At 55.8% G+C, this 55,686-nt stretch carries 58 protein-coding genes and 1 riboswitch (1 of these 59 running past the window's edge); of the genes, 28 read left to right on the top strand and 30 right to left on the bottom strand.

Going from position 1 to position 55,686, the window contains the following annotated elements; all coding sequences use genetic code 11:
- Positions 1 to 89 precede the first annotated feature (89 nt).
- Positions 90 to 617, top strand: a complete 528-nt coding sequence (locus RYZ18_RS11585; protein ID WP_411567114.1) for a CAP domain-containing protein — start codon at positions 90 to 92, stop codon at positions 615 to 617.
- Positions 618 to 621: 4 nt separating this feature from the next.
- On the opposite strand, the gene RYZ18_RS11580 is transcribed toward RYZ18_RS11585, so the two are convergent.
- The 6 genes from RYZ18_RS11580 to RYZ18_RS11555 form a co-directional block, all read right to left on the bottom strand.
- Entirely contained in the window at positions 622 to 1,116 is a 495-nt protein-coding gene (locus RYZ18_RS11580; RefSeq protein ID WP_317656990.1) for a murein L,D-transpeptidase family protein, read from the bottom strand.
- An 88-nt stretch (positions 1,117 to 1,204) separates the two neighbouring features.
- Complete coding sequence (locus RYZ18_RS11575) at positions 1,205 to 2,062, bottom strand: SDR family oxidoreductase (RefSeq protein ID WP_317656989.1); 858 nt, start codon at positions 2,060 to 2,062, stop codon at positions 1,205 to 1,207.
- On the bottom strand, positions 2,059 to 3,084 hold the full coding sequence (queG, locus tag RYZ18_RS11570; RefSeq protein ID WP_411567122.1) for a tRNA epoxyqueuosine(34) reductase QueG: 1,026 nt from the start codon (positions 3,082 to 3,084) through the stop codon (positions 2,059 to 2,061). Before queG ends, RYZ18_RS11575 begins: the two co-directional genes overlap by 4 nt.
- Before the next feature lie 5 nt (positions 3,085 to 3,089).
- Positions 3,090 to 3,761, bottom strand: a complete 672-nt coding sequence (locus tag RYZ18_RS11565; protein WP_317656987.1) for a glutathione S-transferase family protein — start codon at positions 3,759 to 3,761, stop codon at positions 3,090 to 3,092.
- A gap of 57 nt (positions 3,762 to 3,818) precedes the next feature.
- Positions 3,819 to 4,532 (bottom strand): monofunctional biosynthetic peptidoglycan transglycosylase, encoded by a 714-nt coding sequence (gene mtgA / locus RYZ18_RS11560; protein ID WP_411567113.1) that lies wholly within the window; start codon positions 4,530 to 4,532, stop codon positions 3,819 to 3,821.
- A 98-nt stretch (positions 4,533 to 4,630) separates the two neighbouring features.
- A complete protein-coding gene (locus RYZ18_RS11555; RefSeq protein WP_317656985.1) occupies positions 4,631 to 4,819 on the bottom strand; it encodes a DUF2892 domain-containing protein in 189 nt (62 codons plus the stop codon).
- A 121-nt stretch (positions 4,820 to 4,940) separates the two neighbouring features.
- On the opposite strand from RYZ18_RS11555, the gene RYZ18_RS11550 reads away from it, so the two are divergent.
- Genes RYZ18_RS11550 through RYZ18_RS11540 form a run of 3 tightly spaced genes read left to right on the top strand, consistent with a single transcriptional unit; the run spans position 4,941 to position 7,390 of the window.
- Positions 4,941 to 5,318, top strand: a complete 378-nt coding sequence (locus RYZ18_RS11550; protein WP_317656983.1) for a hypothetical protein — start codon at positions 4,941 to 4,943, stop codon at positions 5,316 to 5,318.
- Positions 5,315 to 5,935: a cob(I)yrinic acid a,c-diamide adenosyltransferase gene (gene cobO, locus RYZ18_RS11545; RefSeq protein ID WP_317656981.1), complete on the top strand. Its 621-nt coding sequence runs from the start codon at positions 5,315 to 5,317 to the stop codon at positions 5,933 to 5,935. Before RYZ18_RS11550 ends, cobO begins: the two co-directional genes overlap by 4 nt.
- Before the next feature lie 6 nt (positions 5,936 to 5,941).
- On the top strand, positions 5,942 to 7,390 hold the full coding sequence (locus RYZ18_RS11540; protein WP_317656979.1) for a cobyric acid synthase: 1,449 nt from the start codon (positions 5,942 to 5,944) through the stop codon (positions 7,388 to 7,390).
- Here the strand turns inward: RYZ18_RS11540 and RYZ18_RS11535 are convergent.
- On the bottom strand, positions 7,387 to 8,943 hold the full coding sequence (locus RYZ18_RS11535; protein WP_317656977.1) for a Hint domain-containing protein: 1,557 nt from the start codon (positions 8,941 to 8,943) through the stop codon (positions 7,387 to 7,389). The genes RYZ18_RS11540 and RYZ18_RS11535 overlap by 4 nt on opposite strands.
- Before the next feature lie 288 nt (positions 8,944 to 9,231).
- Between RYZ18_RS11535 and dapE the strand changes: the two genes are divergently transcribed.
- Positions 9,232 to 10,386 carry a succinyl-diaminopimelate desuccinylase gene (dapE, locus tag RYZ18_RS11530; RefSeq protein ID WP_317656975.1) on the top strand — a complete coding sequence of 385 codons (1,155 nt, stop codon included), beginning with the start codon at positions 9,232 to 9,234 and terminating at the stop codon, positions 10,384 to 10,386.
- A gap of 56 nt (positions 10,387 to 10,442) precedes the next feature.
- Complete coding sequence (locus tag RYZ18_RS11525) at positions 10,443 to 13,352, top strand: error-prone DNA polymerase (protein WP_317656973.1); 2,910 nt, start codon at positions 10,443 to 10,445, stop codon at positions 13,350 to 13,352.
- On the opposite strand, the gene pip is transcribed toward RYZ18_RS11525, so the two are convergent.
- Positions 13,347 to 14,336 carry a prolyl aminopeptidase gene (gene pip, locus RYZ18_RS11520; RefSeq protein WP_317656971.1) on the bottom strand — a complete coding sequence of 330 codons (990 nt, stop codon included), beginning with the start codon at positions 14,334 to 14,336 and terminating at the stop codon, positions 13,347 to 13,349. The genes RYZ18_RS11525 and pip overlap by 6 nt on opposite strands.
- 70 nt (positions 14,337 to 14,406) lie before the next feature.
- Between pip and ubiG the strand changes: the two genes are divergently transcribed.
- On the top strand, positions 14,407 to 15,150 hold the full coding sequence (gene ubiG / locus RYZ18_RS11515; protein ID WP_317656968.1) for a bifunctional 2-polyprenyl-6-hydroxyphenol methylase/3-demethylubiquinol 3-O-methyltransferase UbiG: 744 nt from the start codon (positions 14,407 to 14,409) through the stop codon (positions 15,148 to 15,150).
- Here ubiG and RYZ18_RS11510 read toward each other — a convergent pair.
- The 3 genes from RYZ18_RS11510 to RYZ18_RS11500 form a co-directional block, all read right to left on the bottom strand.
- Positions 15,147 to 15,602 carry a MarR family winged helix-turn-helix transcriptional regulator gene (locus RYZ18_RS11510; RefSeq protein ID WP_317656966.1) on the bottom strand — a complete coding sequence of 152 codons (456 nt, stop codon included), beginning with the start codon at positions 15,600 to 15,602 and terminating at the stop codon, positions 15,147 to 15,149. The two genes, ubiG and RYZ18_RS11510, sit on opposite strands and share 4 nt — an antisense overlap.
- A gap of 63 nt (positions 15,603 to 15,665) precedes the next feature.
- Positions 15,666 to 15,923, bottom strand: a complete 258-nt coding sequence (gene grxC / locus RYZ18_RS11505) for a glutaredoxin 3 (protein WP_317656964.1) — start codon at positions 15,921 to 15,923, stop codon at positions 15,666 to 15,668.
- Between the two features lie 18 nt (positions 15,924 to 15,941).
- A complete protein-coding gene (locus tag RYZ18_RS11500; protein ID WP_317656962.1) occupies positions 15,942 to 16,697 on the bottom strand; it encodes a ComF family protein in 756 nt (251 codons plus the stop codon).
- A gap of 44 nt (positions 16,698 to 16,741) precedes the next feature.
- Here RYZ18_RS11500 and RYZ18_RS11495 point away from each other — a divergent pair, with 44 nt between their 5' ends.
- On the top strand, positions 16,742 to 17,590 hold the full coding sequence (locus RYZ18_RS11495; RefSeq protein ID WP_317656960.1) for a methyltransferase domain-containing protein: 849 nt from the start codon (positions 16,742 to 16,744) through the stop codon (positions 17,588 to 17,590).
- Positions 17,591 to 17,656: 66 nt separating this feature from the next.
- A complete protein-coding gene (gene hemH, locus RYZ18_RS11490) occupies positions 17,657 to 18,718 on the top strand; it encodes a ferrochelatase (RefSeq protein WP_317657299.1) in 1,062 nt (353 codons plus the stop codon).
- On the opposite strand, the gene mutT is transcribed toward hemH, so the two are convergent.
- From mutT to RYZ18_RS11475, 3 genes are read right to left on the bottom strand one after another with little or no spacing between them, the layout of a single operon-like run.
- Entirely contained in the window at positions 18,715 to 19,113 is a 399-nt protein-coding gene (gene mutT / locus RYZ18_RS11485) for an 8-oxo-dGTP diphosphatase MutT (protein ID WP_317656958.1), read from the bottom strand. The genes hemH and mutT overlap by 4 nt on opposite strands.
- Positions 19,110 to 20,369: a bifunctional glutamate N-acetyltransferase/amino-acid acetyltransferase ArgJ gene (gene argJ / locus RYZ18_RS11480; protein WP_317656956.1), complete on the bottom strand. Its 1,260-nt coding sequence runs from the start codon at positions 20,367 to 20,369 to the stop codon at positions 19,110 to 19,112. The genes mutT and argJ overlap by 4 nt, the downstream gene beginning before the upstream one ends.
- 22 nt (positions 20,370 to 20,391) lie before the next feature.
- A complete protein-coding gene (locus tag RYZ18_RS11475) occupies positions 20,392 to 21,222 on the bottom strand; it encodes a peptidylprolyl isomerase (protein WP_317656954.1) in 831 nt (276 codons plus the stop codon).
- A gap of 209 nt (positions 21,223 to 21,431) precedes the next feature.
- On the opposite strand from RYZ18_RS11475, the gene secA reads away from it, so the two are divergent.
- Positions 21,432 to 24,134 (top strand): preprotein translocase subunit SecA, encoded by a 2,703-nt coding sequence (gene secA, locus RYZ18_RS11470; RefSeq protein ID WP_317656952.1) that lies wholly within the window; start codon positions 21,432 to 21,434, stop codon positions 24,132 to 24,134.
- Between the two features lie 2 nt (positions 24,135 to 24,136).
- On the opposite strand, the gene radC is transcribed toward secA, so the two are convergent.
- Both radC and map read right to left on the bottom strand, forming a co-directional pair.
- Positions 24,137 to 24,817: a RadC family protein gene (radC, locus tag RYZ18_RS11465; protein WP_317656951.1), complete on the bottom strand. Its 681-nt coding sequence runs from the start codon at positions 24,815 to 24,817 to the stop codon at positions 24,137 to 24,139.
- 43 nt (positions 24,818 to 24,860) lie between these two features.
- Entirely contained in the window at positions 24,861 to 25,688 is an 828-nt protein-coding gene (gene map / locus RYZ18_RS11460) for a type I methionyl aminopeptidase (protein WP_317656950.1), read from the bottom strand.
- A 127-nt stretch (positions 25,689 to 25,815) separates the two neighbouring features.
- Between map and RYZ18_RS11455 the strand changes: the two genes are divergently transcribed.
- Both RYZ18_RS11455 and RYZ18_RS11450 read left to right on the top strand, forming a co-directional pair.
- Complete coding sequence (locus tag RYZ18_RS11455; protein WP_317656949.1) at positions 25,816 to 26,544, top strand: competence/damage-inducible protein A; 729 nt, start codon at positions 25,816 to 25,818, stop codon at positions 26,542 to 26,544.
- Positions 26,501 to 27,295: a GNAT family N-acetyltransferase gene (locus RYZ18_RS11450; RefSeq protein ID WP_317656947.1), complete on the top strand. Its 795-nt coding sequence runs from the start codon at positions 26,501 to 26,503 to the stop codon at positions 27,293 to 27,295. The genes RYZ18_RS11455 and RYZ18_RS11450 overlap by 44 nt, the downstream gene beginning before the upstream one ends.
- 8 nt (positions 27,296 to 27,303) lie before the next feature.
- Here RYZ18_RS11450 and RYZ18_RS11445 read toward each other — a convergent pair whose 3' ends face one another.
- Together RYZ18_RS11445 and dapD are read right to left on the bottom strand one after the other, a co-directional pair.
- A complete protein-coding gene (locus tag RYZ18_RS11445) occupies positions 27,304 to 28,209 on the bottom strand; it encodes a LysR family transcriptional regulator (RefSeq protein WP_317656945.1) in 906 nt (301 codons plus the stop codon).
- Between the two features lie 245 nt (positions 28,210 to 28,454).
- Positions 28,455 to 29,285, bottom strand: a complete 831-nt coding sequence (gene dapD, locus RYZ18_RS11440) for a 2,3,4,5-tetrahydropyridine-2,6-dicarboxylate N-succinyltransferase (RefSeq protein ID WP_317656944.1) — start codon at positions 29,283 to 29,285, stop codon at positions 28,455 to 28,457.
- A 136-nt stretch (positions 29,286 to 29,421) separates the two neighbouring features.
- Between dapD and RYZ18_RS11435 the strand changes: the two genes are divergently transcribed.
- Entirely contained in the window at positions 29,422 to 30,249 is an 828-nt protein-coding gene (locus tag RYZ18_RS11435) for a TIGR00730 family Rossman fold protein (RefSeq protein WP_317656943.1), read from the top strand.
- An 11-nt stretch (positions 30,250 to 30,260) separates the two neighbouring features.
- On the opposite strand, the gene mepA is transcribed toward RYZ18_RS11435, so the two are convergent.
- Both mepA and RYZ18_RS11425 read right to left on the bottom strand, forming a co-directional pair.
- Entirely contained in the window at positions 30,261 to 31,175 is a 915-nt protein-coding gene (gene mepA / locus RYZ18_RS11430) for a penicillin-insensitive murein endopeptidase (protein ID WP_317656942.1), read from the bottom strand.
- Positions 31,176 to 31,188: 13 nt separating this feature from the next.
- Positions 31,189 to 32,535, bottom strand: a complete 1,347-nt coding sequence (locus RYZ18_RS11425; protein WP_317656941.1) for an MFS transporter — start codon at positions 32,533 to 32,535, stop codon at positions 31,189 to 31,191.
- A 183-nt stretch (positions 32,536 to 32,718) separates the two neighbouring features.
- On the opposite strand from RYZ18_RS11425, the gene RYZ18_RS11420 reads away from it, so the two are divergent.
- From RYZ18_RS11420 to RYZ18_RS11365, 12 genes are all read left to right on the top strand, one after another.
- Positions 32,719 to 33,006: a YggT family protein gene (locus tag RYZ18_RS11420; protein ID WP_317657298.1), complete on the top strand. Its 288-nt coding sequence runs from the start codon at positions 32,719 to 32,721 to the stop codon at positions 33,004 to 33,006.
- Positions 33,007 to 33,010: 4 nt separating this feature from the next.
- A complete protein-coding gene (locus RYZ18_RS11415) occupies positions 33,011 to 34,264 on the top strand; it encodes an NAD(P)/FAD-dependent oxidoreductase (protein ID WP_317656939.1) in 1,254 nt (417 codons plus the stop codon).
- Positions 34,265 to 34,321: 57 nt separating this feature from the next.
- A complete protein-coding gene (locus tag RYZ18_RS11410; RefSeq protein WP_317656937.1) occupies positions 34,322 to 35,530 on the top strand; it encodes a UDP-galactopyranose mutase in 1,209 nt (402 codons plus the stop codon).
- Positions 35,521 to 37,047 (top strand): 2,3-bisphosphoglycerate-independent phosphoglycerate mutase, encoded by a 1,527-nt coding sequence (gene gpmI, locus RYZ18_RS11405; protein ID WP_317656935.1) that lies wholly within the window; start codon positions 35,521 to 35,523, stop codon positions 37,045 to 37,047. Before RYZ18_RS11410 ends, gpmI begins: the two co-directional genes overlap by 10 nt.
- A complete protein-coding gene (locus RYZ18_RS11400; RefSeq protein ID WP_317656933.1) occupies positions 37,044 to 38,174 on the top strand; it encodes a murein hydrolase activator EnvC family protein in 1,131 nt (376 codons plus the stop codon). The genes gpmI and RYZ18_RS11400 overlap by 4 nt, the downstream gene beginning before the upstream one ends.
- Positions 38,175 to 38,215: 41 nt before the next feature.
- Positions 38,216 to 39,544, top strand: a complete 1,329-nt coding sequence (locus tag RYZ18_RS11395; RefSeq protein WP_317656931.1) for a S41 family peptidase — start codon at positions 38,216 to 38,218, stop codon at positions 39,542 to 39,544.
- On the top strand, positions 39,541 to 40,032 hold the full coding sequence (locus tag RYZ18_RS11390) for an RNA pyrophosphohydrolase (RefSeq protein ID WP_317656929.1): 492 nt from the start codon (positions 39,541 to 39,543) through the stop codon (positions 40,030 to 40,032). The genes RYZ18_RS11395 and RYZ18_RS11390 overlap by 4 nt, the downstream gene beginning before the upstream one ends.
- A 19-nt stretch (positions 40,033 to 40,051) precedes the next feature.
- On the top strand, positions 40,052 to 40,660 hold the full coding sequence (locus RYZ18_RS11385; protein WP_317656927.1) for a glutathione S-transferase family protein: 609 nt from the start codon (positions 40,052 to 40,054) through the stop codon (positions 40,658 to 40,660).
- Positions 40,657 to 41,112 (top strand): GNAT family N-acetyltransferase, encoded by a 456-nt coding sequence (locus RYZ18_RS11380; protein ID WP_317656925.1) that lies wholly within the window; start codon positions 40,657 to 40,659, stop codon positions 41,110 to 41,112. Before RYZ18_RS11385 ends, RYZ18_RS11380 begins: the two co-directional genes overlap by 4 nt.
- Before the next feature lie 222 nt (positions 41,113 to 41,334).
- A complete protein-coding gene (petA, locus tag RYZ18_RS11375) occupies positions 41,335 to 41,913 on the top strand; it encodes a ubiquinol-cytochrome c reductase iron-sulfur subunit (RefSeq protein ID WP_317656923.1) in 579 nt (192 codons plus the stop codon).
- Between the two features lie 15 nt (positions 41,914 to 41,928).
- On the top strand, positions 41,929 to 43,278 hold the full coding sequence (gene petB, locus RYZ18_RS11370) for a cytochrome b (RefSeq protein ID WP_317656921.1): 1,350 nt from the start codon (positions 41,929 to 41,931) through the stop codon (positions 43,276 to 43,278).
- An 18-nt stretch (positions 43,279 to 43,296) separates the two neighbouring features.
- Positions 43,297 to 44,097, top strand: a complete 801-nt coding sequence (locus tag RYZ18_RS11365) for a cytochrome c1 (RefSeq protein WP_317656919.1) — start codon at positions 43,297 to 43,299, stop codon at positions 44,095 to 44,097.
- 69 nt (positions 44,098 to 44,166) lie between these two features.
- Here RYZ18_RS11365 and RYZ18_RS11360 read toward each other — a convergent pair whose 3' ends face one another.
- Genes RYZ18_RS11360 through thiB form a run of 3 tightly spaced genes read right to left on the bottom strand, consistent with a single transcriptional unit; the run spans position 44,167 to position 47,364 of the window.
- Positions 44,167 to 44,856, bottom strand: a complete 690-nt coding sequence (locus RYZ18_RS11360; RefSeq protein WP_317656917.1) for an ATP-binding cassette domain-containing protein — start codon at positions 44,854 to 44,856, stop codon at positions 44,167 to 44,169.
- Entirely contained in the window at positions 44,849 to 46,402 is a 1,554-nt protein-coding gene (locus RYZ18_RS11355; protein ID WP_317656915.1) for a thiamine/thiamine pyrophosphate ABC transporter permease ThiP, read from the bottom strand. Before RYZ18_RS11355 ends, RYZ18_RS11360 begins: the two co-directional genes overlap by 8 nt.
- A complete protein-coding gene (thiB, locus tag RYZ18_RS11350) occupies positions 46,378 to 47,364 on the bottom strand; it encodes a thiamine ABC transporter substrate binding subunit (protein WP_317656914.1) in 987 nt (328 codons plus the stop codon). The genes RYZ18_RS11355 and thiB overlap by 25 nt, the downstream gene beginning before the upstream one ends.
- A 55-nt stretch (positions 47,365 to 47,419) precedes the next feature.
- Positions 47,420 to 47,528, bottom strand: a riboswitch (TPP riboswitch).
- 96 nt (positions 47,529 to 47,624) lie between these two features.
- Here thiB and aroC point away from each other — a divergent pair.
- Together aroC and RYZ18_RS11340 are read left to right on the top strand one after the other, a co-directional pair.
- On the top strand, positions 47,625 to 48,725 hold the full coding sequence (aroC, locus tag RYZ18_RS11345) for a chorismate synthase (RefSeq protein ID WP_317656913.1): 1,101 nt from the start codon (positions 47,625 to 47,627) through the stop codon (positions 48,723 to 48,725).
- 166 nt (positions 48,726 to 48,891) lie between these two features.
- Positions 48,892 to 49,530: a hypothetical protein gene (locus RYZ18_RS11340; RefSeq protein WP_317656911.1), complete on the top strand. Its 639-nt coding sequence runs from the start codon at positions 48,892 to 48,894 to the stop codon at positions 49,528 to 49,530.
- Here RYZ18_RS11340 and RYZ18_RS11335 read toward each other — a convergent pair.
- The 5 genes from RYZ18_RS11335 to RYZ18_RS11315 form a co-directional block, all read right to left on the bottom strand.
- On the bottom strand, positions 49,527 to 50,411 hold the full coding sequence (locus RYZ18_RS11335) for a DMT family transporter (protein ID WP_317656909.1): 885 nt from the start codon (positions 50,409 to 50,411) through the stop codon (positions 49,527 to 49,529). The genes RYZ18_RS11340 and RYZ18_RS11335 overlap by 4 nt on opposite strands.
- Positions 50,412 to 50,517: 106 nt before the next feature.
- Positions 50,518 to 50,808 (bottom strand): HU family DNA-binding protein, encoded by a 291-nt coding sequence (locus tag RYZ18_RS11330; RefSeq protein WP_317656907.1) that lies wholly within the window; start codon positions 50,806 to 50,808, stop codon positions 50,518 to 50,520.
- A 129-nt stretch (positions 50,809 to 50,937) separates the two neighbouring features.
- Positions 50,938 to 52,422 (bottom strand): AMP nucleosidase, encoded by a 1,485-nt coding sequence (locus RYZ18_RS11325; protein ID WP_317656905.1) that lies wholly within the window; start codon positions 52,420 to 52,422, stop codon positions 50,938 to 50,940.
- Positions 52,423 to 52,445: 23 nt separating this feature from the next.
- Entirely contained in the window at positions 52,446 to 53,153 is a 708-nt protein-coding gene (locus RYZ18_RS11320) for an HAD family hydrolase (protein WP_317656903.1), read from the bottom strand.
- A gap of 1 nt (position 53,154) precedes the next feature.
- Entirely contained in the window at positions 53,155 to 54,054 is a 900-nt protein-coding gene (locus RYZ18_RS11315) for a D-amino acid aminotransferase (RefSeq protein WP_317656901.1), read from the bottom strand.
- A gap of 126 nt (positions 54,055 to 54,180) precedes the next feature.
- Here RYZ18_RS11315 and RYZ18_RS11310 point away from each other — a divergent pair, with 126 nt between their 5' ends.
- Positions 54,181 to 54,435, top strand: coding sequence for a hypothetical protein (locus RYZ18_RS11310; protein WP_317656899.1), 255 nt, complete (start codon positions 54,181 to 54,183; stop codon positions 54,433 to 54,435).
- A 3-nt stretch (positions 54,436 to 54,438) separates the two neighbouring features.
- Here RYZ18_RS11310 and RYZ18_RS11305 read toward each other — a convergent pair whose 3' ends face one another.
- Both RYZ18_RS11305 and RYZ18_RS11300 read right to left on the bottom strand, forming a co-directional pair.
- Positions 54,439 to 55,092 (bottom strand): ABC transporter ATP-binding protein, encoded by a 654-nt coding sequence (locus RYZ18_RS11305; protein ID WP_317657297.1) that lies wholly within the window; start codon positions 55,090 to 55,092, stop codon positions 54,439 to 54,441.
- A gap of 34 nt (positions 55,093 to 55,126) precedes the next feature.
- Positions 55,127 to 55,686, bottom strand: partial view of a sugar transporter gene (locus RYZ18_RS11300; protein WP_317656897.1) — the final stretch only. 583 nt of this gene lie beyond the right edge of the window; only the last 560 of its 1,143 coding nucleotides appear in the window; the start codon falls outside the window, past its right edge — the gene reads right to left on this strand; it ends in the stop codon at positions 55,127 to 55,129.

The raw sequence follows: 55,686 nt of genomic DNA, 5'->3' as shown, positions 1-55,686 counted from the left end.
ATTTTTGCAATTTTGCAATTTCGAGATCGCATTTGTGACCAATGTCGCGCTTTTGCGAAGCTTGGGATGATTAAAAGGCCGCAGGCGTGATGCGAATAATCTTCCTCATGGGGCTGACAGTGTTGGTTGCGGGCTGCCAAATTGGTGCGCCCACGCGGCCTGACCCAAACTCGGTGCGGATTTATCGGCTCGATCAGGCGGATCGCGCTGAAGTGCAGTTTCGGGTCTTGGACGCGGTCAATCTTCTGCGCGCCTCCGCTCAAGCCCCTGCGCTCGGGCTTGATAGTGGGTTGATTGCAGCCGCATCGACCCATGCCCGCGATATGTCTGTGCAAAATCGACCATGGCATTTTGGCTCGGACGGCTCATCACCCATAGATCGCGCAAGGCGCGCGGGTTATGCGGGGGCGGTTTTGGGTGAAAATATCTCGGAAACCTATGAAGGCGAGCTTGAAACCCTGCGGGCATGGATGGCGCAGCCTGACACAAGGGCCGTCATTCTTGACCCAAGTGGCCGCGACTTGGGGCTTGGGTATTTCCAAGAAGATGCTGGAAAAATTTGGTGGGTGCTCATGGTCGGTGACAGCCGCCGCGCGGCCTTTGGCCCCCGTGGGTGACGGATCACGGATAGATGTCAATCGGTGTGCGTAGGTTCACCATTGAATAAATCTCACGCATTTCGGCGTTTGAGACAGCAATACACCCCGCCGTCCAATCATTGCGAAACATCACGCTCGCCGGGGTCCCGTGGATGAAAATATCGCCCCCAGGTGATCGCCCACGCGCGCGCGCGAAGGCGCGGTCTTGGGCGTTCGGATAACTTAGCCCGATTGACAGGTAAAAGGCTGAGTTGGGATTGCGGCGGTCGATGTAATATCGCCCTTCTGGCGTGCGACCATCGCCTTCGAATTGCTTATGCCCTTCGGGTGCAAAGCCCAGTTCCACATCATAGCTGCGCAGCACTTGGTCATTATGCAAGAGCGTCAATTCGCGCTCGTTTTTGTCGAGGACAATGCGCGTTACCTCAGGGCCTGTATAAGTCGGAATTGTTTTTGACACGCACCCGCTCAGGGCAGTGGCAAAGACAAACACGATAAAACCGCGGCGTATACTCATGACGGGCCTGAAATATGAAAAGCTGCTCTTGTGGCTGCGCATACTTGAATTTGGGCGCTCGCAAAACTGAAATTTTGCGCGCTAAAGATTACCCGCCTGCCGCAAGAATGGCCTTTAGCCCTGATTTATAGTCGGGATAGAGCCATGAAAGGCCAAGATCAGCTTTCACATGGTCATTCTTGACCCGCTTATTTTCTGAATAAAAACTGGCTGCCATCGGCCCCAAATCGGCGTGTTCAAACGCGATTGCAGGTGGAATTGGCAGGCCCAGTAACTCGGCCCCATAGGCAATCACATCTTCGGGAGGGGCGGGCATGTCATCGCATATATTGTAAACAGCCCCGCGCTTTTGCGCCGTCATCGAGGCCTCTAGCGCCATCGCGATATCCTCAACATGGATCCGTGAAAACACTTGTCCCTCTTTGATAATGCGCCGCGCTGTCCCGTTTCGCAGTTTTTCAAACGGGCCACGATGGGGGCCATAAATTCCTGCCAGACGGAAAATATGTAACGGCGCCTTGGTTTGGCGGCAAACGGCGGCCCATTCGCTTTCTGCCGCAACGCGGGCGCGTCCGCGATCCGTGTTGGGGGTGAGCGGGCTGGTTTCATCCACCCACGCCCCCCCGTGATCGCCATAAACGCCCGTGGTCGACAGATACCCAATCCATGCTTTTTCATCCAAGCAAGGTGCAAGCGCCCCGCCCCATGCGCCCAAAACAGGATCGCGCCCGCCCTCAGGGGCAATGGATGATAGAATATGAGTGGCACGCGCGATATCGGCAGAGAGATCATCACGCCCCCAAACCCGTGCAGATAACCCCCGCGCGCGCAGTGCCTCGGCCTTTTTGGGGTCGCGGGTCGTGGCGATAATCTCCCAGCCTTGTGGCAGCAATCGCCGTTCAAGCGCGCTTGCGCTATAGCCGTGGCCAAAAGACAAGAGGATCATGGTCGTTGCTCCAAAGCCCATTTGGCGGCATCCGATACGGCCGCGTCAGGATCATCCACCAAACTGCGCGCCATTTCAATCAAGCCTGCATCGCCGCTATTGCCAATTGCATAAAGCACATTGCGCACAAACCGATCCCGCCCAATGCGTTTGATCGGTGATCCTGAAAACCTATCGCGGAACCCTTGATCATCAAGCTGCACCAACTTCGCTAAATTGGGTGCGCGCAGATCATCGCGCGGGGCATAGCGCATCTCGGTCGCTGTTTGAGCAAATTTATTCCAAGGGCAAACGGCCAGACAATCATCGCAGCCGTAAATACGATTTCCCAAAGCGGATCTCAGGTCAGGATCAATCGGGCCTTTATGTTCGATTGTGAGGTAAGAAATGCACCGCCGCGCATCCAATTGGTAGGGCGCGGGGAAGGCTTTTGTTGGGCAAATATCAAGGCAGGCTGTGCAACTTCCGCAATGGCTGACGTCTGGGCTGTCTGGTTCGAGAGGAACCGTTGTGAAAATGGCACCCAAGAAAAAGAAATTGCCCAAATCCCGCGCCAAGAGATTGGTATGTTTGCCCTGCCACCCCAGCCCTGCAGCCTGCGCAAGGGGTTTCTCCATCACGGGGGCCGTATCAACAAATACCTTGATCTGATGGTCTTCGCCTGCTTGTTCCAGCAGCCACCGCCCGAGGCGTTTAAGCCGTTTCTTGACCACATCATGATAGTCTTTGTTTTGCGCATAGACCGAAATCGCAGCGCGGGATTTCTCTTGCAAAATCGCAAGCGGGTCATGGTTTGGCGTGTAAAGATCAGCCAACATGATCACCGATTTCGCTTCGGGCCAAAGCACGCTTGGATCAGAACGCCACGCAATGCGATCTGCCAACCATCCCATTTGGCCATGATGCCCTGCCGCCACAAACGCGTGCATGCGCGCCCCTGCTTCAGCGATATCTGTGGGTCGACAAACACCAATTTTGGCAAAACCTATGGCTTTGGCCTCGGTCGTTAGGGTCTGCTTCAGCGCGCTCAAAAGTCCAAATTCGCGTAATGGGGCGGCTGCGGGAAACCCGAGATTTGATCCGCCAAAATGGAACGGAATGCAGGACGCGATTTGACCTTTGCATACCAGTCTTTGACGATCTCAGATCGGTTCCAATCCACATCTGAGATGTAATCAAGACAGGATAGGTGCGCCGCTGCGGTGAAATCGGCCAAGGTCATGCGATCTCCCGCCAACCAACGGCGATGATCTAGCAGCCATGCCATGTAATCCAGATGGAATTTGATCTGGCTTGCGCCAGTTTTGACCGCCCGCCCATCAGGGTATCCCGCGCGCATCAGCTTTTTGTTCACGCGTTCATAGACGAGGTTCTTGGTCACATCATGGTGGAATTTATCATCAAACCAGAAACACAGGCGGCGCACTTCGGCGCGGGCTTTGATGTCTTCTGGGATCAGTTCTGGCTCAGGATGTTTTTCCTCGAGATATTCGCAAATGGCTTGGCTTTCACTCAGGAAGACGCCGTCAATCTTGAGAACGGGCACCTTACCTGCAGGGTTGCGGCGCAGGTGATCCGGGCTGCCTTCCCAATAGCGTTCTTCCACCAATTCGACTTCGATTTTTTTCTCCGCCAGAACCAAGCGCACTTTGCGGCAAAAGGGCGATAGGGCGAAGTGGTAGAGGCGCGGCGTGTTCATTTGGGTTTTGCTCTAACTCATTGGTCGCGAGGGTTTTGCCCTGTCTGGGTGGGGAATTCAATTCGCAAAGCAATCATCGCGCCCATCATTGGCGATGGTCGCCGCCCCATCGGTAATGCTTGCAGCGCGCTCCAACAGCCATGGGGAGGGGTTTGCAGCAGATCGATCCTTTGGCGCTGGCAGAACCGCTGCGAGGCGCGCGGCTTGTGCCAATGTCAAATCAGCGGCACTCACCCCAAAATAATGCTGTGCGGCGGCCTCTGCCCCGAAAATGCCCGCATCAAATTCCGCGATATTGAGATAGACCTCTAACACCCGCGATTTTGGCCAGATCAGCTCGACCACGGGGGTCAGTGCCGCTTCAAGCGCCTTGCGCCCCCAATTTCGGCCATGCCACAAAAACGCATTTTTCACAGTTTGTTGGCTGAGCGTGGATGCGCCGCGCTGTGCGCCATCTGAAATTGCGTCACGAATTGCGCTCATGTCGAACCCCCAATGGGCGCAAAAATTTGCATCCTCTGCCGCGACCACGGCTCTTTGTAAATTTGGGGAAATCTCTTCTAGCGGGCGCCATGTCTGGTCGATTGTGCCGATGCGCCGTGCCTCGCTGATCATATAGGCCGTGGTTGGCACAGGAAGAAAGCGATAAGCAATGATCCACAGCAGCACTAGAGCGACCGCCGAAAACCCGACACGCCAAAAAACGCGACCCACGCGCTGCGTCAGGCCACGATCCTCGTGGGATTTTTTATCTTTGCGTTTGCGGGCCAACCTGCTTGCTCTGCCAATTTATCTGGTTTTTGACAAACTACGCGGATCAGCCCGCAAGGTAAAACGGTTTTACCTTGTCCCGTCTGGTGGAAAACGCCTTAGCAGGCCTTACAGGTCTTGATGCCCAAGATCGTATAAAGAGGGCAATTGCCCACCAAACCTGTCAAGAGAGGCACCAGACCCACCCAACCCCAAGCGGTTTGTGGGCCAACAAATACAATGGCAATAAGAGCCACGCCTAAGATCACGCGAAGCGCGCGGTCGATCATCCCAGCATTGCGAGTCATATCTAAACTCCTTTCTATAGCCGATGACAGATCATCACATACTGGCCCCTGATGGTCTGTGACCATGTCACATGCGCTGGTTTGCTTGACTTGTGCTGTGAAATCAGGCCATGCCGCAGCCATGAGCAAAGAGAATACACCAAAGCCAAGCAAAGATGCCGCTGCCAAGCCTAAGCGCGCGCAGGATGTTTATACGCTTGTTGTTGAACTGGGTCGCCGCGAGGGGGATGGCCTGCCTACCAGCGCAACGGGGGCGGGGCTGTTGTGCTACGCGTCAGGCGTGGACGAGGCCGAAGCGGTGCGCGAGACGGTTGCCGTGCTGAAAACGGCGGATATGAACCCGCTTGAGGTCACGGGCTATGGCACCTTGACCGAACGCGAGGCGCAGGGGCTTGAGATTGATGAAGAAGAACGCGCTTTGATGATGCGCGCTTTGGAAGAAAACTCGGTCATAGTCGCGCAGATGACACCCTATTTTGCCGAGGATGATGAGACATGAGCGAGGAAGACCTTAACGCGCGCCACAAGGCAAAGATGCAGAAGATTAAGGCCGCGCGCGATCGTATGATGGCGGAGAAAAAGCGCGAGAAGAAAGGTCTGGTGATTGTTCATACAGGCAATGGCAAGGGCAAAAGCTCGTCTGCTTTTGGGATGATTATGCGCTGCATCGCCCATGGGATGCCTTGCGGTGTCGTGCAATTCATCAAAGGCACATGGGTGACAGGCGAAAAGGAATTCCTGCGCAAACATTTCGCGAATGAATGCAAGTTTGTTGTGTCGGGCGAAGGATTTACGTGGGACACCCAAGACCGCGAGCGCGATATTGCAGCGGCGCGTGCGGGTTGGGAAGAAGCCAAAGCGATGATCAAAGACCCCAATATGTCATTGGTTGTTCTAGACGAGATCAATATCGCTCTGCGCTATGACTATCTTCCGATCCTAGAGGTGGTAGAATTTTTGGTCACAGAGAAGCCAGAAATGACCCATGTTGTTTTGACGGGTCGCAATGCCAAGCCCGAATTGATTGAGATTGCCGATCTTGTGACCGAGATGACCGAGGTCAAGCATCCATTCCGTGAGCAAGGTATTGTTGCGCAAAAAGGCGTGGAGTTCTAAGGCCTTATGCCCGCTGTCATGATCCAAGGCACAGGGTCGAATGTGGGCAAATCATTGCTTGTCGCGGGGCTGTGCCGTGCTGCGCGCAAGCGTGGGATCAATGTCGCGCCGTTTAAGCCACAAAATATGTCGAACAATGCGGCTGTCTGCCCTGAAGGGGGCGAGATTGGTCGCGCACAGGCGGTGCAGGCTGAGGCCGCAGGTCTTGCGCCTCATGTTGATATGAACCCTGTTTTGATCAAACCCGAAAGCAGCACAGGCGCGCAGATTGTGGTGCAAGGCGCGCGTCTGACCCGCGCCGAAGCGCAGGATTACCAAGGGTTGAAGCCGCGCCTCTTGGCGGCCGTGCAAGACAGTTTTGCGCGGCTGTCCGCGCAGCATGATCTTGTGATTGTCGAAGGGGCAGGCAGCGCTGCCGAGGTCAATTTGCGTAAAGGTGATATCGCCAATATGGGTTTTGCCTGTGCTGAAAATATCCCCGTGATCCTCGCAGGCGATATTGATCGTGGTGGGGTGATTGCACAGATCGTTGGGACGAAAGCCGTATTGGACGACCAAGATCGCGTTCAAATTGCGGGGTTTATGATCAACCGCTTTCGGGGTGATCCGCGCCTCTTTGATGAGGGATATCGCTATATTGCCGAGCAAACAGGATGGCGTGGGTTTGGAGTGGTGCCTTGGTTTGGCGATGCTTGGAAATTACCCGCCGAGGATGGCGTAGATCTGGGCAAAACCCCGACCCATGATGGCGCGTTTCATGTTGCGGCCCTCGCATTTCCACGGATTTCGAATTTCGATGATCTTGATCCGATTGCCCAAGACCCCAAGCTGCGCCTCACTTGGGTTGAAGCGGGGCGTGTGATTCCAGCGGATGCTGATTTGGTCATCCTGCCTGGATCAAAAAGCACGCGGGCCGATTTGGAATTTTTGCGCGCGCAGGGTTGGGATGTTGATCTGGCCGCGCATCGGCGGCGCGGCGGCGCGATCTTGGGCCTATGTGGCGGCTATCAAATGCTTGGCCGCAGGATCAGCGACCCTGAGGGGCTTGATGGCGCGGTTGGGGTGACTGACGGCTTGGGTCTGTTAGAGATTGAAACCCTGATGCGACCCCAGAAGCGTCTGGCGCTCAGTGCGGCGCACCATGTTCCAACGGGGGCCGCCGTTTCGGGCTATGAAATCCATATGGGCGAGACCTCAGGCCCTGATTGCACCCGTCCCTTTGCTGCTTTGGCCGGTCACAACGATGGCGCGATAAGTGCCGATGGGCGGGTAATGGGCAGTTACCTGCACGGGCTTTTCCAAGAGGACGGGTTTCGCACCGCGTTCTTCGCGGGTCTTGGTGCCGAGATTAGCACGGGCGGCTATCGGGCGCAGATCGGTGCAGTCTTGGATGATTTGGCACAGCATCTGGAGACGCATTTGGATGTTGATGCCATTTTTGATCTGGCCCGCTAAGCCATCATGGCCCGCGCCTCATAGCTGCGCAGTGGCATCCGCACCAATTCGCCATAACCCGCGCCACAGCTCTCTTGCAGGGCAGGAAAGAGGTCGAACAATTCGGCGCGGATCGCATCATCAAATTCGGGCAAGACCTGTTTTCCGGGGTAAAAGCTTTCGGTCAAAAGCCCCTCGGATGTGATGATCTGGTGGTGGTCAAACAGGATGTGAAAATATTCCACATCCCCGCCTTCGCGGCGATAGATCGTGACATCATTGATCAAATCTTTGGCCGCAACCAAGACCTCCTCCTCGCCGAACATTAATTGTGCGCGAATATCGCGCACAAGCACACGGTGTTGGGGCGATAATACCAGCGTGCCGTGAAACCCAAGGCTGCCTTCCTCAATGACAATCGGGGCGTGATTGCCGATCGCTGGCACTTTGCGGCTGCCAATCCAACGGATTGGCTGCGGGCCATCGTCATGGGTTTCGACCATCATACCGACCCTTAGCTTTTCAATCGCAATATCCCCTTCGGTCGTTCTGATTTTTGTGCCGCGGGCGAAGCAAGGCACAGTGGTGATTGTGACAAAGGCGGTGTCGGTGATGCCGTCTGAATTGGTCGCGGTATAGGTGAAATTGCGGATAACTGTGTCACCCGCGGGAAGGGCGGGTGCTGTGACCGACAATTTGCCATCGGGCAAGAGTGTGATCTGATGACCAGAGGCAAGGGTTATTGTTTCCCCCGCGCGAATGTCTTGGCCGTTGATTTGGGTGACAGCCATTGTTGCGCTGTCATTGGCCAAAACATCTAAAGTGCTGGTTGCGCGCTGTGCGATGCGCAGGCTGTCATCAGCACTCAGCGCCATGCCTTGAATACTGCCACCCGCGATGAGGATTGCTGAATCAAGGGTTGGATCACCAACATCGGTGATGCCAATTTTGAGCGTATTGATCGCACCGACCGAGACAGGAAAACTCACGCGAAGCGTGGTGGTGAACCCATCCATTTCGGTATTATAGGTGCCGCTGGCATTGTCGATGTAGAGCGTGCTGTTAGAGTTGTCAGAAACAGAATTGATTGAGGCCAAGGTAAAGACAGGGGACGTGACTTTGGTGCCGTTGATCCAAATGCCGACCGGATCATTGAAGATCGAGCCTACAAATTCGGGATATTCTTCTGAGGCGAAGGTAAATTGCAGCGACATTTGCGCATTGTCGGGGATAAAATCCACCTCCAAGATACTTGCGTCATATGTGCGCCGCGCGGCGATGGTTTCAAAATCGGTATCACGCCCGCCGCCCGTTATGCCTGTCGTATCAAGGGATTGGTTGGTGGCCCCCGAGCCATTGGTTAAATCGCTGACAAAGCCCGTAGACAGAACAACGCCCGTATCGGATGGGGTCAGGCGCGATGAGGTGCTGTCACCCCCCATCCAAATCGCTGACGAGGCATTATTGCCATAATAGCGGGCATCCACGATGGAAACGTCATCGTGGAAGATGGTATACGCCATCCTGAGCGCAGATGCGCCTGTATTGAGCGCCAGTTCTTGTGCGCTTTCCATACCCCTAGCCCATGCCCCGTGCCAAGGCATGGTAAATTCAGGCAAATCAGGCGCCCCTAAGCACCTTCATGTTCGTCTGATTTACAGCGGATTTTCCGCTCGGCCTGCCTCGGCTTATTGTTATTGGTATGATGCTATCACAAAATTATCTCTATTGTTAATATATTTATGCGATGCGCCCTGCAATTCTTCTGCATATAGTGGTTTGACCAAGATATCGGTTTTCTGTTTGTCTCTTGGCCAAGGGGCGCGTAACCCTAGCGCCTGATGCCTTTGGAGAAATCGGATATGGCCGACACCCGCCTTGATCCTGTTCTATTGACCGCAGATTTGCTGCGTTGCCCCTCTGTCACGCCAGAGGAGGGCGGCGCATTGGTGCTGTTGCAAACTGTGTTAGAGGCGGCAGGGTTTGAGTGCCATCGCGTAGATCGAAATGGCACAGCAAATCTTTTTGCACGCTTTGGGCCCAAAGGTCATGCGCGCAGTTTTGGCTTTAATGGACATACCGATGTTGTGCCAATTGGGGCCGAAGCGGATTGGAGCCACCCGCCCTTTGGCGCGGTGCGCGAGGGGGATTGGCTTTATGGGCGTGGCGCGACCGATATGAAATCGGGCGTTGCGGCCTTTGTCGCGGCTGCGGTCGATATGGTGCAAACCGCCCCGCCTGATGGCGCGATTATTCTGGCCATTACGGGCGATGAGGAAGGCCCCGCCACGGATGGAACAGTGGCGCTTTTGGAGTGGATGGAGTCTCAAGGCGAAGCGATGTCGGTTTGCCTTGTGGGCGAGCCAACCTGTCCAGAAACCTTGGGCGATATGATCAAAATCGGGCGGCGCGGGTCAATCAATGCGCAGATTACAGTGGCGGGGAAGCAAGGCCATGTCGCCTATCCGCATAAGGCGCAAAATCCAATGCCTGCCATGGCCGCGCTTGCGGATCGTCTGTCGCGCCATGTTCTGGATGAGGGGACAGCGCATTTTGACCCGTCCAATCTACAAATTACGGCGATTGAGACAGGGAATCCCGCCAGCAATGTGATCCCTGCACGCAGTGAAATGCGGCTTAACATTCGTTTTAATGATTTGCATTCAGGCGCATCTTTGGATGCATGGTTGCAACGTGAATGCGCCGAAGTTGCGGCTGTGCATGGCGTTCAGATTGCCTGCGAAACCCGTATTTCGGGCGAGGCGTTTTTGACCGAGCCTGGCGCGTTCTCTGACCTGATCGCGGCGGCAGTGGCGCAGCACACTGGACGACAGCCCGTTTTGTCGACCACAGGCGGCACATCGGATGCCCGATTTGTGCAGCGCCATTGCCCCGTGGTGGAATTTGGTCTTGTCGGCCATCGGATGCATGAGGTTGACGAGCGGGTATCTTGCCAAGATATCCAAGGCCTGACCGTGATCTATTCCGACATTTTGCGCCGCTATTTCGAAGGCTAAGGCTGGCCTCAAAAATCCCTCTCGAAAAAAGAACAAAACGTGAATATCTTTGCGGTATGGGATTCGCAGAGCTTGCCGCATTGTCAAATTTTTCTTTTCTTCAGGGTGGATCGCATCCTGAAGAATATGCTGTGCGCGCGGCGGATTTGGGGCTTCATGCTTTGGCGATTGCCGATGTGAATTCGGTTTCGGGCATCGTGCGGGCGCATAGCGAATTGCGCCGTATCGCGCGTGAGATTGCGGCGCGGCGCGCGGCGGATGCTGATTTGCACGGGCCACCGCGCCCCGCCCATATTCCCCCCGCCCCGCGCGCACCAATTTTCACCTGTCCGCGGCTTTTGCCTGCCGCGCGATTGGTTTTCCCTGATGGGCTAGAGATTGTTGCCCTCGCCCGCACGCGGGAAGGTTGGGGAAATCTGTGCCGTATTCTGTCCAAAGGTCAGTTGCGCGCAGAAAAAGGGCAGTGCTTGCTTGCTCTCGAGGATTTGCTGTCGCATGCGGCAGGGCTGGAATTGGTTGTGCTCAGTGATCGAAACGCCCATTTCCCACCGCATCATGCAGGGGCTTGGCATAATGCGCTGCCCCAATTGGCGGCGCGGTTCGCGGGGCATATTTGGCTTGCCCTTACCCCCTATTATGACGGGCAGGATGCATTACGTTTTGCCGCGATTGCACGGCGGGCAGAGGCGCTATCCCTGCCGCTTGTGGCCTCTGGTGCGCCGATGATGCATCACGCCCGCCGCCGCCGTTTGGTGGATGTCCTTAGCGCCATTCGGAAAGGCATTCGTTTGGTTGATCTCGGACGTCATGCGCAGGTCAATGCCGAACAGCGGTTGCGCAGCTTGTCGCAGATGCGCCGCTTGTTTCACGATTATCCCCGCGCTCTTGCGGCAACGCGCTTGATCGCGCGGCGCTGCCAGTTTCAACTGGATCAATTGCGCTATGAATACCCATCCGAGATTTCTGATGGCGAAACCCCACAGTCCCGCCTTGAACGATTGGCGTGGAAGGGGCTTGCATGGCGCTACCCAAGGGGCATCCCTGAGCGTGCGCAGACCCTCATGACCCATGAATTGGCGCTGATCGATAAGCTTGGTTATGCGCCCTATTTTTTGACAGTGCATGATATTGTCGCTTTCGCGCGCGGGCGTGGGATTTTGTGCCAAGGGCGTGGGTCTGCGGCCAATTCCATCACGTGTTATGCTTTGGGCGTGACCTCTGTATCTCCTGAAATTGGCACGATGGTGTTCGAGCGATTTGTCTCGGAGGCTCGTGATGAGCCACCCGATATTGATGTTGATTTCGAGCATGAACGCCGCGAGGAGGTGATCCAATGGATTTACGCCCGCTATGGTCGTCACCGCGCAGGGATTTGCGCCACAGTGATCCATTATCGCGGCAAGCGTGCCATTCGTGAAGTTGGCCGCGCAATGGGTTTGAGCGAAGATATCCTATCCGCGCTTTCAAGCCAGATTTGGGGATCATGGGGGTCAGGTGAATTGCAGGATGCCCGACTGCGCGAAATCGGTCTTGATCCTGATAACCCGCATTTGCGCTTGGTGATGGATTTGGTGGGTCAGATTATCGGCTTCCCCCGCCATCTCAGCCAGCATGTGGGGGGCTTTGTGATTACCGAAGGGCGGCTTGATGCGCTTGTGCCCATAGAAAATGCCACGATGGAGGATCGCACCATCATCGCATGGGATAAGGATGATATTGACGCCTTGGGCATTTTGAAGGTCGATGTTTTGGCCTTGGGAATGCTCAGTTGTTTGCGCAAATCCTTTGATCTTTTGCGGGGTCACTATGGGCGGGATTTTGATCTGGCCACCCTGCCCGCCGAGGATGGCCGCGTCTATGATATGCTGTGCAAAGCAGACAGTCTGGGTGTGTTTCAGGTGGAATCGCGCGCGCAGATGAATTTTTTGCCGCGTATGCGCCCACGTTCTTTCTATGATCTGGTGATCCAAGTGGCGATCATCCGACCTGGGCCTATTCAGGGCGATATGGTGCATCCCTTCATTCGCCGCCGCAACGGGGAGGAGGCGGTGGAGTTTCCCTCTGATGCGTTGGGCGCTGTGCTGCGCAAGACCTTGGGCGTGCCCTTGTTTCAAGAACAGGCAATGCAAATCGCAATTGTCGGGGCCAGTTTCACCCCGACCGAGGCCGATGCGCTGCGCCGTGCCTTGGCCACGTTCAAGAAAAAGGGTCATGTCTCGGAATTTCGGGCGCGGTTTTTGCGAGGCATGCAGAATAACGGATATGACCCCGATTTCGCTGCGCGCTGTTTTGCGCAGATCGAAGGGTTCGGCGCCTATGGTTTCCCTGAAAGCCATGCCGCAAGTTTCGCGCTTTTGGTTTATGCCAGCGCATGGATCAAATGCCATTACCCTGCCGTTTTTGCCTGCGCTTTGCTAAACAGCCAACCGATGGGGTTCTATTCCCCTGCACAGATTGTGCGTGATGCACAGGCGCATGGGGTGGAGGTGCGACCTGTCTGTGTCAATCTCAGCGCATGGGATCACACGCTCGAACCAGATGGGACAGGCGCGTTGGCACTAAGATTGGGGCTGCGGCAGATCAGAAGCCTGTCCGAGGAGGACGCGCATTGGGTCATTGCTGCGCGTGGCAACGGCTATCTGAGCCCGCGTGATTTATGGCGTCGTGCGGGTCTGTCGCAAAAACCTTTGCGGGCCTTGGCCGAGGCAGATGCTTTTGCCGCGCTTGGGTTTGATCGCCGCGCGGCACTTTGGGAATTGCGCGGGCTTGGCCCTGCACAAGATTTGCCGCTTTTTGCCCGTGATCTTGAGGGCGAGGCGCATAACGAGGCCGCGCCAAATTTGCCACAGATGACCGAAGGTGAAGCCGTGATCGAAGATTATGCGAGCCTGCGGTTGACGTTGAAACGTCACCCCGTTGCGTTTTTGCGTGGAAAACTGAGCCCAAATTGGGTGGCGCGCTTATAGGCCAAATTTTGTGGCGTGTTCGCCCACAGATTTCATCACCCGCACCAATTCTTGGCTGATACCAGGCTCAGACAGGGCATGGCCTGCAGCCTTGACCATCTGCAAACGACCCGAAGGCCAACGCGCGGAAAGGCTATAGGCGGATTGGGGTGGACAAATCATGTCATACCGCCCCTGCACGATCACGCCGTGAATATGGGCGATGCGATGCATATTCTTTAAAATCTGCCCGTCTTCTTCGAGAAAGCCGCGATTGACGAAATAATGGTTCTCAAGCCGCGCGAAGGCGCGGGCGTAGTCGGCGGGGCAATCGCCCCCTTGGCCATCGCTTTCGATAGACGCCAATGCGTTTTCCCATGCGGCCCAAGCCCGCGCATAACGGGTTTCCACCATCATATCGCCTGAGAAAAGGCGGCGGTTATAGGCGGCAATTAAATCGCCGCGCTCATCTTCGGGGATCAGCGAGACAAAGCGCTGCCATTGTTCTGGCCAGAATTGACCCGCACCGCCGCCATAAAACCAATCCAACTCGCGTTGCATCGACAAAAATACACCGCGCAAGGCCAAATAGGCCACGGATTGCGGATGGGTTTGCGCATAGATCAAGGCAAGGGTCGCACCCCAAGAGCCGCCAAATACGGCCCATTTTTCAATGCCAAGCGTATTGCGGATGCGCTCAATATCTTCGACCAGATGCCATGTGCTGTTGCCTCGGATAGCCGCATGGGGCCGCGAGCGGCCACAGCCGCGCTGATCAAACAGGATAATTCGCCAGACCGAAGGGTCAAAATAGCGCCGCATGGCAGGGCTACACCCGCCGCCAGGGCCACCATGCAGCACCACAACGGCAGGGCCGTTTGGGTTTCCGCATTGCTCCATATAAATCTGGTGACCTTCGCCAACATCCAACATTCGCTGATCGAACGGGTCGATCGGCGGAAAGAGATGCTGCACTGCGCGCTTTTGGCCCGTGAACTTATCCATAAGCTTCCTATATAGGACGTAAGACCCAACCTAACAGTCCCAAACCCCTTGGCAAGGCTTTGAGCATAGAATGACGGACAAGACTGGCACAATTGACCCTGCGGAAATCGCAAAATTCGAGGCGATGGCCGCCGAATGGTGGGATCCAAACGGGAAATTCCGACCGTTGCACATGATGAACCCTGTGCGGCTTGACTATATCACGCGCCAGATCGCGGCCGAATTCGGGCGGGATCTAACGGCTGAGCGACCCTTTGAGGGGCTGCGTCTCTTGGATATTGGCTGTGGGGGTGGGCTTCTATCTGAACCCATGGCACGGCTTGGCGCTGATGTGGTGGGCGCAGATGCGGCTGAGCGCAACATTCCTGTGGCACGGGTTCATGCCGAGCAATCAGGCCTGACGATTGATTATCGCCACACAAGCGCTGAGGCCCTTGCCGCAGCAGGCGAGCAATTCGATGTCGTCCTCAATATGGAAGTGGTTGAACATGTGGCCGATCCGCAGGCCTATTTGACTGCTTGCCATGATTTGCTGAAATCAGGCGGGCTGATGCTGTGCTCAACCATCAACCGCAATCCCAAAAGCTTTGCCATGGCGATTGTGGGCGCGGAATATATCATGCGTTGGCTGCCAAAAGGCACGCATGAATGGTCAAAATTCATCACGCCCGATGAGTTATTCAAAATGATCGAGATTGCAGGGCTGAGGCCCGTGGATCGCAAGGGCTATGTGTTCAATCCGATTTCTTGGGGTTGGTCGATCTCGGATCGCGATTTGTCGGTGAATTACGTCACCGCATCCATTCGCCCCTAACCGCGCAGGTCGGCATCATCTTCAAGGCGCACCCGCATCTCGCGCAAAACAGGCAGGGCTGCGCGAACTTTGGCCGCACCGATGGCTTCGATCGTATCCGACAAAATCGGTGCAATCGCCTGTAGCGCTGCATCGCGCGCGGAACGCCCCGCGGGGCTGATGGTCACAAATTTACGGCGGGCATCGTCCCAATCGGGACGGATATGGATATGTCCCGCCCATTCCAAGCGGTTCAGCGTGTTGGTCATGGCACCACGGGTGACGTGAAACAGCCGCGCAAGCTGTGCAGGTGTGCGTTCCTCATTGGCGCGGGCCAAGTGGTTCAGCACAGAAAAATGGCTCAGTTCCATACCTTTTGGCAGCGCTTTGGACAGGCGGTTTCGGGCCAATTGATCAGCCATGAACAATTCGCTGAACAGCGCGATAGAGAGGGGATCACTGGTGTCACTCATGGCGCGGACTAGACCCTATGCCAGCCTTTCGGCGCAAGGGAAATCGTTAAAAACACTAGAAATTTACGCAGAAAGCAACGGATCAAGCTTGCCCTGACGCTCAAGTGCCGCAAGATCATCGTAACCGCCTATATGTTGGTCATTGATAAAAATCTGCGGCACAGTGTGCCGACCATGGGCGCGTGCCATCATATCTTGGCGCAGTTTTGGGTCACGGCTGACATCAGTCTCGACAAAGCTGACATCCTTGCTTGCCAAAAGGCGTTTGGCAGCGTGACAATAGCCGCAAAGTGGGCTTGTGTAGATTTCAATCTGTGCCATCTGCCTGTCTCCTATCTGCTACGCTGCTTTTGTAGCGCGGGCCATCACCAGCACATATATCGGCCCTGCGCCGCCCAAGCGCAAGGCGTGGGTTGCAGACCAAAGGGTCGCGCCTGAGGTCATCACATCATCAATCAAAATGATCGCCCGTCCCCGCAGCCTTTCACAATGGCGCGGGGTTAGGGCCAGCGCCTCGTCTAAATTGGCAAAACGGGCTTCCGCGCCCAGCCCATCTTGGGAGGCCGTTCTGCGCAGACGATATAACGCATCAGGCAGGCAGGTGATTGCGTGTTCACGGAACTGGGGCGTTCTGCAGATATGATGCGCGAGGAGAGCGGATTGATTGAACCGCCGCTGCAGCAAACGCAACGGGTGTAGGGGGATGGGAACCAGAAGCGGGTTTTGACCAAGCCACTCTTGCGCCTTTTCCGCCATCCAAGAGCTGGCCGCACGGCAAATATCGGCGCGGTCGCCATGTTTGAGGGCAAGCACAAGCGCGCGTCCTGTCCCCTCATATCGCAGCACGGCGCGGCCTGCATCCCATGGCGGCGGGCGCATGAGACATGCATCACAAAGATCACTCGGCGCAGCCTCCTCGCCAATCAATTCATCGCCGCAGGCGTGACAGCAGGATTTGCCAATAAATTGAGCCTCCGCCCAACAGGGGCCACAAAGACCATAAGGGATTTCAACCCTGTCACCGCAGCGCAGGCAATCAGGCGGAAAGGCCCATGTTTTGGCCCGATCAAGGATTTGCAAACGGGACGCGAACACTTACATAACCCCTCTAAGTTTTCAAAAAGCCTGAGACCATAGTCGTGACTGAACCCCTTCCGCCAAAGTTGACCGACCCGCAGGCCTTGGCCCGTGCCCGCGCGCGTGCGCGATTGGATCGGGCTGGGTTTTTGCATGACGAGGTCAAGCTTGAGCTTGAAGAAAGACTGGCAGACGTTAACAGGCGCTTTACCGCGCCCGTTTTGATCGCGCCTTTTGTGGAGTATTGGGCAGATTTTATGCCCGATGCCCCCCGCGTTCTGCCCCAAGATGACTTGGGCTTGACCGAAGGGGCCCATGATCTGGTGATCCACGCGATGGCGTTGCATTGGGCCGATGATCCCGTGGGGCAACTTGTGCAAGCGGCCCGTGCGCTGAAACCTGATGGGCTGTTTCTCGGGGTGTTTTTTGGCGGCGAAAGTCTGACCGAATTGCGAGATGTTCTGCGCCAAGCCGAAATTGCTGTAATGGGCGGCTTGTCGCCGCGCGTGGCCCCGATGGGGGATTTGCGTGATATGGGCGGGCTCTTAGGGCGTGCGGGGTTCGCCCTGCCTGTGGCCGATACATTGCGCAAAACCATCAGTTATCGGGATATTTTTCATCTGATTGGCGATTTGCGCGATATGGGGGAAACCAATGTGCTTGACGCGCGTCACCGCGCCGCCCCCCCGCGTGATTTATTCACGCGCGCCGATGAGATTTATAAAAAAACTTATCCGTTCGAAGAAAATCGCATCCGATCCACTGTTGAGATCGTATTCCTTTCAGGATGGAAACCAGATGCCAGTCAACAAAAGCCGCTTCGACCTGGATCGGCGCAGGCGAGATTGGCAGACGCGCTTGGCGTGACCGAATTTGATGAAACCGCCCGACCCGTGGAAAACGGGTCGTAAAAGGGTGGCCGTTTTTTGTTGTCTGGGTTAGTCAGGCTGAAGAAAGAAGTGCGATAAAAGATGAATATGATGCAAAACGCGACCGAAGCTGCTCTGCCCCATGCACCCGCTGATCACCCAAAGGTGAAGTTCGGCAAGATTGGTGTGCTTTTGGCAAATTTGGGCACGCCAGATCATTATGATTACTGGTCAATGCGCCGCTATTTGAACGAATTCCTCTCAGATCGCCGCGTGATTGATTACAGCCCGTGGATTTGGCAACCACTTTTGCAATTGGTGATTTTGACCAAGCGTCCGTTTTCTTCGGGGGCGGCTTATAAATCTATTTGGAATGAAGAGCAGGGCGAAAGCCCGCTGATGACCATTACCAAAGATCAGACCGCAAAGATTAAGTCTGAAATGGCGGCGCTTTATGGCGATCAGGTCGAGGTGGATTTCTGCATGCGGTATGGCAACCCATCGACCAAGTCCAAAGTGGATGAGCTGGTTGCAAAAGGTTGCACGAAAATCTTGTTTTTCCCCCTTTATCCTCAATATGCGGGCGCGACTTCGGCCACAGCATGCGACCAATTCTTTCGGGCACTCACGGATATCAAATGGCAACCGACCGTGCGCACAGTCGAGGCCTATTACGAGCATCCGCTCTATATTGAGGCTTTGGCGCAGTCGGTTGAGCGGGCCTATGCAAAGATTGAAGACCGACCTGATGTCTTGGTGGCCTCCTATCACGGCGTTCCCAAGCGGTATTTGATGGAGGGCGATCCCTATCATTGCCAGTGCCAAAAAACCTCACGCCTGCTGAAAGAGCGTTTGGGTTGGTCTGACGGTGAGATTGTCACGACGTTCCAAAGCCGTTTTGGCCCCGAAGAGTGGCTCAAGCCCTACACAGTCGAAGAAGTGGCGCGATTGGCCGAGGCGGGCAAGAAAAAGATTGCGGTGATTGCCCCTGCATTCTCGGCCGATTGCATCGAGACTTTGGAAGAGATCAACGAAGAAATCCACGAAAGCTTTGAAGAGGCGGGCGGCGAGCAGTTTACCTACATCCCCTGCCTCAACGATGATGATGCGCATATCAAGGCATTGGTTGCTGTCGCGCAGGATCACCTCAAAGGGTGGATTGGCGGCTAAAGCCAGTCGCGCAGGATCGGAATCAAAGGGATATCTGCAGGTGGCATCGGGTAGTCGCGCAAATCTTTTGCGCGGACCCATTTCAGCGCCTGCCCTTCGCGCGATTGCGGGATACCGCCCCATTTGCGGCAGGCAAAAAGCGGCATAAGCAGATGGAATTTCTCATAGCTGTGGCTGGCAAAGCATAATGGCGCAAGGCAGCTTTGCCACGTTTCAATGCCCAATTCCTCGTGCAATTCTCGGATCAAGGCGGCCTCGGGCGTTTCGCCCTCTTCGACCTTACCGCCCGGAAACTCCCAAAGACCGGCCATGGATTTCCCCTCAGGCCGTTGCGCCAAAAGCACACGACCCTCGCCATCAATCAACGCCGCTGCAGAGACAAGCACCGTTTTCATGAGCGATAATCCGCATTGATGCTGATATAGCCATGGGTCAGGTCACAGGTCCAAACTGTCGCCGCCCCCATGCCAAGGCCCATATCCACGGCGATCCGCAATTCCTGCTGTTTCATATAGGCGGCCCCTTGTTCTTCGCGGTAATCGGGGCTGACCCAGCCATTTTCGGCCACCAAAATATCACCGAACTTGATGGTCAGGCGGTCACGATCCGCGACTGCGCCAGATTTCCCGACCGCCATGACAACACGGCCCCAATTTGGGTCCTCGCCCGCCGCCGCGGTTTTCACGAGTGGGCTGTTGGCAATCGCGCGGGCAACGCGATCTGCATCCGCGTCATTTGCCGCGCCGGTGACCTGCACTTCAATCAGTTTGGTTGCGCCTTCCCCATCGCGCACCAATTGCAAGGCAAGGTCTTTGAGAACCGCCTCAAGGGCCGCATAAAACGCCTTTGCATCTGTGCTGTCCAAATCGGCAATCTGGGGATTACCTGCCTTGCCTGTCGCGGCCACCATCAAACTGTCCGAGGTTGAGGTGTCGCTGTCCACTGTCACCGCGTTAAAGCTGCGTTTGGTGGCTTGCGATAACATGGATTGCAGCGCGGCACGCGAAATTGCGGCATCGGTAAAGACATAGGCCAACATTGTGGCCATATCTGGCGCGATCATGCCCGAGCCTTTGGCAAAGCCCGCGATTTTCACCTCATGGCCCGAGAGGGTCAGGGTTTCTGTCGCGCCTTTGGGGAAAGTGTCGGTGGTCATAATCGCTCGCGCCGCACCATCTGCCCCGTCAGCATCCAGTTTGCCCGCCAATTCCGCCAAGATATGCGTAATTTTTTCGGGGGCGAAGGGCTCGCCAATCACCCCCGTTGACGCGCTGAACACATGAGCGGCAGGAATACCCAAAACACGGCCCGCTTCGGCGGTTACCGCCTCGACCGTTTGATCGCCTGCGCGGCCTGTAAAGGCATTGGAATTTCCAGAATTTACTACAATTCCAAAGCCTTGATCGCTGCTTTCCCCCAAAGCGGCCAACTTGCGCTCACAATCAAGGACAGGTGCGGAGCGCGTGGAGGATCTGGTAAAGACACCTGCCACTGACGCCCCTGCACAAATCTCGACCAACATGACATCGGTGCGGTTTTGATACCGCACCCCCGCCGCGCCACTGGCAAAGCGCACCCCATCAATGCGGGGCAATTCAGGAAACCCACCTTTTGGGGCGAGGGGGGAGACAGGAAGCGGGGCTTTTGCCATGATCGGGCCTATGTAAGAGGGGTTACTGTGTCAAAAGATCAATGTTGCGGATGAGGCTCATGTCAATCTCAACCTCTGGCCGCGTGATCTCTGCCGCTTCGGTCAATTCCGCAAGATAGGCGTCAACGCGCTGACGGCGCAATTCTTCCTCAAGATCGGCGCGCACATCTTCTGGCGCGGGGGGCGCACTGATGCGCGACTCGTTCAATTTCACAACGTGCCAACCAAATTGGGTTTGGACAGGCGCGGAAATTTCCCCGGCCTCTAGGTCTGCTACGGCAGTTTCAAATTCTGGCACCATCATACCAGTGCCGAACCACCCCAAAGCGCCGCCATTTGGGCCAGAGGGGCCTGTTGAGAATTCTTGCGCCAAAGCAACGAAATCAGCGCCATCATTTAATTGGTCAATCAGGTTTTGCGCCTCTTCTTCGGTTGCGACCAGAATATGGCTTGCATTCCATTCCAGATCACCGCCTGCATCCGCGAAATTTGCGTCATAGAGGGCTTGGACATCCGCATCTGCGATTGTGTCAAAGGCAATCGCATCAATGGCGACACTGGCCAAAAACGCACGATCTTCGTTTTCCATGGTCAGTTTTGTGCGCGCGTCTTCCGAGCCGCGCAGCGAGTCTGCGACCACCTCCTGTTGGATCAGCTGATCCAACATTCCATTATAAAGAACCTCGTCTGGCAATTCTTGATATTGCGCGGGCAGCATCGCGCGCATTGCAATCAAATGACCCAAAGTGATGTCGGTGCCGTTGACCGTTGCCAAGACCGTGCTGGCGTCTTGCGCCGCCACTGGGGCTGCGAGGGAGAGGGAAATTGCGGCGGAGACAAGCAGGCGTTTCATAGAACAGTCCTTTTATTACGGGCGTAATCCTTCGCGCCCACGTTGACAGGCCAAAAGCGGGCGCTTATGTCCCATTGCGGTTGGGGACGTTGGCACAGCTTCCTTGATGGGTCTTCTAGACCGCCGCGCGGATGCAAACAACCCGAGCGGAGATCACATTCTATTGGGTCTGCCACAGCGTGGATCAATTCTGACATAAGGCGTTTTGCATGCTTGGGCTTGGATCTATCGCAAAGAAGATTTTTGGCAGTTCAAATGATCGATTGGTCAAGGCTCAAAGGCCGCTTATTGCAAAGATCAACGCACTTGAGCCTGAGTTTGTCGCCCTCGATGATGCAGGGCTGATCGCAAAGACCGAAGAACTTCGCCAGCGCCACGCCAATGGTGAGAGCCTTGATGCGCTATTGCCCGAGGCCTTTGCCAATTGCCGCGAAGCCGCCAAGCGCGCTTTGGGTTTGCGCGCCTTTGATGTGCAGTTGATGGGCGGCATTTTCCTGCACCAAGGGAATATTGCCGAGATGAAGACAGGCGAAGGGAAAACTTTGGTTGCGACCTTTCCCGCCTATCTCAACGCTTTGAGCGGCGAGGGTGTGCATGTTGTCACTGTGAACGATTACCTTGCACGGCGAGACGCGGAATGGATGAGCAAGGTTTTCGCCGCGCTTGGCATGACAACGGGCGTGGTTTATCCGCGCCAGCCCGAAGCCGAAAAGCGCGAGGCCTATGCCGCCGACATCACCTATGCGACCAATAACGAGCTTGGGTTCGATTATTTGCGGGACAATATGCGCGGATCGCTGCCTGAGATGGCGCAACGCGGTCACAATTTCGCGATTGTGGACGAGGTCGACTCGATCCTCATCGATGAGGCGCGCACGCCCTTGATCATTTCTGGCCCATCTCAAGATCGTTCCGATCTTTATGTGGCGATTGACAAAGTGATCCCTGAGCTGACCGAAGAGCACTATACGCTGGACGAGAAAACGCGAAACGCGACCTTGACCGAGGAAGGCAATGACTTTCTTGAGCAGCGCCTTGCCGAAGCGGGCCTCTTGCCTGAGGGGCAAAGCCTCTATGACCCTGAAAGCACATCGCTTGTGCATCACGCGACCTGCGCGCTGCGGGCGCATAAGGTGTATCTCAAAGATCGCGATTATCTGTTGCGCGGCGATGAGGTGGTCTTGGTCGATGAATTCACGGGTCGTATGATGCCAGGTCGGCGCCTGTCTGATGGTCTGCATCAGGCCATCGAAGCCAAGGAAGGCGTTGCGATCCAACCTGAGAATGTGACCTTGGCTTCGGTGACATTCCAAAATTACTTCCGCCTCTACAAAAAATTGGGTGGTATGACGGGCACAGCGGCGACTGAGGCCGAAGAATTTTTTGAAATTTACAAACTTGGCGTTGTTGAGGTTCCAACCAATCGCCCTGTGGCGCGGATTGATGACCATGATCAGGTCTATCGCACCGCCGCCGAGAAATATAACGCCATCGTAGAGTCGATCCGCGAAGCGCATGAAAAGGGCCAACCTGTTTTGGTCGGCACAACCTCGATTGAGAAATCCGAGATGCTGAGCGGCCTTTTGACCAAGGCAAAGTTGCCGCATAATGTTTTGAACGCGCGTCAGCATGAGCAGGAAGCGCAGATTGTGGCAGATGCGGGCAAATTGGGCGCGATCACTATTGCGACCAATATGGCGGGGCGCGGAACTGACATTAAACTGGGCGGCAATGTCGAGTTGAAGGTGATGGATGCCATCGCCGCGAATCCTGATGCTGACCCTGAAAAACTGCGCGCTGAAATTGAAGAAACCCACAAAGCCGATGAAGAGGCCGTGAAGGCCGCAGGTGGTCTGTATGTTTTGGCAACCGAGCGGCATGAAAGCCGCCGTATCGACAACCAGTTGCGCGGTCGTTCGGGCCGTCAGGGCGATCCGGGTCGTTCAGCGTTTTACCTATCGCTCGAAGATGATCTGATGCGGATTTTTGGGTCAGAACGTCTTGAAAAGATGTTGACCACGCTCGGTCTGGCCGAGGGTGAGGCAATTGTGCATCCTTGGGTCAACAAATCCTTGGAGCGCGCGCAGGCCAAGGTTGAAGGGCGCAACTTCGACATCCGCAAGCAGTTGCTGAAATTCGATGATGTGATGAATGAACAGCGCAAAGTCATCTTTGGCCAGCGTATGGATATCATGGCCTCCGATGATATCGAGGATATCGTCAAGGATATGCGCTATGAGGTGATCGCCGATATGGTCGACACTTATATGCCACCGCGATCCTATGCAGATCAGTGGGATGTTGAGGCGATGGCACAGGCCTGCCGCGAGACATTGTCACTCGATCTTCCGATCCCCGCATGGGCTGAAGAAGACGGCGTAGATCAGGACGTGGTGATTGAACGGCTTGAGGAAGCCGCCGATAAATTCATGAACGACAAAGCCACTGCCTTTGGTGCCGAGCAGATGCGCAATATTGAAAAACAGGTATTGTTGCAGACAATCGATCAGAAATGGCGCGATCACCTATTGAAATTGGAACATTTGCGTTCAGTCGTGGCATTCCGTGGTTATGCGCAGCGTGATCCTTTGAACGAATATAAATCCGAGGCGTTTCAATTGTTCGAGGGCCTGTTGGATGGGCTTCGTCAGGAAGTGACGCAGAAACTTGGCCGCATCCAACCGCTCAGCCCCGAGCAGCAGGCAGAATTGATCCGTCAATTGCAGGCACAGGCCGCAGCGCAGCAGCAAGCCGCCTTGAAAGCCGCGGATGAGGCTGAAGCAAAAGCAAGCGGTGATGATACAGGCTTTGATGAGACGCGCCCAGAAACATGGGGCAATCTTGGCCGCAATGATGCCTGCCCCTGTGGATCGGGAAAGAAGTTCAAGCATTGTCACGGGCGTTTGGCCTGATTTTAAATCAGACCCTCCGCGCGAAAGCTGACCTCGCCGCTTGGCGTGATGATGATGTGATCATGCAGGGTCAGACCCATCATTTTGCTTGCCTCACCCAACTGTCGGGTCAGGGCAATATCGCCTGTGCTTGGGGTCGGGTCGCCTGACGGATGATTGTGAACCACAACCAGTGCCGAGGCGCTCATCTCAAGCGCGCGCTTGATAACTTCGCGGGGATAGAAGGGCGCGTGATCCACGGTGCCGCGGCTGTGCTGTTCGTCTGCGATCAGGTGGTTTTTGCGGTCAAGGTAGAAAACCCGCACCTCCTCAACATCACGGTGCGCCATGGTTGCGCGGCAATACTCCATCACCGTTTGCCATGAGCCTAAGATCGGGCGGTCATCAAGCTGTTTGCGGGTAATCGTTTCCGCCACAGCCTGCGTTAGGCGTAAATGGGCAATCGTGTCTTCGGTCATATGGCTGACGGATTTTAGGCGTTGGTCACTGGCGCAAAGAACGCGCGCAAGGCTGCCATGTTGTCGTAACAGCGTGGCCGCTATCCGCGCAGAGGGTGCGTTTGGCGCCGCCGCCGCCAATAGCCGCGCGAGAAGATCATGCTGTGCGGCATCAACCGCAACCCTGCGCAATTTCGGCAGGGGCGCGGTGCGGCTATGGGCAAGGGTCAACTCGGGCTTTGTCATGCCCGCACCATCCATCAGAATGGTTAATCAGCAATTAAGCAGATCACCCCCAAGTGGGGTGGAATTTCCCAGAGGGTGACAGGGTGAAAATTTCAAACCCGTCCGCTGTCACCCCAATCGAATGTTCAAACTGTGCGGAGAGGGATTTATCCCGTGTCACGGCTGTCCATTCATCTGCCAAAACTTTGGTTTCGGGACGGCCAAGGTTCACCATGGGCTCAATGGTGAAGAACATCCCCTCTTCCAAGACGGGGCCTGTGCCCGCGCGGCCATAATGAAGAACATTTGGCGGTGCGTGAAAGACCTGACCCAACCCATGACCGCAGAAATCACGCACCACGCTCATGCGATTGGCTTCGACATAGGTTTGAATCGCATGGCCAATATCCCCGAACGTGGCCCCAGGACGCACGATCTCAATCCCTTTGAATAGGGCGTCATGGGTCACTTGGATCAGGCGTTCTGCTTTGCGGTTCAGATTGCCGGCCACATACATGCGGCTTGTGTCGCCAAACCACCCATCCACGATAACGGTTACATCAATATTCAGGATATCCCCATCCTTAAGGGTTTTGGGGCTAGGGATGCCGTGGCAGACCACATGGTTCACCGAGATGCAGCTTGCATGTTTATACCCACGATATCCGATGGTTGCTGATTTCGCGCCCGCCGCATTGACCATATCCTCAATCGCTTGATCTAAAGCTTCGGTCGTGACACCTGGCTCTACCATGGGCGCGATGTCGTCCAGAATGCGCGCGGCCAGTGCGCCCGCTGCATGCATCCCAGCAAAGCCTGCATCATCGTGAATGCGAATTCCGTCTTTGGTCACGCGGCCTTTGAAATCGTCCAAAACATCTGCTCCTGTCATCTCGCACCAGATTACGGTTTTTGGCGCTTGAATTCTAGCCAACCCCGCCACGCGATGACGCGTTGCGGCATGACAGGGCTTGGCCTATACCGCAGGCAGGGTGCATGACAAGTGGGGGGTTCTCAAAATGGCACAACCAACCGCAGCGATGTTGGTGATCGGGGATGAAATCCTATCAGGACGCACACGCGATGCGAATATGCACCATTTGGCCAATGAATTGACCGCAAAAGGGATTGCGCTGAAAGAGGTGCGCATCGTCTCTGATGATCATGCGGGTATTGTAGAGGCCCTCAATGCGCTGCGCGGGTCTTATGATCATGTGTTTACTTCGGGCGGTATTGGGCCAACGCATGACGATATCACCGCTGACGCGGTTGCGGCGGCTTTTGGCGTGCATATTGATGTTCGGGCGGATGCGCGGGCGTTGTTGCAAGCCCATTATGATGCCCGCGGGCAAGAGTTGAACGAAGCCCGCCTGCGCATGGCGCGCATTCCCGATGGCGCGGCTTTGATCGATAATCCCGTCTCCACCGCACCCGGGTTTCAGATCGAAAATGTCTATGTGATGGCGGGGGTGCCTTCGGTCTTTCAGGCGATGGTGGCTTCGGTCATGCCGCGCTTGACAGGTGGCGCGCCCTTGATCAGCCACAGCATCCGCCTAGAGATGGGCGAAGGTGATATTGCGGGGCCTTTGGGCGAAATTGCTGCCCAATTTCCCGATGTTTCAATCGGCTCTTACCCCTATCAATTGAACGGGGTGTATGGGGCAAATATCGTGCTGCGCAGTGCCGATGAGGGGATGCTTCAACGTGCCATTGCAGAAATGGCGCGCGCTTTTCCGCAGGGCGTTTGATATGGGCGCGGCCTGTTCCGACATGCTGCCTGATGAGGGCCGTTTGTTTATGGCGTTAGATGCCACTTGGCCCGCCAGAACTTACCAAACTGATGGGCTTTTGACCTTTCGTGAGGGGGCAGGCGGCGGCAGTCGCGTATCTGCGGCCAGTTGGGACGGCCAAGATACGCCCGATGAGGCAACGCTCAACAAGGCCGAGGCCCGCATGCAGGCTATGGGACAGCCGCGCTTGTTTATTATTCGCGAAAGCCAATCCGCTTTGGATGCCGCCCTTGGGGCACGCGGCTATCAGATCAAAGATCCTGTATGGTTTTACGCGATGGATCTGCGCGGGCGGGATCTGCCTGCGCTGTCTGAGTGCTTTGCCCTTTGGCCGCCCTTGGCCGCGCAAGCGGCAATTTGGGCTGATGGCGGGATAGGGCCCGCGCGCCTAGAGGTCATGGCGCGGGCGTGCGCTCCGAAAACCACAGTTTTTGCGCGGCAGCAGGATCGCATTGCCGCGACTGGCTTTATCGCCTGCGATGGAGATATCGCCATGGTGCACGCGGTCGAAACCGCCCAATCGGCCCGCCGTCAGGGCGTGGGGCGGCGTGTTATGTGGCACATGGCGCATTGGGCACAGGCGGAAGGGGCGAATTGGTTAACACTTGTGACGACCAAGGCCAATCAAGCGGCAAATGGGCTTTATCAATCCATGGGCTTCGAGGTGGTCAGTGCTTATCACTATCAAATCCACCCCGAAGATGCCTGAGAGATTGATCACCAATCCATTGGGCCTTTGTCTTTGAACTGATCAACCAGAAAATCAATGAAGGCGCGCAATTTGGGCTGTGTATAGCGCCCAGGTGGGTAAACTGCGTGCAGGCTTTGTATTTCCATCGGCAGATGTGGCATCGCTTCTTCCACTTCGCCTGCCCGTAGCGCCTCGCCAAAGAGGAAGCTTGGCAAAAAGGCGATACCAAAACCGCCGATTGCCGCTTTCAACAAGGCTTGCCCGTCATTGACGGTCAATGCGCCTGTGGAGCGCACAAAACGCCGCTCCCCTGATGGGGCCAAGAGTTTCCAAACATTTCCCTGCGCTTCATTCGAGAAGTGCAGCAAGCGATGTTCATTGAGGTCTTCAATCCGTTCGGGATGACCATGTGACGCGAAATAGGCAGGGGATCCGATCATGCGCATTGTGGTGTCACAGATACGGCGGGCTTTGAGTGTGCTGTCCTCCATCTCACCCATGCGGATAGCAACATCAAACCCCTCAGAAATCAGTTCTACATGACGATTTTCCAAAACCATGCTGACGGACACTTGCGGATAGGCTTTGAGGAAACCGCCAATGAGGGGCGAGAGATGACCAGACCCAAAATCAGTGGGGACGGTCACGCGTAACAGCCCCGATGGTGCAGACTGCATAGAGGAGACCATCGCATCAGCATCGCCCGCATCATTGAGAACGCGACAGGCGCGATCATAATAGGCCAGACCGATCTCGGTCGGGCTGACGCGGCGGGTGGTGCGATTTAATAGCCGCGCACCCAAACGGGTTTCGAGCGATGAAATATGCTTGGACACGGCGGATTTCGAGATACCCATCTTGCGCGCCGCATCGGTGAAGCCACCTTGGTTCACAACCATGGCGAAGGCTTCCATTTCGGTCAATCTGTCCATCTTTCGTCCTTTGGGCATTGTTCGACTTCCCTCGCAGCATCGTTTCCAAATGGGGCGCTATTGGGGAAAAGAACGGACTAAAGGCGGGAATTATGAGGGAGTGTTGAGGGCAAAAAGGCAAATTTGGGCGTAATTTCCGTGATTTGCCGTAATCCTGCCGATTTTGTTGCCGCATCGTTAACAGTTGCCGCAAAAAAACGGGCCGCGCCTGCGACCCGTTTTGAATGTGATACCTGCTTCGCGATTTAGTCCCGCAGCAGCTCGTTGATACCCGTTTTAGAGCGGGTTTTCTCATCAACGCGTTTTACGATGACAGCACAGTAGAGGTTGATCCCGTTCTTTGAGGGCATAGAGCCTGCAACAACCACCGAATAAGGTGGAACCTCGCCGTAAAAGACCTCGCCTGTTTCGCGATCCACGATCTTGGTGGATTGGCCGATGAAGACGCCCATCCCTAGAACCGAGCCTTCACGCACGATCACGCCCTCGACCACCTCGGAGCGCGCGCCGATAAAGCAGTTATCTTCGATGATGGTGGGGCCTGCCTGCATTGGCTCCAAAACGCCGCCAATACCCACGCCGCCCGACAGATGGACATTCTTGCCGATCTGCGCACAAGACCCGACCGTGGCCCATGTATCAACCATTGTGCCGCTGTCGACATAGGCGCCAAGGTTTACGAAGGACGGCATCAGAACAACGCCAGGCGCGATATAGGCAGACCGGCGCACAACACAATTTGGAACTGCACGGAAGCCTGCGGATTTCCAATCGTTGTCTGACCAGTCCTTCCACTTGCTGTCGACCTTATCCCACCAACTGCCGCCTTGAGGACTGCCCGATTGCATTTCCATATCCTTCAGACGGAAGCCCAAAAGAACGGCTTTCTTTGCCCATTGATTGACATGCCATGTGCCATCACCGCCGCGCTCTGCAATGCGCAAGCTGCCTTGGTCGAGGGCGCTGAGGGTTTCTTCAATCGCATCACGGGTTTCGCCAGTGGTTGCAGGCGTGATGCTGTCGCGCGCGTCCCACGCGGCTTCAATCGCCGTTTCCAGTTTCTGAATATCGGTCATAGGCTTTATCCTTAGCTCGGGCTGTTTGACAGGCGCTATAGCGCCAAGGGGGGCTTTGCGCAACGCGCCGCCCTCTGGCCGCATGGTGCGAATATTGGTATGAGTTAAATATGGCCAGAACAGGGGGAGACAAGCGATGAGCAGCAAGAAACATCTGATGCGGGATGCAGGTTTGGATTTGCGCGAAGCCGACCGCACGCCAGACACGCCGCAAACCCAAAGTCCCGCCTATAGGCTTGCCTTCGCAGACCCTGATTTTCTGTGTCAGGACGCGCTGCGCCCTGTGCGCCTTCAGCTTGAGCTTTTGAAGACCGAAATGGGGATGGATGCAGAAGGCATTCGGTCAACCATTGTTCTGTTTGGCGGTGCGCGCATTCCTGCGCCTGACGCCACAGACGGCAAACCCCCCGCGATTGCCGCAATGGCCCGTTATTACGAGGAGGCCCGCCGTTTTGCCTATCAAATCACCCAGCGCGGTGCGCGCGGTGAGAATGTCATTGTCACGGGCGGTGGCCCGGGCGTGATGGAGGCAGGCAATCGCGGCGCGCATGAGGCGGGCGGTGTTTCCGTTGGGCTTAATATCGTGCTGCCCCACGAGCAGGCCCCCAATGCTTATGTCACACCTGAGTTGAGCTTTAATTTTCACTATTTCGCCATTCGCAAAATGCATTTCCTGCTGCGCGCGCGTGCGCTTGCGATTTTTCCAGGCGGTTTTGGCACGATGGATGAGCTGTTCGAAAGCCTGACCTTGATCCAAACAGGGCGAATGGAGCAGGTGCCCGTGCTTCTGTTTGGCCGAGATTATTGGACGCGCCTTGTCGATTGGGACATGCTGGTCGAGATCGGCACGATTTCACCTGAGGATCTCGACCTCTTCCGTTTCGTGGAAACCGCGGAAGAGGCGCTAGACGTCATCGACACATGGCCCCTATCAGGACGGCGCGGCGGCATTCCAGGCCGTTAAGGTTTCGGGCGCTACAACTGACTGATTGCCTGACATTGTGCAGGCAAATCACCAAGCCGCAGGGCGCGGCGTGGTTCGGGATCAGGCGCATCGGGGTCAGGGGGCGGCGGGTTCAAAATATTGTTGACCCAAGCCTGCGCATCTTCGCAGCCATCCCCCACAGGCGGCACATCTTGCGCCTCACAATCGCTTGCGCCACGCGGGCAGTTTAGGCGCACATGGATATGGTAGTGATGGCCAAACCACGGCCGGATTTTCCGCAGATAGCTGCGATCCCCTGTCTCATTTTCGCACATCCAGACCTTTGCGGCTGGAAAGACGAAAATGCGCGACACGCGCGGATCACTGGCGGCAAGGCGGATCAGCGTGGCGTGTTCCTCCGTCCAATTTTCATTCACGGCTGCGCCGCGTTGCGCCTGCATCGAAATAGAGGACAGGTTTTCACGCGCGGCTCGCGATAGGTTCAGATTGCGCGCGGGCAAGAGCCAGATATCCGCATCAAGCCCCGATTGATGGCTGGCATGGCCTGACAGCATAGGCCCGCCGCGTGGCTGGCTCATATCGCCAATATATAGACCGCTCCAAGAGGTTGCAGCCGCCATTCTTGCGCTTAGGTCTTGGACGAACGCGACTGTGTCAGGGTGGGCCCAGTTGCGATTGCGCGACAGTCGCATTGCCTGCCATGTCGGCCCTGTTTCGGCCAGTTGCACGGCCCCTGCCACGCATCCGCCTGCATAGGCGCCGAACACATTTGCGGCTGTTGTGGTGGGCGTTGGCAGATTGCCAAAGACAAGCCGTGCTTCGCGGCTCAGATCAGCACTTGAGAGTGTCACCTGCGGCAGATCATTGGCCACAGGCGGTGCGCTTGGGGCGCAGGCCGTAACCGCGATGAGACACAAACCGATAGAGGCGATATATTTGCGCATGGCCTGATTTCCCCTATTCGTGCTGCCGCGGATCGGCATTCACCCCGCGCAACAGCCATAACCCCAGTAAGAATAGCATAATCAGCGGCGTTACACCCCAATTTTGACTGTTGGTGAGGGAGGTCATCACCGCAATGAGAAATGGGGCGAGGAAAGCTGTGGCCTTTCCTGCGAGGGCATAAAGGCCAAAATGTTCGGTTATTGCGGCAGGATCCGCTTGGCGCAGCATCATATGGCGGGATGCGCTTTGCACGATACCGCCTGCCGCGCCAATGCCGATGCCGATCAGGTAGAACATTAGGCTTGGCAGGTTTGAGCCTTCGGCAAGCGCAAGACCAAATAGGCTATCGCGCCCGATAAAGGGGATGAGAAGGGATAGACCAGTTAGGCACAGAACTGACCACCAAATGATCTGGTATGGCCCGAAACGATCATCCCATTTGCCGCCAATCCATGCCGCAACGGCCCCCGAGATGATGGCAAGAATCCCGAAAATTCCGATATCTGTGATCGACCAACCCAAGACACCCGCCGCATAAATGCCGCCAAAGGCATAAAGACCGTTCAAAGCATCGCGGTAGAACATAGATGAGAGCAGATAGCGCAGCAGGCTTGGATGATGGCGCAAGGATTTCAGCGAGCGTGCAAGCTCAGGCAGTGCTTGGCGCATGGTTTGACCAAGGCTTGGGCCAGAGTGCGGCTTGGGCTTGTGCGGTTCTCGCACCCAAAGAAAGAAGGGGATCATAAAGATCACATACCAAAGCGCGGTAAAGGGCCCCACGGCGCGTGTCCCTTCGCGCGCGGCGGCGTCCAGACCAAAAGCGGGTGATAGGCCAAAAAGCGTGCGCCCCGTTTCGGCGTTTTCGGCGAAAAATCCGAGCATCAGGATCATCGCCACCAATCCGCCCAGATACCCAAGGGCCCATCCTGTCCCAGAGATGCGCCCCATTTGCGCGCGTGGGCCAAGGTCAGGCATCAGCGCATTGGTGAAAATCGTGGCGCATTCCATCCCAAAAAGGCCGAGGGCAAAGAGGATCAAAACCACCCAGATTTGCATTCCATCGGGTGCAGCAAACCAACAGCCCCATGCGCCGATGACGTAAAAGGCGGAAAATACCCAAATGAACGGCAATTTGCGCCCAGTGTGATCTGCGATTTTGCCCAATATAGGCGCAGCGATGGCAATCAATAGGCCTGCCGCCCCGATGCTATAGCCCCAAAGGCTTTGGGCGCGGGTGCCATCACCTAAGACTTGCGCGATATAGGGCGCGAAAATGAAGGTCAGAAGCAGCGTGTTATAGGGCTGACTTGCCCAGTCAAACGCCCACCATCCATAGATGCGTTTCTTACTTTCGATCATCCTGCCCGCCATGGCCGTTCTGTTATCGTTACTGTGGAGGGCTTTCTCGATTTGGCAAAGGGAATCCGAAAGGATGGTATAAAAGCAGCTTAAAAATCGGCAAAAATGCCCGATCCCTTGCGCTTAGGTTGGACAGGGCTTAGATCATTCGAACTGGGATTTCCGATGGAAGGGGCCTTTGCCGTGACTTCGCTCTTCATGATCTTGATGCTGCTGCTCAATGTGGCGACCTATATCATCATCGCCCATATCATCATGAGCTGGCTGATCAATTTCGGTGTGCTGAACATTAGGCAGCCTTTGGTCTATCAAATTTGGCAAGGTCTTTCGAACCTCCTTGAGCCGATTTATGGCCCCATTCGCCGTGTTTTGCCCCAAATGGGTGGGCTAGATTTGGCACCGCTGATTGTGATCTTGGGGATCTACGCGCTTGAGATCATCCTGCGCAACAATGCCATGATGTTCATGTAGGCCTATGTCCACGCCCCGGTCCCATTTTGACGCCGTTATTGTTGGCGCGGGTGTGGTGGGCGTGGCCAGCGCGCTTTGGGCGCAGATGCGTGGGCAATCGGTGGCCTTGATTGATCCTGCCCCCGTTGGATCAGGGGCAAGTTCGGGCAATGCCTGCACTTTAGCCACCTATGCCTGCCTGCCCGTCAATGACCCATCCGTCTTTGCAAATCTGCCCTATTATCTGTTTTCAAATGACAGCCCGCTTGCTTTGTCTTGGGGTCATGCGCTGCGCCATCCGATCTGGATGATGAAATTCTTGGCCAATTGTCGCGCTACGAAATCCCGCCAGATTGCGCAGGAATTGGCGGCACTGTTGGCCCATGCCGATGCGGGGTTGAACCCTCTGATTGAGGCCGCCGCGGCAGAGGATTTGATTATTGCAAATGGGCAATTGACAGTCTGGCGCAGCGCGACTGCTGCCGATGCAGATCGGGCGGGCCTCAAGTTTCGCCGCGACCAAGGCATTCCCTTTGAGGAATTAAGCGGGGCCGAAGCTCATGCGATGGAACCTGCCTTGGCCTTTCAACCCGCGCGTGGGGTCTATTATCCGCTCGCGCGCCATATCCGCGATCCGCTGCTTTTGACGCAAAGATTGCATCAGAAATTTACCGAATTGGGTGGGCAGACGATCGCCAAAGCGGTGACCGAACTTAGCGATGAAGGCGCGCAGGTGCGGGTGCACCTTGGGCAGGATGATGTCACCGCGGCGCGGGTTGTTCTGGCCGCAGGGGCCTATTCGGCGCAGATCAAAGGCGGCGGTGCGGAGCATCTGCCCTTGCAAACCGAACGGGGCTATCACCTGATATATAAAGATCTTGGCCATTATGCCTTGCGCCCCGTGGGTTGGGTTGAGGGTGGGTTCTATACCGCCCCTATGGCGCAAGGTCTGCGTTTGGCGGGAACCGTTGAGATTGCGGCCCTGAACGCACCACAAAACCCGCGCCGTTTGGATTATATCGCGCGCAAAGGGGCCGAGTTATGGGGCGATCTGCCCGCGCCTGATGCCACATGGATGGGATGCAGGCCTACCTTGCCTGATGCCTTGCCTGTTATCGGGCCAAGCCCAAGCTCCTCAAAGATTATCCACGCCTTTGGCCACCAACATTTGGGCCTCACTTTGGCGGGTGTGACGGGGCGGATTGTGGCTGATCTCCTTGAGGGGCGGCAGCCCAATTTGGCGATTGGCGGATTATCGGCGGCACGCTCTTTTCTTTGATTCATGGCCCATTAACCCCTGAGCCTCATTCTGCCCTCGGCAATATGGAGGCGCAGAATGCCCGTTTTGGTGGTTGGTGCAGGGTTCTCAGGGGCCACGCTCGCGCGTGAATGTGCGGAGGCGGGGCTGAAGGTCACCGTGATTGAAGCGCGCAATGATGTGGGCGGGCATTGTGCCACAAAAATCGATCCTGAGACGGGGGTCATGATCCATTGCCACGGGCCGCATATCTTTCACACGGCTGATCTCGCAACTTGGGCGTTTATTCGGCGGTTTGGGGCGTTTATGCCCTATCGGCATCGGGTGGATGCGTCTTTACGCGGGCAGGTCTTTCCCTTGCCAATCACCCTTGCCACGATCAACCAATTCTTTGGTCACAACTTTACCTCAGAGGCGGCGCGCCGCTTTATCGCGGCGCAGTGTATCCCCATTTCAAACCCACAGAATTTTGAGGAGGCGGCCCTGTCGCAGATTGGCCCCGCTCTCTATCAGGCGTTTTTCAAACCCTATACCGAGAAACAATGGGGTCGCCCCGCGCACGCCCTGCCTGCTTCCGTTTTTGCGTGTCTGCCTGTTCGTTTTACGATGCGAGCAGATTATTTCAATCACCCGATCCAAGCGATCCCCGCCGAAGGATATAGCGCGGTTGTCGCGGCGATGCTCGCGCATCCGAATATTGCCCTGCATTTGGGTCAGCTTGTCACGGCGCAGGACAGTGGGGGATTTGATCATGTGTTTTGGACGGGGCCGATTGATGCGTATTTTAAGCATCAGCACGGGCATTTAGCCTATCGCAGTCTGCGGTTTGAGCATGAGCGCCTGCCTGACCCTGCCCAAGCCCTTGCCGTGATGAATTATCCCGCCCCAGATGTGCCATGGACACGGATCACCGAGCATCGCCACTTCGCGCCTGAACGTGCGGTGCGGGGCAGCGTTATCACCCGTGAATATCCGTTCGAGGCGGGGCCGAATGATACCCCATATTACCCTGTGCGCCTTGCGCGCGAGAAGGCGCAGCTTGGGCGGTATATCGCGGCAGCCTTGGGTCAACATGGCGTCAGCTTTGCGGGTCGGCTTGGCACTTATCGCTATTTAGACATGGATGTTGCCATCCGCGAAGCGCGCAGTTTGGCGCGCTCGGCAGTGGCCGCATTGCGCATGGGGCAGCGCCCCCCCGTCTTTGCGCCTGAGGTTGAAACTTGCCTCTCTGTCCAACCCATCCTAGAAACGGGGCAGGTTGGCAGAAAGGCACCGCAATGCGCGTGAATACCCAGAAAAAACCTGTGATTTTGTGCATTTTGGATGGGTGGGGTATCGGCACAGAGGCCGAAGGCAACGCGCCGTTGCAGGCCAAAACCCCAAACTTTGATCGGCTGATGTCCACCTGCCCCAATGCGACCTTGGTGACCTTCGGCCCTGATGTCGGCTTGCCAACGGGGCAAATGGGAAATTCCGAGGTGGGCCATACCAATATCGGCGCAGGGCGCGTGGTGGCCATGGATTTGGGCCAAATTGATCTGGCGATTGAGGATGGCTCCTTCTTTCGCAACCAAGCATTGCAAGAGTTCATCGCGACTGTCAAAGCCGCGAAGGGACGCGCTCACATTGCGGGGCTTGCCTCCCCCGGTGGTGTGCATGCCCATCAGGCGCATATTTTGGCTGCTGTTCAGGCCTGTGCAGATGCAGGGCTTGAGGTGGTGATCCATGCGATCACCGATGGGCGGGACGTAGCCCCGAAATCCGCAAAAGACCAGATCGCGGGGCTTGAGGCGGGATTGCCCGACCGCGCGCGCATTGTAACTGTCACGGGGCGCTATTTTGCGATGGATCGCGACAATCGATGGGAACGGGTCGAGACCGCCTATCGCGCAATGGTCGAAGGCAAAGGCGCAAAAGCCTCGTCCGCGCAGGCGGCGATTGATCAAGGCTATGGGGCTGAGAAAACTGATGAATTCCTGCCCGCAACAGTGATTGATGACTATTCAGGCATGGCGGCAGGCGATGGTCTGTTTTTTGTGAATTTCCGCGCAGACCGCGCGCGCGAAATATTGGCCGCAATTTGCGCGCCTGAGTTCACAGGATTTGCGCGTGGCCCTCGCCCTGATCTCTCGGCGCGATTGGGGATGGTGAATTATTCGACCGACCATGATCGCTATATGCAGGTGGTTTTTCCCAAGCAGGAATTGAAAAACACGCTCGGTGAATGGGTTGCGGCCCATGGTTTGCGTCAATTTCGGATTGCTGAAACAGAGAAATATCCGCATGTGACCTTCTTTCTCAATGGCGGCCAAGAAAGTGCGGCTGAGGGGGAGGATCGGTTTATGCCGCTCTCGCCAAAAGTGGCGACCTATGATCTGCAACCCGAGATGAGCGCCGCTGAGGTGACCCAAAATTTGGTTGCCGCGATTAATGCGGAGTATGACCTGATCGTGGTGAATTACGCCAATCCTGACATGGTGGGGCATACGGGGGATTTGGGCGCCGCAATCGCTGCTTGCGAGGCGGTGGATCAAGGCCTTGGCGCGGCCTTGGCGGCCCTTGAGGGTAAAGGCGGTGCGATGATTGTGACGGCGGATCATGGCAATTGCGAAACGATGATCGACCCTGTGACAGGTGGCCCTCATACGGCACATACCGTCAATCTCGTGCCTGTTGTGGTGTATGGCGCGCCCGAAGGCACAAGCCTTGCAGATGGTCGATTGGCGGATTTGGCGCCAACTGTTCTTTCCCTAATGGGCCTGCCGCAACCGCCTGAAATGACGGGGCAGTCGCTGTTGCGATGAAAGCGCGCTTTAGCCTTCTCTTGTCGGTGTTTTTGATTTGCGCGCCTGTGGCGCTGCATGCGGAGATTGACCCAAGCGAGGCGGCCGAAGCGGCTATCCTTGAATTAGAAGCCGCGGCCACAGCCCTTGCCAATGCCCAGAGTGCCAGTGATCGCATTGCGGCCCTGACCCAGACGATTAAGGGCTATGAACATGGTTTATTGACCCTGCGCGAGGCCGTGCGCCGTGCCGCGCTTGCACAAAGGGCAATCGAATCGCGTTTGGATACGGAGAGCGCCAAATTATCAGGGCTGCTTATGGCCATGCAGCGGATCGCAGCCGAGCCAAGCCCCGTTGGTTTGATGCACCCCAATGGGCCTGTTGCTTCGGCCCGTGCGGGGATGGTGCTTGCGGATGTGACCCCAGCGCTTGCGGCTGAAGCGATTGCGTTGCGGCAGGAATTGGACCAGATCGCCACCTTGTCCCGTTTGCAATCGGGTGCTGTGCTGCAGATGGAGGCGGCTTTGTCCGAAGTGCAAACCGCCCGCGCCAGTCTCGCCGCCGCAGTGGCGGAACGGCGTGAAGCCCCTGATAGCTTTGCGCTGAGCGAAGACGCCTTGCGCCAGATTGTCGAAGCAGTCGACACATTGGACGCGTTTCTTGATTTATTGGCGCAAGCCCCTGCGCCCGAAGATAGCGCTATGCGCGGGTTCAGTGATGCACGCGGCGCAGTGCCTTTGCCCGTTTTTGGGGTGTTGCTCAATGGGTTCGAGGCCCAAGATGCGGCAGGCATCAGCCGCCCCGGTTTGTTATTAGCCACAGCCCCTGCGGCACTTGTGACATCCCCGTGGTTTGGAACAGTGCGCTATGCGGGGCCTTTGTTGGACTATGGCAATGTGGTGATCCTTGAACCTGAAGGGAATATTTTGATGATTCTTGCGGGGCTTGGTGATCTTTATGTGACCGCGGGCGCCGTGATTTCACAGGGCGCACCCTTGGGAATGATGCCAAGCGCCGCAGGCGCGCGCGCAGATTTGATCACTGAGACACCAGATCAGACTGGCGCTGCGCTTTCAGAAACTATTTATATTGAATTGAGACAGAATGGCGGCGCGATTGATCCGCAACCATGGTTTGATTGGGAATAAGTGCGCCGCGCCAGATATGCGGTCGGAAAGGACGGATGAACATGAAGAAACTGGTTATTGCGGGCTTAGGGGGCGCGGTTGCTGGGGTCATCTTGGCATCCCAATTTGCCGCCCCGCTCTTGGCGCAAGAGCAGGAACAGCAGCGCAGCGTTTACGAGCAGCTTGATTTATTTGGAGATGTGTTTGAGCGGATCCGCTCGAATTACGTTGAGGAGGTCGATGAATCTGCGCTGATCGAAGCGGCGATCAATGGCATGCTGACCTCGCTTGATCCACATTCAAGCTATCTGCCGCCGCGTGATTTCGACTCGATGCAAGTGCAGACCCGTGGCGAGTTTGGTGGGTTGGGCATTGAAGTGACCCAAGAAGACGGGTTTGTGCGCGTCATCACGCCAATGGATGACACCCCTGCAATGGAAGCGGGTGTTGAGGCGGGTGATTTCATCACCCATGTGGATGGCGAGGCACTGCTTGGCCTGACATTGGAAGAAGCCGTTGATCTGATGCGTGGGCCTGTTGGTTCGGAGATTGTCATCACTGTCGTGCGGGAGGGGGTTGATGAACCTTTTGACATCTCCATCATCCGCGACCGCATCCGTCTTACTGCTGTGCGCACGCGCCTAGAGGGAAACACCGCGATTTTGCGCGTCTCGACCTTCAATGATCAAACCTACCCCAACTTGGAGGACGGTTTGTCTGATGTCATCGCAGAGCTTGGCGGGATCGAAAATCTGAATGGTGTCGTGCTTGATTTGCGAAACAATCCTGGGGGTCTATTGACCCAAGCAATTCGTGTGTCCGATGCCTTTTTGGAACAGGGCGAAATCGTTTCCACCCGTGGCCGAAATGGCGCGGATGGGGATCGCTACAATGCAACGGCAGGCGATTTGATTGACGGATTGCCGATGGTGGTTCTGGTCAATGGCGGCTCTGCCTCGGCCTCCGAGATCGTGGCGGGCGCGTTGCAAGATCATCGCCGCGCTGTGGTCGTAGGCACAAACACATTTGGCAAAGGGTCGGTGCAATCCGTGATGCCTGTGCAGGGCGAGGGGGCCATTCGACTGACTACTGCGCTATACTACACCCCTTCGGGCCGCTCGATTCAGGCATTGGGCGTGGCCCCTGATATTCTGGTGGAACAGCGCGACCCTGTTGAGGATGCGCCAACCGAAGATCGGTTCACCCGCTCCGAAGCCGATTTGCGCGGGGCCTTGCGCAACACCACCCTGACCGAAGATGAGCAGCGTCTTCGCGATGAGGAGCAAGCCATTGCCGAGGAAACCGCACGCCTGCGCAATCAGGATTATCAACTGGCCTATGCGATTGATATTCTGACGGGGCTAAACGCCTTGGGGCCAAACGCCCGATGAGCGCGGCGCTGTCGCCTGCTGATATCGCTGCGCTGCCCTATCGGCCCTGTGTTGGCATTGTGATGGTCAATGCCGCGGGTGGTGTTTTCGCGGGCACGCGCGCGGATATGGACAAACCTGCATGGCAAATGCCGCAGGGCGGTATTGATGCGGGTGAAACCCCACGCCAAGCCGCTGCCCGCGAATTGCTTGAGGAAACTGGCATTTCAGAAGATCAAACGCGGTTTATACGGCAGACCGCTGATTGGTTGACCTATGATCTGCCGCCAGAAGTGATCCCCTATCGTTGGGGCGGCAAATTTCGGGGACAAAAGCAGCATTGGGTTATGGTTGAATTAACCGCCCCCGATGACGCGATTGACCTCAGCTATCAGGATGTTGAATTCTCCGATTGGCAATGGATGCGGGCGCAGGATCTTTTGGTGCAGATTGTGCCGTTCAAGCGCGACATCTATGCCGCCGTGTTTCAAGAATTTGGTTTAATCTAAGCCCAAAGGGACAAGAAAAATGGCGCAATTTCAGGTTCTCGGCTCTGCTGCATCCCCCTTCGTGCGGAAGGTTCTTGTGATGGTCAAAGAGGCGGGTATGACAGATGTGGTGTTCGAAACTGTCAAAGCCTCACCCATGGGCGGGGATGCCCATCTCAATGCCGCCAATCCTTCAGGACGTATTCCTGTGCTTTTGCGCGAAGGCGATAGCCCGATTTTTGACAGCCGTGTGATCACCCGCTTTTTGGATCAACATGCGCAAGCGGGGCTTTATCCCGAAAGCCGCCTTTGGGAGGTGCTGACCACCGAAGCGGCGGCAGATGGTATGATCGAGGCTGTGGTGGCCATGGTCTATGAAAAACGCTTCCGCCCCGAAACACATTGGTATGAGCCTTGGTATGAAGGCCAATGGGCCAAAGTAGAGCGCGCGCTTGATTATTTCGAAACCCAAGTGCCGAGTTTTGATCAGGCGCTTGATATGGGCCAAATCGCGGTTGGTGCGGGCTTGGGCTATCTTGATTTTCGCCAAGGCCAATTTGATTGGCGCGCGACCCGCCCGAACTTGACCGCGTTTTTTGATCGCTTAAGCGCGCGTCCCTCTTTCAAAGACACATTCCCAGTTGGATGAGTGGTTCGCCCGAATTTAGCCTTGTGCAAACACAGGCTGATTTGGATCTGTGCTATGAGATCCGCCGCGCTGTCTTTGTGGTCGAGCAATCTGTGCCGCTTTCAGAGGAATTTGATACGATTGACGCAAAAGCCACTCATGTTTTGGGTCGTTTGGCGGGGCGGGCTGTGGCGACAGGGCGGCTCTATCGCACAGGGCAGGCGTGGCGGATTGGACGCATCGCGGTTGTCGCAGATGCGCGGGGCGCGGGCTATGGTGCGTCACTTATGCGGTTTGTGATGGCGCATATTCGCCACATCGCCACAGAACCAGATCCACATCAGATGGAATTGGACGCGCAATTGAGCGCGATTTCCTTTTACGAGCGCTTGGGATTCACCGCCACAGGCCCCGAATTTGATGATGGATCAGGTATTTTGCACCGAAAAATGGCCCTAAACTTCGGGAAATAGGCGGGCTTTGCGAAATTTTTTTCGTGTGAAACCTTCATGTTTTTCGCGCAGAGGTTGAAAATTCATCACAAACCGCGACATTTCGGCCAAACTGCGCGCGTTTGTCCGCTAGACGCTTATCATTTCATTGCATAAACAGCCCGAGAAAAGCTGCGGGGGATTCCTGTGGCTTCGATTCAATTGGCCCCGTTTGGTGGGTCGCTGACAAGGGAGACGCTTTCAGTGTCACACGCAGAAGACCAGTCCAGCACACGCCGCGACTTTCTGTACTATGCGACAGGCGGTGTAGGTGCTGTTGTAACCGGCGCCGCCGTCTGGCCGCTGGTCAATCAAATGAACCCTTCGGCAGACGTTCAAGCCGCATCCACGATGCGCGTTGATGTCTCGGGTGTGCAGGAAGGAACGCAGTTGACCGTTCTGTTCCTCGGCAAGCCCGTTTTCATCCGCCGTCGCACGCAGGATGAGATTGAAGCGGCGCGCGCCGTTGACATGAATGACCTTGTAGATACCGATAGCCGCAACCCAAACATCGCTGCAGGCTCGGATGCGCATGACGAAAACCGCAGCCTAACCACCCCTGAGGGTGAGAACACAGGCGAATGGTTGGTGATGCAGGGCGTTTGCACCCATTTGGGCTGTGTGCCTTTGGGTGATGGCGCAGGCGAGTTCGGCGGTTGGTTCTGCCCTTGCCATGGTTCGCATTACGACACGGCAGGCCGTATCCGCAAAGGCCCCGCGCCGCAGAACCTGCACATTCCAAACGCGTCTTTCGTAGACGATACAACAATTTTGCTCGGTTAACGGAGGAAACGACCGATGTCTGGCATTCCCCACGACCATTACGAACCGAAGTCCAACGCCGAGAAGTGGTTGCATTCGCGCCTTCCCATCGTGGGCCTTCTTTATGACACATTGATGATCCCAACCCCCAAGAACCTGAATTGGATGTGGATTTGGGGCATCGTTCTTGTGTTCTGCTTGGTCATGCAGATTGTCACAGGGATCATCCTTGTGATGCACTACACCCCACATGTCGATCTCGCTTTTGCAAGCGTTGAACACATTATGCGCAACGTGAACGGGGGATGGGCGATCCGCTATATCCACCAAAACGGCGCGTCTTTGTTCTTTATCGCGGTTTATCTGCACATTTTCCGTGGTCTTTACTACGGCTCCTACAAGGCGCCACGCGAAGTCACATGGATTGTCGGTATGCTGATTTACCTACTGATGATGGGCACAGCCTTTATGGGCTATGTTCTGCCTTGGGGTCAGATGTCCTTCTGGGGCGCGACCGTGATCACGGGCCTATTTGGCGCGATTCCCTTTGTGGGCGAAGCGATCCAGACATGGCTCTTGGGCGGGCCTGCGGTGGACAACGCCACGCTGAACCGCTTCTTGTCGCTGCACTATCTGCTGCCATTCGTGATCTTGGGTCTGGTGATCGTTCACGTTTGGGCCTTCCACACCACGGGTAACAACAACCCAACAGGTGTTGATGTGCGCCGCGCATCTAAGAAAGAGGCCGAAGCCGATACGCTGCCATTCTGGCCCTATTTCGTAATCAAAGACCTGTTCGCCTTGGCGGTTGTTCTGGTGGCTTTCTTTGCCATCGTGGGCTTTATGCCGAACTATCTGGGTCACCCCGATAACTATATCGAGGCAAACCCAATGGTCACGCCTGCACATATCGTGCCTGAATGGTATTTCTTGCCCTTCTACGCGATCCTGCGCGCCTTTGACGGTGAAGTTTGGGTTGTGATTGCGGCGGAGTTCCTGACAGGCGGGATTGTTGACGCGAAATTCTTCGGTGTTCTCGCCATGTTTGGTGCGATCATCGTGATGGCCTTGGTGCCATGGCTTGATACATCTTCGGTGCGCTCTGGCCGCTACCGCCCAATGTTTAAGCCTTGGTTCTGGGTTTTCGTGATCAACTTCTTCGTGCTGATGTGGGCGGGTGCAATGCCTGCAGAAGGGATTTACCCCTACATCGCTTTGATCGGGTCGGCCTATTGGTTCGCCTATTTCCTCGTGATCCTGCCGCTTCTGGGGGTTCTGGAAAAGCCAACCACACCGCCTTCGACCATCGAAGAGGATTTCAACGCCCATTACGGCAATGCAAGCGTGGGCACTGGCCCTGCCTCTGCGAAAATTCCTGCTGAGTGAGAGAAAGGATAGTCTGACATGTTCAGGAAACTTGTGATCAGCACAATTGCTGCGCTGAGCCTCTCGACCGGAGCGGGACTTGCAGCAGGTGCAGCGGGCCACATCGTGAATTATGAATTCTCGTTCCAAGGCCCATTTGGTCGCTATGACCAAGATCAGTTGCAGCGCGGGCTTCAGGTCTTCACCGAAGTTTGCTCTGCCTGCCATGGTCTGCAATATGTGGCTTACCGCAACCTCGCCGATGAAAATGGCTTGGGATATACCCCCGAACAGGCCCGCGCCTATGCGGAACAGTTCGAGGTGTATGACCCCTCCATTGATGATTGGCGCACTGCGACTCCGAATGACCATTTCCCGCAGTCTAGCCTTGAAAACGCACCTGACCTGAGCCTCATGGCGAAGGCCCGTGCTGGCTTTCATGGGCCATATGGTTTGGGTCTGAACCAGTTGTTCAACGGCATTGGTGGCCCAGAATATATTGGATCTCTTCTGACCCATTATACGGGCGAAGAGGTGGAGCAGTATGGGACATACTTCTACGAGAACGAATCTTTCCCTGGTGGTTTGATCGCAATGGCCCCTCCCTTGTGGGATGGTGCGGTTGAGTTCGCAGATGGCTCACCCAATGATATCGAGAGCATGGCCAAAGATGTGGCTGCGTTCCTGACTTGGGCGGCAGAACCCCGCATGATGGAGCGTAAGCAGCTTGGCTTCACCGCGATTATCATGCTCGGCATTCTCGCTGTGATGCTGTATCTGACCAATAAGAAACTTTGGGCGCCTATCAAATCGCGCGCCAAAGCGGGCGCAGCGAAATAAGCCACGCCCCCGAAGGGACGATAGAAACCTAAAAGCGCCTCTGATCCCAGAGGCGCTTTTTTCTTTTGCCTACAGCCATGGCGCCAAACCCGCAGGAGGTGCGGCGCGTAGGCCTGTGATGGGGCAATCTTCTGTAATCTGCCCTTCGGACAAAAGCATCACGCGGTCACACATCCGTTCGGCATCCGTGAAATCATGAGAAGCGAGGATCAAGGTCAGTCCCAAATCGCGGCACAAACTGCGGATCAACTCTGCCATCTCGCGCCGCAAAGCGGGATCTAGGGCTGCAAACGGCTCGTCCATCAGCAGGATTGGCCGATTTTGCAAAAGGACGCGCGCAATGGCTGCACGGGATTGTTGCCCACCTGACAGGCTTGCGGGGCGGCGCCCCTCAAACCCGCGCAGGCCCACTTGTGCCAATGCGGCGCTGATCTGCGCCTCCATCGCCGCGTTCAACGCCAATCGCGGCGAGAGGGCCAAGCCTAGGTTTTCCCGCAAAGTCAGATGAGGGAAAAGATTGCTGTCTTGAAACAGGATTGAAATTGGCCGTTTGGATGGATCGCACTGGGTGAGGTTTGCGCTGTCAAACCAGATCTCTCCCGCATTTGGGCTGAGAAACCCTGCGATGAGGCTGATCAACGTGGATTTTCCCGCGCCTGATTGCCCCATTAAGGCCAGCCTTTCCCCTCGCTCCACGCGGAAGGTGGCGTTCAATTCAAAGCCCTCGCTGCGATAGGTTAGGTTTGTGATCTCAAGCATGGTAACGGCCCCCACGGTCAAATATCCAAAACAAGCCCAGGCTTAGGATCAAGAGCAGCAATGCTGCCCCTTGGGCATCCGCCATACGATAGGCCCCCATCAGGCGCAGCATCTCTAGGGGCAAAGTGGCTTGATCAGGTGCCGCGAATAGGGCGATCACGCCCAAATCCCCCATTGATAAGGCCGCACATAAACCCGCCGCAAAGCCCAATGGACGGATAAGGCGCGGCAGGATCGCGTGCCGAAATCTGTGCCAACCGACAAGGCCCAACGCCGTGGCAAGGCGGGCTTGGCTTGCTTCAGCTTCATGAAGGGCGGGCAGAACGGCACGCAGCACGAAGGGCAGTGCCATCAGGGCATTGACGCATACGGTGACGGGCAAGGCCCATGTCACGGGATTGGTGATTGGCCGCAGGATTAAAAACCATCCTGTGCCGAGGGCCAAAGGTGAAATGACCAAGGCAAGCAGGCAAAGAGCCTCAAATATTGCGGCGCGGCGCAAGCGGAGCAAGGCAAAGGCGATTGGCAGCGCCATCGCAATCGACAGAGCGGTCGCAGATAACGCCATGATCAGCGAGCGCAGCGCCGCAATCCAAACGGCTGTGGGTAGTTCTGTAAGATTTGGCAGGCCAAGGATCACGATCCGCACCAAGGGCAATGCGAGAAATCCACCCGCAGCCACGATCACCAGAGTATCGACAAATGCGCGCCCTTCAGTAGGCAGGGCCAATCTGCGATCCAGCCCCGTGCCAAGTCCCGTGCCACGGGCTGACAGCCGCAGTGCAAACGCGCCGAGGCCGAGGCACAGCAGGGCCTGCACGGCGGCCAAACTTGCGGCGCGCCCAAGGTCAAAATCAAATCGAAACGCTTGATAAATGGCCAATTCAATCGTGGTCGCGCGCGGGCCACCGCCCAAGATCAACGCGACTGCGAAACTTGAGCAACAGAGCAGAAAAATCACCACAAAAGCGCCCGGTGCGGTGCTTCGCACAATCGGCCATTCAATATGCCGAAAAAAAGCGCCGCCCTTAAGCCCCAAAGATTGTGCAAGACGTATGCGTTCCTGTGGAATGGCTTGCCACTCTTGCAGGATCAAGCGCGCGGCAAGGGGGAGGTTAAAAAACACATGCGCGAGAACTACGCCGTGCAGCCCGTAAATTTCGGGGAGGTCTAGGCCAATGACCTGTAAGGCGCGCGCAAGCCACCCGTTATGACCATAGCTTGCAATCAGGCCGATCACGGCAACGATGACGGGAAGGATAAATGGGGCACCCATTAGGCTGATGAAAATGCCCCTGCCAATAAACCTCCGCCGCGCAACAGCGCGGGCCAGTGGAATGGCAATTGCAAGGCTCAGACTTGTGGAGAGGAATGCCTGAAGGAGCGTAAAGCGAATTGCGGCCCAGTCGGCCGCGCGTAATTTAAACCCATCGTCCGCCGTGACGGCAATCGCCACAAGCGGGACAAGGGTCACGGTCAGGACAAGCGCCAAAGCGCCCGTCCCGACCCAAACCAAGGCACTTAGCGGCTGAGTGCGGATTGCCATCTGTCAATCGCTGCATCGCGAAGCGCCGCAGCCTCATCCCCCGAGAAGTGCAGCACTTTTTCAGGGGCAATCAAGGTTTCAAACCCATCGGGTAGCGCCGAAACGGGCAAAGCCGCAGGATACATCCAGTTTGTCGTGGGGATTACAGATTGGAATGCGGGCGACAGCATGAAGGTCATAAACGCACGCGCTAAATCGGGTTGATCGCTTGCCGCGGTGATGCCGGCAATTTCAATTTGCATATAATGCCCCTCGTCAAAGGCAGCGGCAGATTTGCTGGGATCTTCCTCAGCAATGAGGTGATAGGCGGGGGATGTTGTGTAGGAAAGCACCATATCGGCCTCACCCTCTAGGAACAGGCCATAGGCCTCTGACCATCCTGGGGTGACGGTGACGATGTTATCCGCCAAATCCTGCCAAATTTGCGCAGCCCCATCGCCATAGGCGGCCTCAATCCAGTAAACGAGGCCCAAACCTGGGGTCGAACTGCGTGGGTCTTGGATCAAGATGCGCAGATCACTTGCGGCCAATTCCTCAAAACTTTGGGGGGGATTGGGCAGATCAGCGTTATGGACAAAGGCGAAATAGCCCCAATCAAAGGGCAGAAATTCTGCATCATCCCATGCGATTGGTAGGGTCAGCCCCTCAGCGGGGATATCATGCGTGGCGAATAGGCCTGTATCGCGTGCGGCTGTCATCAGGTTTGTATCAAGGCCTAAGACCACATCTGCTTCGCTGCGACTGCCCTCAAGCTGAAGCCGCGACAGCAGTGCTGCGCCATCGCCCGCGCTGACGAATTGCAGATCACAGCCACAGCTTTCTTCGAAAGCAGCCTCAATCTGGGGCCCAGGCCCCCAATCAGCGACAAATGAATCATAGGTATAGACATGCAAAACAGGGTTTTCGGCCATTGCCGCCCCTGCAAAGATGCTCATACCCGCTGCTATGATGGTGTGTTTCATTTCCTCACTCCTCCATTGCGACGGGCGAAGTGAAGATGGAGCTTGGGTAAATTGCCCTCTGTTCCAAAGCCTTCCCTCCGCCGGTCCTAACCGGTTCAGGTTCAACGGGTTTACGCAGGATTGCGCATCTCAGGCCCAATAACGGGCCACCCCGAGACAAGGACTGATCTAGGCAGGTTTTCTGCGAAGGGCAAGGGTCTTGGCATTTTGCCTCAGGAAGGCTAACCCCTGTGAAGGCTAAAATTATGTAGGTCACGCCAATGTCGATGAACACATTCGGTCATCTTTTTCGGGTTACCACTTGGGGCGAAAGCCACGGGCCAGCCCTTGGCGCGACTGTTGACGGATGCCCTCCAGGTGTCGCGATAGATGCCGCAATGCTGCAGCATTGGCTTGATCGCCGCAAACCAGGGCAGAATAAATACACCACGCAACGCCGCGAACCTGATGAGGTGGAAATTCTTTCGGGCGTTTACGAGGGCCAGACGACAGGCACGCCGATACAGTTGATGATCCGCAACACGGATCAGCGGTCGAAAGATTATTCTGAAATTGCCGAAAAATTCCGTCCAGGCCATGCCGACATCACCTATTGGCAAAAATACGGTATCCGCGATCCGCGCGGGGGTGGGCGATCAAGCGCCCGAGAAACCGCTGCACGCGTGGCCGCAGGCGGGGTCGCACGCGCGGTTTTGGCCACGCTGCTGCCTGATCTGCAAATTACGGGCTTCATGGTGCAAATGGGCCCACATCAGATTGACCGCACGCGGTTTGACTGGGATCAGATTGAGCAGAACCCATTTTGGACGCCTGACCCCAAGGCAGCGGCAGATTGGGCAAGCTATTTAGATGGTCTTCGCAAATCGGGCGACAGTGTCGGCGCGGTGATCGAGGTGGTCGCGCGCGGTTTGCCCGCAGGGCTTGGCGCGCCAATTTATGGCAAGCTCGATACGGATTTGGCCGCAGCGATGATGTCAATCAATGCCGTGAAAGGTGTTGAGATTGGCGAGGGCATGAACGCCGCTGCCCTGCGGGGCAGTGAAAACGCGGATGAAATCACGATGGGCGCAGATGGCCCGCAATACGCCTCTAATCACGCGGGCGGGATTTTGGGTGGAATTTCCACTGGCCAAGATGTGGTTGTGCGTTTTGCCGTGAAACCCACCTCCTCCATCCTGACGCCGCGCCAAACGATCACGAAATCGGGCGAATCGGCTGAAATCATCACAAAAGGGCGGCATGATCCTTGTGTGGGTATTCGTGCCGTTCCCGTGGGTGAAGCGATGATGGCCTGTGTGGTTCTGGATCATTTGTTGCTGCATCGCGGACAAATCGGCGCAAATCGTGGCAACATCGGCTGATCGTTTCTTAGATTAGTTTCAAATTCCGTAAAATTTTCTCGGCCTTGCCGCTTTTTAACCAAGTTTCCTTGCGATCTTGAGTGGGTAAACGAGTAAGAGGTTAACTATGCGACAGGCCAAGCGAACATGGGCACTTCCGAGATCCTTTCGGGTGGATGGAAGAACGATGATCATCGCGCTTATGGCGCTTGGCCTCCTCATTGGGATGGTTTGGCGGATCGGCCCGACCCCCGATGTCTGGGCAAGCACCAATGACAGCACGGCGGGTTTGCGGGTGTTCTCGCAAGACGACCGACTCGTCTCTTTCGAAGATTTCGAGTTTAACGAAGGCGGCTTTAGTGGTGCGGCTCAATCAAACCAATCCGTGATAACGGGCGGTATTCTGGGCCCTGTTGCAGCGGGGTTGGTGATCCAAAAACCAATCCTTTTGCCACTTGGTTTTCGCAATGCTGTGCTTGAGTTAGACCTGTGGCTTCTTGACGGATGGGACGGTGCGGCGGTTGAACTGAGCTTTGCCGATGCAGCCTTGCGCATTACGGGCGCGGCGGATGCCCCTGTGATCGAAATCGCGCGGCAAAGCCCAACAGGCACGCGGTTTCAATTGCTTGACGCGTATCCCAAACCCGATGGGTCACTGCAATCGGGAGAAGAAACCACACGATTATCTTTGCGCATTGCGGTCAGCAGCTATGACGCAGAGGGCGAAATCAGCCTATTTGGCAGTGATGATACGGATAGCCCCTATCGCATCGCTATTGATAATCTGCGCGTCATTGTCAGCGATACGCCGCTTGACGGGGCCTAACTGCTTGGCGCCGTTGGGGTGACGCGGGCCAACTGCACCGCCAAAATCCCGCCTGCGATAATGGCAACCCCAATGATGTCGGCCAAAGATAATTTTTCCCCAAGGAGCGCCGCGGCAATCGCCACGCCGAAAAACGGATTCAAGAAATGAAACGTTGCGGCGCGGGTTGCTCCAATGCGGGCGACCAACAAAAACCAAATCCACGTTGCCAAAAGACCTGGGGCTAAAGTTGTATAAGTGAAGGCCCAAAAGAGACGCTGCGACATGTCAAATTCTGGCGTTTCAAAGATTAAGGCAAAGGGCACCAAGACAATCGAGCCAACCGCCATTTGCAAGCCAACGGTCATGATCACATTTCCGCCCGAGGCTGAAGCACTGCGCACGGCCAATGTTGCGATGGTCAGCGCCACGGCAGCAATGACGCAGAGTGCAAGGCCCATGACATCCGCCCCGCCTGTTAATCGCTGTGACATAATCAGCGCCACCCCAGCAAAGCCCGCTATCAGGCCGAAAATCCCAAGCTTTGGGAGGGTTTCGCGGAAAAACGCCCAATTCGCAGTCGCCACCAACAGCGGCATACTCGATGCGATGATGGCTGCAAGCCCCGCTTCGACCGTTTGCATGGCGATAAAATTCAGACCCAGATAGATCGCGTTTTGGCAGGTGCCAAAAATCAAAATGCCGCGCCATTGCTTGGCCGAAAATTTCCAGTGTTGTCCGAGGGCCTTGGCAATGGCCACACCAATCAGACCCGCTAATCCAAAGCGCAGAACCAATGCGTAGAGGGGGGGCGCGGCTTCAACGATCATTCGCGCGGAGGTGAAAGCCGAAGACCATATGAGGGCGAAAATCAGCCCCATTCCAATTGCGCGAAAATCCATGTCATGCATCCTGCCGAAACCTGCTTGCGACACAGAAGCATGAAACCCGCCCAAGAAAAAGGGCCACCCAAGAAGGCGGCCCTTAAAACTTCAAAACTGCGAAAACTTAGCCGTTTACGCTGTCCTTCAATGCCTTTGCGATTGTGACCTTCACAACCTTGTCGGCAGGCTTTTTGATCTGCTCACCCGTTGCTGGGTTGCGCACCATACGCTCGGGACGTGCGCGGCAGTATACTTTGCCAATCCCAGGAAGGGTTACTGCGCCACCGCCTGCGACTTCTTTGGTGATCACTGCGGTCACTGCATCCAAAGCGGCTGCTGCGGTTTTCTTGTCACTGCCCATTTCGTCGGCAAGCGCGGCAACAAGCTGCGTCTTTGTCATCGGTTTCTGTGCCATTTTTTATCTCCTTTACTCCCCGAACCCTTGGGCTCGCTGGTGCGAAATTACCCTAATATTGTGGAGGGACACAACAATTAGTAGACAAAATGGTGCAGAAAACATGCATCTTGACAAAAATTTATATATTTATAAGAAAGCCGTTTCCTCAAAAGACCGCAATTTTCGGCTATGAAGGCGTTCAAGCGGCATTTCGCGCAATTTTTCCATGGCGCGAATGCCAATCAGCAAATGCCGCGTCACTTGGGTTTTATAGAATTCTGAGGCCGTTCCAGGCAGCTTTAACTCGCCATGCAGCGGCTTATCCGAGACACAAAGCAGCGTGCCATAAGGCACCCGAAAGCGAAATCCATTGGCGGCGATGGTTGCGCTTTCCATATCGAGTGCGATGGCGCGACTTTGGCTGAGGCGCTTTACGGGGCCAGATTGATCGCGCAATTCCCAATTGCGATTGTCGATTGTGGCGACCGTGCCTGTGCGCATGATCCGTTTCAATTCATAGCCAGACACTTGCGCAACATCTGCCACAGCATCCTCAAGGGCAATTTGAACTTCGGCCAATGCGGGGATAGGAACCCATGCGGGCAGGTCATCATCAAGAACATGATCTTCGCGCAGATAGGCATGTGCCAAGACATAATCGCCAAGCGCCTGCGTGTTGCGCAGACCTGCACAATGACCAACCATCAACCATGCATGGGGTCGCAAAACTGCAATATGGTCAGTGGCGGTTTTTGCGTTTGAAGGCCCGACCCCAATATTAACCAAACTAATACCTGCATTGTCGTTCCGGGTGAGGTGATAGCTTGGCATCTGGGGCATTTTTGCGGGATGTGTGAGCTCTGCCTCAGCCGTCATTAGGACTTGATTTCCCGGCCCAACGAGGGCGGTGTAGCCGCTGTTTGGGTCGGCCAACATTGCCCGCGCATAGGCAATGAATTCGTCAATATAGAATTGGTAATTGGTGAACAGAACATGGTTCTGGAAATACACAGGATCAGTCGCGGTATAATGAGCGAGCCGTGCTAGAGAATAGTCGATCCGTTCGGCGGTAAAGGGCGCAAGCGGCCCCGACCCGTCTGGATGCTTAAAGCCAAAGGAATTGACGATCTCGTCATGGATGCCGCCCAGATCAGGCACATCAAACATATCGCGCAAGGGAAAGGTTAGCGCTGCCTCTTGCGGGACGTTGAGATTGGGATCCGTCAGCACTGCAAAATGCAGCGGAATTGGCGTAGAGGATACCCCAATCGCGACCTCAACATTATGGTTTTCAATCAGAAGGGCGATTTGCTGTGTCAGGTAATTGGCAAATAAATCGGGGCGCGTGACCGTTGTGGAATAGGTGCCTGGTTCTGCGACATGACCAAAAGAAAGGCGGGTGTCGATCTTGCCAAAACCTGTCGTGGTAATCCGTATCTCAGGATAAAAGGCGCGATAGCGGGTGTTCTCGCGCGGGGCTTTCAAGGCCTCGGAAAAGGCATCGTAAAGGAATTTTGTGGCCGCCTGATACAGCAGTTGCAATTCGGCGACTGCGTCTGCGGCCTTACTGAAATATTTCGGGTGAGGTGCGGCGGGCGATAGAATTTGCTCGTCTTTGGCTGATTTTCGCATCGCGCACTCCCCCTGATTTAACCTTAGCCTGTGTGTTTTAGACTGCGCATTTGTTCGTAATATTCAAGCGCCTCGGTCAGCAGCCCATGATATTCTTTGGGCAAGTCGGGCAATGGCCCTTCGGGATCAGAAATCCCAGTTGAGCGATGCACAGCCCCATACCAATGCTTGGCCCAGATCCCATCTTGGGCCCGTGGCCCTGCGGGCCAAGATAACATTGCCGCGTCAAACGGAAGGTCGGCCGCCGCGCAGATCATGCGCAACATGGCCTCTGGGTTCGCGCGAATATCTGTGCTGTCGAAAATTGGGCCAGGAAGGCGCTGATAAAGCGCCCATTGTTGAGGATAGCCAATATCAAGCAGGCTCGGCATATCGCGTTTAGCGAGGTAGGAGGCAATGACGCGGGCGGGGTGACGGATCAGATGCATATTCACGCAGCCCTCAGCCCAAGTCAGGTCAAACCCATCCAACATATGGTGGGGCATGTGTTTCATATACCAATGCTCTTTTCCGTCAGGCGGGCTGCCCGCACAGCGCCGCGCCACGGTCTTGGCATCGCTTTCATGCGCGGCAAGGATCTCGGATCGCATCGGGTGGTCGAGCCCTGTCTCTGCCAAATAGGGGGCGTAGAATGGCTCGTCCCAAACTGCGCAATCGGTGCGCGCGCCAAAGGCATACATCATCGCAGTCGAAAGGTTGCGTGGCCCCGACCACATGGCAATTTTTGTCATTCTATTCTGTGCCTTGATCAATCATGTCTTTATAAAGCGCGCGGATGCGCGTGGTCAGGGGGCCCAAATCGCCTGTGCCGATGACGCGGCCGTCAATCTCGCCCACAGGGGTTTGCGCGCCAAATGTGCCCGTCAAAAATGCCTCATCTGCGCTATAGGTTTCCACCAAGGAAAAGTTTTTCTCAAAGACGGGGATGTCATTGTTGCGGCACAGGTCAATGACCTTCTGCCGTGTGATCCCATTCATGCAATAATCGCCTGTGCTTGTCCAAACCTCGCCCTTGCGAATGATGAAGAAATTGCACGCATTTGTGGTGTTCACAAAGCCATGGATGTCTAACATCAAGGCCTCATCGGCCCCCGCCTTTTCCGCGGCGATGCAAGCGAGAATACAATTCAATTTGGAATGAGAGTTTAGCTTGGGGTCTTGCGTCATCGGCAAGCCGCGCAGATGTGGCACTGTGGCCAGACGAATGGGGCGCGGGATGGAGGGTTTGGAATGCTCCATGATGATCGCAACAGTCGGGCCAGAACGCGACAGGGCAGGATGTTGAAAGGGGCGCATCTTGACCCCACGTGTGACCATCAATCTGGCATGGGCATCGGTCTGCATCTCGTTGGCGCGGCGGGTGTCTTCGAGGGCCGCAATCACCGCGGCGCGGGTCATACCGATATCAAGATCAATCGCTTTGGCAGCCTCAAACAGGCGATCCATATGATCGTCCAAAAAGGCCCATTTCCCATTATAGAGACGTAACCCCTCCCAAACGCCATCACCAAGCATAAAGCCGCTGTCATAGACGCTGACCATTGCCTCGGCGCGGGGTTTGAGCACTCCGTTGATCCAGATCAGAATATGTTCATTGCGCGCGTCTTCTTCGCTTTGATGTGTGCTGACCATGATTTGCCTCGCCCTTGCCCTAGTCACCTTCGCGTGAGGAGACAGGATGCCGTCTTGATGTGCAATATCAATCACAGTTTAGTGCGGGCAGTTTCCACATTTTCCCAAAGCAATGGGAGGCAGGCTATGACACGGACTGACAATAAATCACTGCGCAGTGGGTTTAAACTGGTCGTTTTGAGTGTCGCCATTGGGCTGGCATTTGTGTTGCAAATGCTTTCGCCTCAGGATCGCGGCGCGGTGATTGTGCAATCTCTGTTGAAGGGGCAAATGCCCGTCTTCGGGCACAGTGCGCCCTGTGATCTGGTGTGCAAAGGCCCGCAGATCTTGCCCGCGACAGGCGATCTGAACGCGCACGGGCCCCGTTTGCGGGATATCTGAGCGCTACGACAGCATAGCCTTATGCGCCTTAATGGCCTCATTCAGGTCGGCATAGTAGTTAAGCTTTCCCGCCTCAAGAATGAGCGCCGCATCGCAATAGTCGCGCAGTTCGGCCAGATTGTGGTTCACCACCAACGCACTAGATCCGCGGATGCGATCCCGAAATACGGCCGCACTTTTGCGCCGAAATGCAGCATCACCCACGGCCGTCACCTCATCAACCAAATAGGTGTCGAACTTGATCCCCATAGAGAGACCAAAACTAAGCCGTGCGCGCATCCCTTGGCTATAGAGGCGGACGGGGCGATCAAACGCTGCGCCGAGTTCGGCGAAATCGGCAACAAATTCGAGAAGGTCTTCGCTATCCACCCCATAGACGCGGGCAATGAAGCGGGTGTTTTGGGCGCCAGATAAATCACCGTGTAATGAGCCGCCAAACCCGACAGGCCATGAAATGCTGCCCTCGCGCAGGATACGCCCGTGATCTGGTGATAAAATCCCCGCAATCATCCGTAAAAAGGTCGATTTGCCCGCGCCATTGCGCCCCAATAAGGCTAAAGCGCGCCCCTTGGGTAAGGTGAGGGTCACATCATCTAGAATGATGTGACGGGATTGGCCTGTGCGAAAAGATTTTGAAAGATGCTCAAGCTTGATCATCGTCTTACCGCCTGTCGCGTAACGCATAGGCCGCTCAGGTGAGAACAACATAAATCAGGCCAGCAAACAGGCTCGCCAAGGTCAGGATCAATGCGCGCTTGGGATAATCGGCATCATCGGGCAGGGCAGGGCGAATAAAGACTGCCAGATAGCGGGTCTGACGCGCGAGATTGTCTTGTGCCATTTCTAGGGCGGCTTGTGCGGCGGCGTATCGACGTTCAGCCAATTCTTGCTCGGTCGCCAGCGCCTCATATTGCGCCAAAAGATTGGGGTAATCACGGCCATTTCCGCCCATTGGGTCGGCGCTGGCGAAACTGGCCCTTTCTTGTAAGATTCGGCTTTCGATCACAGAAATGCGCGCACGGGATTGCGCAAGGCGCGGGTCATTTTCACCCGAAGTGGCCGCCAACATGTCGGTTGCGATTAACGCTTCGGCCAATTGCTGTTGCAGGGTGTTCAGAACCCCCATTCGTCCCTGAAGGTCTGAGCTGATATCCACGATTTGACTGCGGGTGCGAAAATCCGTCATCGCGCCGCGCGCAAGGGTTAAATCTGCACCCGCTTGGGCAAGATCTATTTGGGCAAATTCCAAAA

It is taken from the genome of Roseovarius sp. 10 (assembly GCF_033100315.1).
Lineage (GTDB): Bacteria > Pseudomonadota > Alphaproteobacteria > Rhodobacterales > Rhodobacteraceae > M30B80.
Note: the sequence above shows the minus strand (reverse complement) of the source record. Positions and strands in the feature narration are given on the sequence as shown.

Bases quoted from the DNA above. Each gene is read 5' to 3' on its own strand.
- RYZ18_RS11585 (WP_411567114.1), top strand. From the start codon at position 90: ATGCGAATAATCTTCCTCATGGGGCTGACAGTGTTGGTTGCGGGCTGC.
- RYZ18_RS11580 (WP_317656990.1), bottom strand. From the start codon at position 1,116: ATGAGTATACGCCGCGGTTTTATCGTGTTTGTCTTTGCCACTGCCCTG.
- RYZ18_RS11575 (WP_317656989.1), bottom strand. From the start codon at position 2,062: ATGATCCTCTTGTCTTTTGGCCACGGCTATAGCGCAAGCGCGCTTGAA.
- RYZ18_RS11565 (WP_317656987.1), bottom strand. From the start codon at position 3,761: ATGAACACGCCGCGCCTCTACCACTTCGCCCTATCGCCCTTTTGCCGC.
- RYZ18_RS11555 (WP_317656985.1), bottom strand. From the start codon at position 4,819: ATGACTCGCAATGCTGGGATGATCGACCGCGCGCTTCGCGTGATCTTA.
- RYZ18_RS11550 (WP_317656983.1), top strand. From the start codon at position 4,941: ATGAGCAAAGAGAATACACCAAAGCCAAGCAAAGATGCCGCTGCCAAG.
- cobO (WP_317656981.1), top strand. From the start codon at position 5,315: ATGAGCGAGGAAGACCTTAACGCGCGCCACAAGGCAAAGATGCAGAAG.
- RYZ18_RS11540 (WP_317656979.1), top strand. From the start codon at position 5,942: ATGCCCGCTGTCATGATCCAAGGCACAGGGTCGAATGTGGGCAAATCA.
- RYZ18_RS11535 (WP_317656977.1), bottom strand. From the start codon at position 8,943: ATGGAAAGCGCACAAGAACTGGCGCTCAATACAGGCGCATCTGCGCTC.
- dapE (WP_317656975.1), top strand. From the start codon at position 9,232: ATGGCCGACACCCGCCTTGATCCTGTTCTATTGACCGCAGATTTGCTG.
- RYZ18_RS11525 (WP_317656973.1), top strand. From the start codon at position 10,443: ATGGGATTCGCAGAGCTTGCCGCATTGTCAAATTTTTCTTTTCTTCAG.
- pip (WP_317656971.1), bottom strand. From the start codon at position 14,336: ATGGATAAGTTCACGGGCCAAAAGCGCGCAGTGCAGCATCTCTTTCCG.
- ubiG (WP_317656968.1), top strand. From the start codon at position 14,407: ATGACGGACAAGACTGGCACAATTGACCCTGCGGAAATCGCAAAATTC.
- RYZ18_RS11510 (WP_317656966.1), bottom strand. From the start codon at position 15,602: ATGAGTGACACCAGTGATCCCCTCTCTATCGCGCTGTTCAGCGAATTG.
- grxC (WP_317656964.1), bottom strand. From the start codon at position 15,923: ATGGCACAGATTGAAATCTACACAAGCCCACTTTGCGGCTATTGTCAC.
- hemH (WP_317657299.1), top strand. From the start codon at position 17,657: ATGATGCAAAACGCGACCGAAGCTGCTCTGCCCCATGCACCCGCTGAT.
- mutT (WP_317656958.1), bottom strand. From the start codon at position 19,113: ATGAAAACGGTGCTTGTCTCTGCAGCGGCGTTGATTGATGGCGAGGGT.
- argJ (WP_317656956.1), bottom strand. From the start codon at position 20,369: ATGGCAAAAGCCCCGCTTCCTGTCTCCCCCCTCGCCCCAAAAGGTGGG.
- RYZ18_RS11475 (WP_317656954.1), bottom strand. From the start codon at position 21,222: ATGAAACGCCTGCTTGTCTCCGCCGCAATTTCCCTCTCCCTCGCAGCC.
- secA (WP_317656952.1), top strand. From the start codon at position 21,432: ATGCTTGGGCTTGGATCTATCGCAAAGAAGATTTTTGGCAGTTCAAAT.
- radC (WP_317656951.1), bottom strand. From the start codon at position 24,817: ATGACAAAGCCCGAGTTGACCCTTGCCCATAGCCGCACCGCGCCCCTG.
- map (WP_317656950.1), bottom strand. From the start codon at position 25,688: ATGACAGGAGCAGATGTTTTGGACGATTTCAAAGGCCGCGTGACCAAA.
- RYZ18_RS11455 (WP_317656949.1), top strand. From the start codon at position 25,816: ATGGCACAACCAACCGCAGCGATGTTGGTGATCGGGGATGAAATCCTA.
- RYZ18_RS11445 (WP_317656945.1), bottom strand. From the start codon at position 28,209: ATGGACAGATTGACCGAAATGGAAGCCTTCGCCATGGTTGTGAACCAA.
- dapD (WP_317656944.1), bottom strand. From the start codon at position 29,285: ATGACCGATATTCAGAAACTGGAAACGGCGATTGAAGCCGCGTGGGAC.
- RYZ18_RS11435 (WP_317656943.1), top strand. From the start codon at position 29,422: ATGAGCAGCAAGAAACATCTGATGCGGGATGCAGGTTTGGATTTGCGC.
- mepA (WP_317656942.1), bottom strand. From the start codon at position 31,175: ATGCGCAAATATATCGCCTCTATCGGTTTGTGTCTCATCGCGGTTACG.
- RYZ18_RS11425 (WP_317656941.1), bottom strand. From the start codon at position 32,535: ATGATCGAAAGTAAGAAACGCATCTATGGATGGTGGGCGTTTGACTGG.
- RYZ18_RS11415 (WP_317656939.1), top strand. From the start codon at position 33,011: ATGTCCACGCCCCGGTCCCATTTTGACGCCGTTATTGTTGGCGCGGGT.
- RYZ18_RS11410 (WP_317656937.1), top strand. From the start codon at position 34,322: ATGCCCGTTTTGGTGGTTGGTGCAGGGTTCTCAGGGGCCACGCTCGCG.
- gpmI (WP_317656935.1), top strand. From the start codon at position 35,521: ATGCGCGTGAATACCCAGAAAAAACCTGTGATTTTGTGCATTTTGGAT.
- RYZ18_RS11400 (WP_317656933.1), top strand. From the start codon at position 37,044: ATGAAAGCGCGCTTTAGCCTTCTCTTGTCGGTGTTTTTGATTTGCGCG.
- RYZ18_RS11395 (WP_317656931.1), top strand. From the start codon at position 38,216: ATGAAGAAACTGGTTATTGCGGGCTTAGGGGGCGCGGTTGCTGGGGTC.
- RYZ18_RS11390 (WP_317656929.1), top strand. From the start codon at position 39,541: ATGAGCGCGGCGCTGTCGCCTGCTGATATCGCTGCGCTGCCCTATCGG.
- RYZ18_RS11385 (WP_317656927.1), top strand. From the start codon at position 40,052: ATGGCGCAATTTCAGGTTCTCGGCTCTGCTGCATCCCCCTTCGTGCGG.
- RYZ18_RS11380 (WP_317656925.1), top strand. From the start codon at position 40,657: ATGAGTGGTTCGCCCGAATTTAGCCTTGTGCAAACACAGGCTGATTTG.
- petB (WP_317656921.1), top strand. From the start codon at position 41,929: ATGTCTGGCATTCCCCACGACCATTACGAACCGAAGTCCAACGCCGAG.
- RYZ18_RS11365 (WP_317656919.1), top strand. From the start codon at position 43,297: ATGTTCAGGAAACTTGTGATCAGCACAATTGCTGCGCTGAGCCTCTCG.
- RYZ18_RS11360 (WP_317656917.1), bottom strand. From the start codon at position 44,856: ATGCTTGAGATCACAAACCTAACCTATCGCAGCGAGGGCTTTGAATTG.
- RYZ18_RS11355 (WP_317656915.1), bottom strand. From the start codon at position 46,402: ATGGCAATCCGCACTCAGCCGCTAAGTGCCTTGGTTTGGGTCGGGACG.
- thiB (WP_317656914.1), bottom strand. From the start codon at position 47,364: ATGAAACACACCATCATAGCAGCGGGTATGAGCATCTTTGCAGGGGCG.
- aroC (WP_317656913.1), top strand. From the start codon at position 47,625: ATGTCGATGAACACATTCGGTCATCTTTTTCGGGTTACCACTTGGGGC.
- RYZ18_RS11340 (WP_317656911.1), top strand. From the start codon at position 48,892: ATGATCATCGCGCTTATGGCGCTTGGCCTCCTCATTGGGATGGTTTGG.
- RYZ18_RS11335 (WP_317656909.1), bottom strand. From the start codon at position 50,411: ATGGATTTTCGCGCAATTGGAATGGGGCTGATTTTCGCCCTCATATGG.
- RYZ18_RS11330 (WP_317656907.1), bottom strand. From the start codon at position 50,808: ATGGCACAGAAACCGATGACAAAGACGCAGCTTGTTGCCGCGCTTGCC.
- RYZ18_RS11325 (WP_317656905.1), bottom strand. From the start codon at position 52,422: ATGCGAAAATCAGCCAAAGACGAGCAAATTCTATCGCCCGCCGCACCT.
- RYZ18_RS11320 (WP_317656903.1), bottom strand. From the start codon at position 53,153: ATGACAAAAATTGCCATGTGGTCGGGGCCACGCAACCTTTCGACTGCG.
- RYZ18_RS11315 (WP_317656901.1), bottom strand. From the start codon at position 54,054: ATGGTCAGCACACATCAAAGCGAAGAAGACGCGCGCAATGAACATATT.
- RYZ18_RS11310 (WP_317656899.1), top strand. From the start codon at position 54,181: ATGACACGGACTGACAATAAATCACTGCGCAGTGGGTTTAAACTGGTC.
- RYZ18_RS11305 (WP_317657297.1), bottom strand. From the start codon at position 55,092: ATGATCAAGCTTGAGCATCTTTCAAAATCTTTTCGCACAGGCCAATCC.